Raw genomic sequence first — 57,671 nt, 5'->3', positions numbered from 1 at the left:
AGCATTCAGTTCCTTTCGCATCGTAATTGAAAATGAAAATAAATAAGTTATACTGTGCACATTACAACAACCTAAAAAAGGCCTACTCACACGAGTAGGCTTTTGAAACTATGAAAGTTTCGTCAATAACTGATTTAAATCTTTTTTCGTTTTCGTCGTTAAAGATTTCATTTTATTAATATCGATTTTTTCTTTCTCCGCTCCTACAATTAACGGATACATACTTTGACCGATTGTTTTAGAATCCGTCGGATGTGATGCCTCTAGCTCTTTTTCAATCACATCCCACTTTTCATTAATTTGTTTGCCAAGCTTATTCACTGTTTCCAATTTCGGATTAGCAGCTAACTGCTTGTCCAAGCTATCAATTAATGCTACAACTTCTTTAACGTTCGTTTTCACAGCAACACTTTTCTTCGGATCTTTCGTTGTCTTTCCGTTATTGTTTGTGCTTGTACTTGTGCTTTGATCTGCTGTTTTCCCGCTAGTCGTTTGATCATTCGTTTTTCCTGTCGTTTCTTTTTCTTTTGTTTTTACATTTTCGTTTTGAGTTGACGTTTTGCCGTTACTTTCTGTTCCTGATGATTCTTTCGTATTTTTTGCATCCTTATCTGTTTTTTCATTTGAAGAAGTATTTGTTTCTTTTTCAGTATCTTTCGTTGTTTTTGACGCTTCATCTGCACTTGTCGTTTTTGCTTCTCCATCATTTTGCGCAGTTACTTGCTCTTTCTTTTCCGTTTCTTTATCTAATGAAGGACTACAAGCTGCCATAGTAAGCATTGTACCAATTGTAATCGATGCGATAGCGACCTTTTTCATTTTCATATAAATCCCCCTATGTTTTACATAATTTATCCTCCCCTTTACGATTCGATTCCCCCTTAAAAAATCCCTTTTCATACGAATTATCATCTTTCCGACAGTAATCTTCATAATAATACGTACAAAAACTGATAAACTCATTTTAATATTCGAGTTTCTTCTACTTCATTTTTCTGCTCGCAAGTAAAAGAAAAAGAGTATATTGTCACATTAAGAACTACTATCTTCATATGACAATATACTCTTCTATCAAATTTTTATCTTTCTTGACATTTTATTTATACAAAAAAATAAAATTTTCTTTCGTTTTTTGTTTCTCAACATTTGTTAACATAATATTTTTATGAATAACCACCATTCGAGTGAATGACTTGCCCAGTAACCCATTTCGCTTCTTCACTTACTAAAAAAGAAATTAAGCGCGCAGCATCCACCGGTTCTCCTACTTTACCTTGCGGGAATTTCCATACTAAATGATGCTTCAGCTCCTCTGTAATCCATCCTGTATTCGTCGGTCCTGGATCTACAGCATTCACTGTAATCCCCTTCTCCATTGCAACTGGTGCTACTGACTTTGTAAATGCTTCGATTGCCCCTTTCGTTGCTGCATATGCTAGTTCATCTGGCATTGGGCCTACTGACTGTCCTGAAGTAAGATTAATAATACTCCCGCCCGTTTTAAGTGAATAATGTTTTATAAACAATGAACTTAATAGCATAGTAGCCCGAACATTAACTGTATAATGTTTATCCAACTGCTCTACATCTAATTCCTCAATCCTCGTATGAGTAGAATATACTGCATTATTAACTAGAATAGATGGATCACCTAACCGTTCTGATACCATATAAAACAAACGATTTGGCGAATAAGACTGCGATAAATTGATTTCTGCCATTTCACATCGAACATCGTAACTTTCAATTTCCTTTTTCAGCAAAAAGGGTTCTTGATCACTCATTCCCCATGGCATCGCTTTATCATACTTTGGCCAGTACGTGAAAAAAATGTCTATCCCCTTTTGAGCAAGCACCTTGCATACAGCTGCACCAATTCCATTCAGACGAGTTGCCCCTGTTACAATTGCTATTTTCTTCACCTTTTTCTCCTCCATCTATACACAGATCCCCTGCATGAATACAGAGGATCTATCTTCTTATTGAATATTTGACAGTATACGTTCAGCACCTAATTTTAACATTTTAATAAAGATATAATTTACAATCGTAAACATTACAAATAAAACGATAAACATAACCCATAGTCCGACATGAAGGAAGAAGTATAATACACTTACTCCCCCCACAATAATTAAAGCTATTAAAATATTAGCCAAAAAATTCCACAAAGTGGTATATCGACTTTTAAATAATTTCTGCTCTGTATCCCAATGAATATCTGCAGTTTGTGCGTCCCAGCGTGTTCCGATTAAATTAATTAATAACAACCCGTTCGCACTTAGTAAAAACCACAGTATCATAAAGACTGGAGAAATCCCAGCTACAACTGCCATCGTAATACCGAATACTGCTAAAATGATCACATTAATTAACCAAGCAGTGATTGCTTTCGCAAAAAAGATATCCGAAGCCTTTACTGGTAAATAACGATTCACAAACCAAGAGCTTCCATCTCGCGAAAATGACGTTGTTGCAATGACGTTACTACCCATTAAAAATAACGATGCACAAAGGCCCACGCCAATTGCAAGGCCTGCTGATTTTGGGTTATCAATATACCCTGTAATCCACTTTAAATTCCCGTCTTGCACGAATAAAACAAAGAATAACATAATCGGCATAACGAAAGTTTGTACAATACAATTTAAGAAAAATTGTGGTGTACGGAATAACGTTTTAAATTCTTTTTTCACATACGCTTTTAAATGCGAACTTTGTACTGTTGATTTCTGTAAACCTTCCGCCGAAATAACTTGTTTCTTTGCTGTACTCGTCGAAAGTCCAATAACCCCTTTTAAATATGTACGCTCTGCTATGTAATAAAACAACACAAAGAAGACAAATGAAATAACTGCAAAGATTATTACATATAAAGGTCCCTTCCAATTTGCATTTTCTACTAATGCTACTGCTCCAAAATATGTAGTTGGAAAATAGTTTGTCATTTGTACTAAAAGAGAAGACTGGTTGTTTGCAAGGTAATCCGCAATTGCATCTTCAGAAAACGAACTTTTATTTTTCCACTGCAAAAATACGTTAATTCCTACAATAAATAGTATACTTACGATTCCAATAAATATATTTCCTCGGTCTTTATTTTTCGCTATATTTGTATACCTCATAATAACTGTCATCAGTAACGAAGCTAGTACTAACGGCACAATTGGGAAGAGTAAGTAAATGAAAATCATATATATGTAATATGTAATAAATGCGCCACTTTTTAAACCGTACGTAATAAAGATCGGTAATAAAATAAATGAACTCATTACGTATTGTGTAATTAATACTGTTAAAAATTTGGCTGAAATAATTTGCGCTGGTTTTAATGGTAATGGTAATAACATTTCAATGTCATTGCTGTAGTAAAATACAGTTAAAATGTTCGTAATACTCATTAAAAATACCCATATACTCGCAATCGCAAGTCCCATTGCGATAATCATTCCTGGATCTTGCCCTAAATGTATCATTCCCTCATACATTGCATGCGTGATAGAACCAAACAGTAAAAAGCCGACAAATAAAATAGCTGCAAATGAAAATACATACGCCCATCGCTTCTTCTTATCTGTTATAAAATCTGCATAATTTAATTTCAATAATACTTTCGTTAACGTCCAAATTTTACTCATTGCCCGTCATCTCCAAGAACATTTTTTCAAGTGATTCATTGGATTTAAAATGATCTCTCATTTCATCTAAATTCCCTTTAAACTGAAGGTTTCCCTTATTAATAATCGCGACGCGGTCACATATTTTTTCCGCTACTTCTAATACGTGTGTAGAGAAAAATACAATCTTTCCTTTATCCGCATGCTCTCTCATCATTTCTTTTAAAATATATGCAGATTTCGGATCAAGCCCAGTTAATGGTTCATCTAAAATCCATACATCTGGCTCATGTACGAGCACACCAATAATAACGATTTTTTGTCTCATACCGTGCGAATAACTTTGAATTTGATCAGATAATGCATTATAAAGATCAAACTTCTTCGCTAAAGACTCTATTCGTTCTTGTCGTACTTCTTTTGGCACTTCATACATATCAGCCATAAAGTTTAAATATTCAATTCCTTTTAATCGTAAAAACATATCTGGACTATCTGGTACATAACCAAACGTCTTCTTCGCTTCCATCGGCTCTTCCATAATATTTTTTCCGTTAATCGTAATAGTCCCTTTGTCTACCCCGTGAATACCAGTAATCATCTTAATTGTCGTTGATTTACCCGCACCATTCGGTCCTAAAAATCCAAAGATTTCGCCGCTAGGTACAGATAAACTTAAGTCTTTTACTGCATAGGTAGACCCATTATAACTTTTTGACACATTCGTAATTTCAATCATTCCATCCAATCCTTTCCTTAATTACCAAATAACTATATTGATATTATAGCATACTTCTATTTTAAGATTTTTACATTTTTCAGTTTATTTAACCTTTAAAATAAATATACACCCCTAATCCAACAACTAAAACGACAGCTAGTATAATATAAATCATTGTTAAGCGTTTAATATTCCCCTTTGTCGCTTTGCTATAATTTGCATCACCATTTCGCCCAATTAACACCGTCGCAATGACAGTAATCACTACAAGTAATACAACGATCATGATCCAAGTTAGCATTTCTTCCTCCCCCTCCTTACAACCATTTTACAATATTATCCTCTCTATTTTGCAGCATATTTCCTCTTTTTACTATTATTATGAAGCAAACTGGAAAACTATTATTACCATTCCTATCCAATTGTGATATATTTGTAACATAACGTGACTTATTTCTAACAACGTAAGGAGGACCTATCATGAAAACTACTTGGATAAAATATTTAGGGTTTCTCGGTTTCTTCGGTTTCCTCGGCTTTTTTTATGAAAAAGGACTGTTTACTATGTTGTGTTTCTTCTCCTTTTTCACATCGTATAGAACAGTTCAACACGATGAACTATTTGAACAAATCGTCAATAAATCGTGCCGCAATGCCTTTATCGTTACATTACTAACTACCGCTATCATTCTGTTTATTGAAATGTTATTTCCAAACCCGGTACTACAAGAGATTGATATCGCTCTTATTTTCAGCACACTCATTCTTACGTTCGGCTTCTCTATGTTCTTTTACGATAAACCTGTTGATGAAACGGAAGATGCACCATGGCGTTCGTAACGAAGATAAAAGAATACCGCGCCAAGTTGAACATGACACAAGAAGATTTAGCAAAGAGCGTTGGTGTGCGACGTGAAACAATTAGTCATCTCGAAAAAGTTAAATACAATCCTTCCTTACAACTTGCTCACGATATAGCGAAGGCACTACATAGTACGATTGATGAGATTTTTATTTTTGAGGATAAATAAAAAATACCGTCATTCTTTCCAAGAAGAATGACGGTATTTCTCATTGATTATCCATATAAAACCGCATGAAATACGCCTAATAGTAAGTATTGATCCTGCATGTAATCTTCATCATATACATTCATCTCAATGTAATACATATCTTCCTCAAGACGAATATTCCAATCTGCAATTACATAGCCCTTTCGTAATAACTTTCCCATTCCAAATGAAGTTTTATGGACAACATATTCTTCTGCCTTATATGTAAAGGTAAATAAGAAATTTGCATCCAATAACTTTCCGTCACATACAAGTATTTCATGCTCTGCATCATGATTATCTTTGTACGTTACTAAAATCCTTCTTTGGCGCTGCCTACTTACATCCTTTGCAATGACGCGAATATTGTCCTTACTATCCTTTATTTCATAAATAATATTACTACCAATTTTCGGAATAAAATCCAGCACTCTCATCAGCGTATTTTTATAATAGCCCCTTACTACACCTACTTGCTCACTTCCATTATAAACCTCTATCGGCGTCGTATCTGCTTTGCTATCACACGGTCGTTTGTAAGAGAGCTGCATCATTCGCTCTCCTCTTAAGTACTGATCAAACGTCACAGGATATTCTATCATGCGCAGTTCCTTATTTAACTCATATAAATAGCGTTGAACGCTCTCTATTAATGTTGTAGTAGCTATACGCTCTTGAAGTTCAAATTCTTGCCAGCTGGAAAAAACATTCCATTGATTATAATCCTCTTCGTAGAAGAAACCAAGAATTACCTCTTCACGGTCAGCCGTTTCATATTTCATAGGCACGTTCTGCCCATGTTGAACTTGTTCCATCCACTGACCTAAATAAATCCCCAGCTCTGCAACCTTCATACATGATTTTTGAAAAAATACACTGTCACTCGCGCAAATCGTTACATCTCCTTCGATAAAGCCCTTTGAATAAGCATCATACCGTGGCTCATCCTTCTGCGGGAGATTCTTGTCTAACTCAAATAAAAACGTTAACATCCTTTATTCACCTCTAGTTGTTACACAGCTCTTTCCTATATTGACTGTAACTGAACATATATCAATACACTTAAAATGAAGCTACTTTTTCTTTAGTCACTTCTACAATTTCTAAAATTTGTAGCAGACTCTCCACTTCATAAGTCGGCTTAACATCTGTCCTATTTTCTTTCAAACTCGGATTATACCAACACGTATCAATGCCGTAATCTTCTCCACCTCTCATATCAGAAGAAAGCGAATCTCCAACCATTAATACACTTGATTTATCTGTAATCCCAAACTTTTCAAACGCATAATCAAAAATCTCACGTGCTGGTTTTTGATGACCAACCTCTTCTGAAATAATAATATGATCAAAGAAATTACATAAAGGCGAATTTCCAATTCTCGATTGTTGCACCTTCGTATATCCATTCGTAATAATACCTAACTTGCAATCTTGTAGATCCTCACATAATTGCACTGCACCTTCTATAAGATGTACTTCTTTCCCTAAGTTTTCAAGATATACATCGCTAAATTGCTGCGCATCTACTTTTATATTATGAAGGGCAAATAATTGTCTAAATCGATCTACCGCTAATTCACTTAGCGTAATCATTTTATTTTCTAAATCTCTCCATAATCCATTACTAATCTCTTTATAACTTGCAAGATAATCATTATACCCTGTAGGCATCCCGAACTGTACAAACGCATTATGTAATGCGTGTCTTTCCGTTTCAGGGAAATCTAATAATGTATCGTCTACGTCGAATAATATAAATTTGTATTTCATGATGTTCTCCTCAATTCCTATATTCTCATAGCTTAATTATATCAACAATAAGAAAAGGAGGCTAATTAAAACCAGCCTCCTTCTTCTTACTTATCTTCCAGCAATAACACTTTCATTTCCTCTAACGACTCTTTCGTAAAGCCGAGAGATTCTTCAGCGTATGCTTCAACTGATCCGTATTGCTTTTGAATTTCACCAATCGCAGCTTGCAAGTATTCAGCACGTGCTTCAAACATTGCACCTAATATCGCTCTGCTCTCATCGTTTTGTAATTTCGCACCTAAAAAGGCCATCATTTTTTCATTTAGCTTTTCACGGAATCCGTTACTTAGTAAGTAGTCTTCCATTACTGTTTTTTCTGGTACACCTAGTAAAAGTAGTAATAATGCTGAACCAAATCCAGTACGATCTTTTCCAGCTGTACAGTGGTTTACTAACGGTAAGTTTTCCGGGTTTTGCGCTAAGTTTAAGAAGCTCACGAATGCCTCGTTACCACTTACGAAATCTTGATTCATTTTCACAAGATACTCACCTGGTTTTCCTAACATAGAAAGGTCACCAACTTGGAAAAACTCATTTATATTTAAGTCTTTCGCTAAGTCTTGCATAACTGGTAAGCACACTTGACGAGCACCCGTAATTTCTGGATTCGGCTTATGCTTCACTTCAAAGTCTGTACGGTAATCGCAAATTAACTTTAAACCAGACTTTTGTAAATAGGCAATATCCCATTCAGTTAGCCCTGCTAATTCTTCAGAGCGGTATAATTTGCCCCATTTTACTTTACAGCCTTCAGTCGTTTCATATCCTCCCATATCACGGAAGTTAAACGCGCCTTGTAATGGCAATCTACGCTCGGCTACTGTTACTGCTTGTCCATTACTTCCTACTAATCTAAAATATGGACGTTCATTTTCACTGGGGTTTTCAATTGTATATGATAATTCCCCATTTACTGTTGCAAGTAATTCTCCAGTTTCTTCAATATGATCTGGTGAAGTACTCCAATAAATACGAACTTCTTCTATATTATTTTCCCACTTTATTTGTAACGTATTATCTTTATTTCTTTCTACAGTTGCTTGTAACCAATTTCTTTGCTGTCCCATTCTTTCACCAACGCTTTCTCATATAATCGAATCTCACTCTATTGTATTATACAAATATCTACTTTGTCGTTCTCATTTTTCTTTTTATCTTACAAACAGGCGAAAAGTTCTTTTACTTGTTCAAAATTTGTACATGGATTACCGCGAAATACGTATGCGATTTGTTCATTACCTAAATCTTCGTATACAACTGTTCCGCGATTAGGGTGCGGATAAAACTCTAACCCGTTTATAATTTGTTTTGGGCCATAGTTCATTGTCCATGAAGAAATAGGATAATACACTTTGTTTTTATGTCTACAAACCCAAAGTGCATATAGTTTATTAACTTCGTCCCAGTATACATACTGCGTTTCGTCATTTCCAAAACCGACCGATTCAAGTTTCCAATTTAGTTTTTCATGAATTAACAAATTTACATAGGATACGTCATCTGGAGCATTCCACTCTCTACATCTTCCTATCTCACCCATTTCACTTCTCTTCGCTTGAAAGCTTAATAAGTGAAATGATGTATGTAATATCGTTTTCCCAAGCTCCATATTTACTGGTTGTAATTCAAATAGAAATCGTTCCATTTCGTCTTGGTTTACATATCCATGATCAACAGAAATTTCAACTTGTGTTTTCCATATAGATGTAACGTAACTTTCTTTTCCTTTATAATTTATACCTTTCCAATACACAAGCCCTTTATATTGAAAAGAATCTCCTTTTGCTTGAGAAATACAGCTATCCGGAAATACTGGTTCCATTATATCGAGAAAAAATTCCTTTACTCGAAACATCCCAGTTGGAGTAACAACCTGAAACCAAAAAGTTCCCCACTTTTCACCTTCATAACGTTCTGAAACTTTTTCAACATTCCAGCCTTCTAACAATACATTTGGATACAATAACACGAATGAATGAATGCATGGATTGCTTTAACATATATAGTCCCCTCCCGCTATACGAGTTCGAGAGTATACATCATTCATCCTCCTAAAACTTTCTCACATATCTCTCAGTTGAACTAAGCAGCTGACATCCATTCTTTTCAAAAACATCCTTCATCCATTCATTTTGTATATTTGTCTCACCAATATAATAAGATGCACCTATTTCCTTTAAGACAAACATCGCACCTGCAAATAATGCCGCTTCATATCCCTTATTACGCATATTTGGAATAACTGCGAAGTACATAAGTTTCCCTTCTTCTAACGTACCTCTTTCAATATGCGGGATTACAATTCCTATCGGCTCTTCATCGACACTCGCTGTTAAGCAATGTTCTTTCCATTGCTCACCAATTTCTTGTAGCATCATATGCACAAATTGATCATGAGCGACTGGTTCTCCCGTCGCTTCATTCCACAGTGAATAAAAAGCCTCTTCTCCAACTTCTTCAATAAGCTTAAAATCAATTTCACTTTCTGCATCTTCTACTTCATATATATCTTTAAATACAATCATGTTTTCCGTAACATATTCAAATGAATACGTTTCAAAACATTTTTTATACACATCATAATTTGGACTTTTTGAAGAGATTTCAAAATGTAGTTTTTCTAATCCATCTTTTTTAGCTTCAGCAACGCAATATTGCATCATTTCCTCTAATTGCTCTTCTGTAAAAATCTCTGCATTATTTTCTTTTATCATAATAGAAGAAGCACTTCTTCTTATTTTAAAATGTTTTTCTAACTGTTCTATCGTCGTCATATTCTTCCCTCATCTATATCATACTCGAATTTCTAATCGTTCTCCTTGCATGAGCAGGATTGTCCTTGAATATATAGAATACTAGAAAAGATCGCATCTTTAAAGTGCGGAGGAGGTTCTCCAGTGGATATTACAGCATTGCAACAACAGTTAGAGCTTATACAACAAAATGACTATACGCAACTGCAACATATAGACGTAAATGAGTTAACTTTGAACATGCTTCAGTATATCGGAACGACTGATAGCTATATTCGTTACCAACTTATATATAAATGTTTTGCGCATTTCATTCATCATGAATTCCTCATGGACGATCAGCTGAAATTACTTCTGCAAACTTGTTTAAGTGATGAGTATTTATATTGTGACATTTACTCCCCACATACAGATGGGGTTTTCACACGTTCTTACACTGTTTCGTTAATTGCGTTAATACTCCAATTCGCTAATTCGCACTACTTTTGTACAGAGGAGGATATCGAAGAAATAAAAAATAAACTCATTACATACACAAACTTAGAAACAGATTTTCGGGGCTATATCGAAAATAAAGGATGGGCTCATTGTCTTGCTCATGTATCTGATGCCTTTACTGAAATTGTTCATAATACGTATACCACTTTTGAATGGTACGAAGAATTAATTCATTGTTTATTAAATAAAATCTTTATTCCATCTGACCTTTTTCATAATAACGAAGATGAACGCATTGTTACTCCATTACTAGCAATGCTGTATCATGATTTTCCTCAGAACGATTTAATTTCTATTATTCATAAAAAAATAAAAAGGCTTCCTCAAATTAGAAAACGCCTTTCGCTTAATGAGTATTGTATTTTATGTGCCAATATTAAAACCTTTTTACGCACATTATTTTTCAGAACGAAAGATGACCATAACTTAGCCTTTACAGCACGTAAAACAGAAAGAATGTTAAAAGAACTTCCTAACTATTATTAAATACAAGGAGCAATGACATGGGTTATATTGAAGATATGAGAAATCTAGTAGGAAATCATCCACTTATTCTAATAGGATCACACGCCATTATATTAAATGAAAAAGATGAAGTATTGCTGCAGCTCCGTACAGATTTTAACCGCTGGGGCATTATTGGCGGTGCCTTAGAATATAACGAAACATTAGAAGACGCTTTAAAGCGAGAAGTATACGAAGAAACTGGACTTATTATTAAAAATCCAGAACTATTCCGTACATACTCTGGACCAGATTTCTTTCAAATCTATCCAAACGGCGATCAAGTACACGGTGTACTCGTTGTTTATATTTGCCGAGAATTTCATGGTGAACTTGTATGCGATCAAAGTGAATCAAAAGAACTACGCTTCTTTTCACTTGATGAATTACCTAATAATCTTCCCCCTGTTATTGAGAGGATTATTACAGATTATCAAAAAAAATAAGGGAACGCTTAACGTTCCCTCTTAAATCCAATCCGTTTTTTAATTTCCGCTAAATTTACCTTTGCAATAGCGCGTGCCTTCTCAGCACCGTTTTCTAACGCCTCATATAATAAATTCGGCTCATTCATATACATTGCGTACTTTTCACGAGGTCCAGCTAACTCACGATCTACAACGCGAAACAACTCTTTTTTCACATCGCCCCATCCGATTCCAGTCTCATATTTTTCACGTAATGACTGTACTTCGTCTTCTGTCGCAAATTCTTTATAAATTGTAAATAAGGTTTCTAGTTCTTTCGGTTCATTTGGAAGTGAAGAATCTGTTTTGATTTTAAATATTAATTTTCGTAGTTTTTCTTGCTCTGCAAATAATGGGATTACATTTCCGTAACTTTTACTCATTTTCCTTCCATCAAGACCAGGTAAAATAGCTCCTTCTTCTTGTATGACATACTCCGGAAGTGTAAATGTCGTGCCAAATGTATGATTAAAATACGTCGCAATATCACGTGCGATTTCAATATGCTGAATTTGGTCTTTTCCAACTGGTACATGGGTAGCTTGAAATAATAATATGTCAGCTGCCATTAAGATCGGGTACGTATATAACCCCATGTTCACTTCCGCATCGACCTCTAACCCTGCTTCTTTATTTTGCTCCACCTTCGCTTTATACGCATGAGCACGGTTCATAAGACCTTTCGGCGTTAGGCAAGCTAAAATCCAAGCTAATTCTAGAATCTCCGGCACTTCTGTTTGTCGATAAAAAATAACATCTTCTCCAAGTCCAAGTGATAACCAAGTAGCTGCTACCTCTTTCGTATAACTGCTGAACTTTTCTGAATCATGCACAGCATTTAATGCATGATAATCAGCTATAAAGTACAATGCTTTTCCTTCATTATTCTTTGACATTTGTAATGCAGGTTTAATCGCGCCAATATAATTTCCTAAATGCGGATAACCTGTCGGCTTAATTCCTGTTAACATTATTTTTTCACTCACACTAACTCCTCCTTTCTCAAAATAAAAAGAGCCCCTCATCCTTAAAAAAGGACGAGAGACTCCCGCGGTACCACCTTAATTAGCTATCATTAGCTCACTTCATACTTCAATAACGTGAAGTAACCGTCTTTAACCTACTCATTTCAGTTAGAAGCTCCAGAGTCCATTCCATATTCATCCCTTACTGATTCTCACCACATATCAGCTCTCTGAAAAGTTTCGAATATGTACTCTTCTCTTTCATTGCTTTTTCGTTATTTTTTACAGTTTATCACATTTCACTTCCAAACAAACCCGAATTTTCTATTTTATATAGCAGGAATTTTCACTTCAATTGTCTAATGTTATATAGGTTTGCAGAAATATTCGAAACAACTTTGGAGGTTTTTTCATGGTAAAATATATATCCATTTTAGGCTCCACAGGATCCATCGGCACATCTGCATTAGATGTCGTTTCAGCTCATCCTGAACATTTCAAAATCGTCGGTTTAAGCGCAAATTATAATATTGATCTTCTTGAGCAACAAATCAAAACGTTTCAACCTCGTATTGTAAGCGTTGCAACAAAAGACTTAGCAGACACGCTTCGTACGCGTATTTCAGCGAATACAAAAATCACATACGGAACTGATGGCTTAATTGCGGTAGCTACTCACCCTGATTCAAATCTTGTATTAAGTTCTGTTGTCGGAGTTTCCGGACTACTTCCAACGATTGAAGCATTAAAGGCGAAGAAAGATATTGCCATCGCTAATAAAGAAACGTTAGTTGCAGCTGGACATATCGTAACTGAACTAGCGAAACAAAACGGATGTCGCTTAATTCCAGTAGATAGCGAACATTCAGCTATTTTCCAATGTTTAAACGGAGAAAATAATAAAGAAATTGAGAAATTAATCGTTACAGCTTCTGGCGGTGCATTCCGTGATAAAACACGTGATGAAATGCAAACATTACAAGCAAAAGATGCTTTAAAGCACCCAAACTGGTTAATGGGCGCAAAACTAACGATTGATTCTGCCACATTAATGAATAAAGGGTTCGAAGTAATGGAAGCGAGATGGCTATTTGATATTCCATATGAAAAAATTGATGTAATGATTCATAAAGAAAGTATCATTCATTCTTTAGTAGAATTTATTGATGGATCAGTTATGGCACAGCTCGGTGCTCCTGATATGAGAATGCCGATTCAATATGCGTTTCACTATCCTACTCGGCTACCTTCTTCCTATGAAAAACTAAATTTATTAGAAATCGGTAGTTTACATTTTGAAAAACCAAATTTAGAGAAGTTCCCTTGTCTACAATACGCATATGAATGTGGCAAAATCGGTGGTACTACTCCCGCTGTATTAAATGCAGCAAATGAAATTGCGAATGCACTATTCTTAAAAAATGAAATTGCCTTTTTCGATATTGAAAAAACAATTTACAAAACAGTTGAAGCTCATCATAACGTAAAAGATCCTTCACTAGATGCTATATTAGAGGCGGATCAATGGGCACGCCAATATGCAAATGAATTGTTAATAAAAAAGCGCTAAAACAGATAATACTGTTTTAGCGCTTTTTTCACGTATTCAACTTAACAAATCTATAACCGTGCGTAACTAATACTTTCAATATCGCATATCCTGGAATGGCTAAAATAATGCCCATAATCCCGAATAAGTTTCCGGCAGTTAAAATGATAAAGATGATAGTAATCGGATGAATGTCTAACTTTTTCCCCATAACTTGCGGAGAAATAAATTTACCTTCTGCTAATTGTACAACCATCATAACGATAATTACTTTTAACACCATTGCTGGCGAGTCGATAAATGCGATAATTAACGCTGGTGTAATGGCGATAATTGGTCCTACGTACGGAACGATATTTACAATCATCGCTAAAATTGCAAGTAGTACCGCATATTTAATACCGATAATAAGGTAACCAATTAATAGCATAATACCGATAAACAAGCTAACGATAATTTGCCCTCTAATATATGAGCTAATTGCATAATGCATATCATCTAGTATTCTCATTGCTGCTGGTTGTCTTTGCTCTGAAATAAACTTTAAGAAGTGATTCGGCAATTGTTCGCCATCTTTTAAAAGATAGAACAATATAAATGGAACCATTACAAATGTTAAAACAACCTCTGTAATAGTACTCAAAAATCCAGTTACATTCCCAGTTACTGATGATAATGACTTTGTAAAATCAACTGTATAGTCTTTTACCATATTCGCAACATTAATATTTAAATTCTCCTGAATTTTACCGAGTAAATTACTTTCCCCGAATCTACGTGCTGCTTGTTCAATCTCATGGCCAAAATACGGTAAGTTATCAATTAATGCATCAATTTGATCTTTAATAATAGGGATAACCGTTACAACTAAAAATACAAATAATCCTAGTACGATTAAATATATAGAAGCTATCGATACGATTCTTGAAACACCTTTCTTTTCTAAAAGCGAAACGAATGGATGTAAAATATAGAATAGTACGCCTGCTAATAGTACTGGGAAGAAAATTGTTTTTAAAAATACGATAAACGGTGTAAAAACAAATGATATTTTTGTTAGCAATAAAATATTAATGAACAATAACGCAAATCCAAGTAATACCGCCAAATAATTTTGTTCTCTAAAAAACTTTCTTAACTTATCTCTTTTTCTTATATTTATTTTCTCCAATGAAACCACCTCTTCGAATGATGAAAAGCCCTTATTCAGGGCTCTTCATCATAATCTATATATCTATTTCTTTGCAGCTTTCACTACAAATGATACAATAAAAATTAACACGATTGCACCTAATAATGCTGGCACGACATGAATCCCACCAAATGATGGCCCAAAGGATCCAAATAATCTACCACCTAACGAAGCACCTAATAAACCTGCGATAATATTTCCGAACATACCACCCGGGAAATTTTTACCCGTTATAGAACTAGCAATTGCACCTATAATAGCACCAACTATTAATGTGATAATCCATCCCATTTTTAGCCCTCCATTTCTATTATAGTTTGTATGATTTAATACAAACATATGTATTTATCATTGCTAATCATATTTCACTATAGAAATATATTTACTACTATTTTACATATGGAGATACATATATTATATGCAAAAAAGAAAAATATTGTCAAACTCACCCATAAAGCAATTATATTCATATACCATATTTAAAGGAGGCTTCATTATCTATGATTCTTAAGTTAAATTCCAGTTCTTTTGAAGTAGCAACATCCATTTTACAGGTTCAAATTCCAGCTTATAAAGTTGAAGCAGACTACTTAAATAGCACTGCCATACCTCGTTTATATGATACTGTAAACGATATTCAAAGTTGTGTTGAAACATTCTATGGATATTTTTCTGAAAATAAACTTGTCGGTTTTATTTCTTTTGTACAAGAAGAAAAACTAATCGATATCCACAGGTTAGTTGTATCCCCCGATTTTTTTCAAAAAGGAATCGCAACGAAACTCCTAATTTATATATTTAACATGTTTCCCTCTTCAATGACATACATTGTACAAACAGGTAAAGCGAATACCCCTGCTATTACTTTATATAAAAAACACGGATTCATTACAGTATCAGATACAATACTTCCTGACGGTATGATTCTTACGCAATTAAAAAAGACAGAATACACAAAATAATTTGACTTGTTCGCTCCTTTATGTTATTTTTTACTTTATAAAACCTTTTGCTGAGTCCAAATTTTGGAGCGGGGGAACCATTTTTGTAGCTATGCTACTTGGGGCGAATCTTTTTTAAGTAGGGAAACTCTCACTTCCCGAGTCCGACAGCTAACCTCGTAAGCGTAATGGGAGAGGAAGGTGCTTTTTGCCTATGTTACACATTTTGCCTCCTTAATTATAAATATGGGATCGATATCAAATAGTCACCTATATTTATAGAAAAGGAGAATGTATTATGTTACGTTTATCTGATCACGCAATTAAAATGATGGAGCAAAGACTCCGAATTGAAAAACAACGCACATATCAAGCAAATAAAGTTGTAGATAACTTACATCACAAATACTTCTTTCAGCATATTTTCCAACCGAAAAGATGAAGAAAATGTTTATTTAATATTAAAAAACACAAGGTGTGTCTTACAAAGACATTCCTTGTGTTTTTTATATTCTTTATAAAATTCTCACTACATTTAAACTTGCTGTAATCGCACCTGCTATAGTGGTCACATGCCCTGCACCTAATGGACCATTTTGTAACACTAATGTTGAATTTGCACTTGTTACATTGACTAGTAACGTATTGGAAATAGCAGGTTCTAACACTACAGTCGATGTCGTTACATTTAGTATAAAGCTCCCTGCTACTTGTGTTCCGTTTAATAGTAATCTTACAGACACCGTTTCATTCCCACCAGTTGCATCCGCTTGAAAATAATAACTTACTAAATATATTCCTGGCGTGGATACCGTGACAGTTGTTGCACTAGTTAACGATACACCAGTTCCATATACAGTGGATCCAGAATTAATTGGGATGGTAGCATTTGCCGCAATTGCACTTGTTGATGTAGAGAAGAAATAGCCACCACCTGTCGATATAGCAGATGATCCTGTTGCTCCTGTCAAGCCAGTTGGACCTGTTGCTCCTGTTGGGCCCGTTACCCCCGTTACCCCTGTTGCTCCAGTTATTCCTTGTATGCCTTGGATTCCGGTTGGTCCAGTTGCACCAGTCACTCCTGTCGCTCCTGTTGCGCCGGTTGCTCCCGTCACACCTTGTGGGCCTTGAATTCCTTGGATTCCTTGTGGGCCTATTATTCCAGTCACTCCGGTTGCTCCCGTTGGACCCGTTATCCCTTGCGAACCTTGGATTCCTTGGATTCCTTGTGGACCTGTTACTCCCGTAGAGCCGGTCGCTCCTGTTGGGCCTGTTACTCCTTGTGGACCTTGGATTCCTTGAGGACCTTGAGGGCCTGTTACTCCCGTCGGACCTGTTGCACCAGTTGCACCGGTTGGACCCGTCGAGCCAGTTATACCTTGTATGCCTTGAGGTCCAGTCGGGCCTGTTGGACCAATCGGACCTTGAATTCCTTGCAGACCTTGAATTCCCTGTGGACCGGTTGGACCTTGTATCCCTTGTATTCCCTGAATCCCTTGCGGGCCTGTTGCACCAGTTGGACCGGTTGGACCTTCTGGGCCTTGCACTCCTTGTATTCCTTGTGGGCCGGTTGGACCGATTGGACCTTGTACGCCTTGTATTCCTTGCGGTCCAGTTGGTCCACCTAAAGCACCAGTTGGACCGGTTGGACCAGTGGGCCCCGTAATACCTGGCGGTGGAAAAGGAATAGGTGCTTGAAACTTACTACACTTATCTTGATTCTTCACAAGCATCTCCCCCGTTATAACTAACGTATCAAACTATTTTTAATACATTTAAACTAGCTGTTATCACACCAGATAATGTCGTTACATGCCCGATAGCTAACGGACCATTTTGTAAAGACAAAGATGCATTTGAAGAAGTAACTTCAATGACCATCGTATTCGAAACTGCTGGTTCTAATATAAAAGTACCTCCTGTAACATAAAAAATAAAACTCCCTGCGACTTGTATTCCATTTAAAGTAAGCCTCACTGAAATTGTTTCATTTCCGGCAGTTGGATCGCCTTGAAAATAATAGCTTACTAAATAAATTCCCGGCGTACTTAACGTTACAGTTGTTGCATTTGTTAAACTGACATCAGAACCAAAAACTGTAGATCCAGAATTAATTGGTATTAACGCATTCGCTGCAATTATACTCGTTGAAGTAGAAAAGAAATAACCTCCCCCGCTAGGTAAGCCAGTCGCTCCTGTCGCTCCCGCTATTCCCAAGAAACCTATTGAACCTGCACTACCAGTTGCTCCTGTCGGTCCCACCACGCCACTTGGGCCCTGACTACCTTGTGCTCCAACTGGGCCTATACTACCACTAGCACCTGTCACCCCACTTGCTCCAATTGGGCCTTGCAACCCTTGAATCCCTTGTATACCTTGTATTCCTTGCGGACCCGTTGCACCTGTATTGCCTGTCGTTCCCGTTATTCCTTGTATTCCCGTAATCCCTTGAACACCTTGCACACCTTGTAGTCCAGTTGCCCCAGTTGCTCCTGTGGCTCCAGTTTCGCCCGTTGCTCCTGTAATTCCAACATTTCCTTGTGGGCCTTGTGGGCCTTGACTACCTTGCGCTCCTTGGACTCCTTGTGAGCCTGTTATACCGACTTCCCCTGTATTTCCTTGGGGACCTCTAATTCCTTGTGCACCTGTTGGGCCGATAATTCCTTGCACTCCTTGTATTCCTTGCACTCCTTGCGCTCCTGTTGGACCCGTTATTCCTTGTAATCCTTGAGGACCTTGCAAACCAATAGCTCCAGTCGGTCCTATTATTCCTTGCACTCCTTGAGGACCTTGGGCACCTTGTGTACCTGTCAATCCGGTAGTCCCTTGTATCCCTTGAACACCTTGAGGACCTTGTGTTCCAGCTGCTCCTGTTTCCCCTTGAATTCCTTGAACTCCTTGTATACCTTGTGCTCCAGCAGGACCAGTTGCTCCTCGGATTCCTTGTGTTCCTTGAGCTCCTTCCGCTCCTGTAACACCAACTGGACCAGCTATCCCTTGTATTCCCACCATTCCTTGTGCACCTGTTGGACCTATCACACCTTGTATACCTTGAATACCTTTAGGACCTTCCGCACCAGTTGGACCTGTTACTCCCAGCGGACCTTGTATTCCTTGAGAACCTTCTGCACCAGTTGGACCTGTTATACCTTGGTTACCTTGAGGACCTTGTGCTCCTTGTACTCCAACTGCTCCAACTACACCTTGGGAACCTTGCGCTCCCCTTACACCTTGAGAACCTGTTGGACCTGTTATACCTTGCACTCCTTGCGCTCCAATTGGTCCTATCCCTCCGCTTACACCTGTTGAACCGGTCACACCCGTTGGACCTGTTGGACCTCCTGGTGGACCAGGTGGGCCAGCTGGTCCAGTCACCCCACTAGAAGGGCCAATTGGACCGGTCACTCCCGTCGGACCGCCCGGTGGTCCTTCTGAGCCTTGAGTGCCAATACTACCCGTCGCTCCTGTTATACCTCTTATTCCCTTTATCCCTTGAAAACCTGTTGCTCCCGTTATACCTTGTATTCCTTGCACACCTTGTGGTCCTTGTAAACCTATTACACCTGTTATCCCCTTTATTCCACTTATACCTTGGGCACCTTGCATTCCAGTAGAACCAGTTGGACCCACTTCACCTTGTATTCCTTGAGCTCCTTGTGGGCCTTCTTCTCCAGTAATTCCTTGTATACCTTGGAAGCCGTCTTCCCCTTGTATACCAATAGCCCCTTGCTCTCCTTGTATTCCTTGAACACCTTGAGGGCCTTGTGGACCAGTTATACCCGAGACTCCAGTTATGCCTCTCTCTCCCTGCATTCCTTGTGCCCCTGTTTGTCCTCGCTCACCTATTTCCCCTTGTATTCCTTGTATGCCTTGTATACCTTGACTACCAGCAGGACCCGTAGCTCCTTGTATTCCTTCTAATCCTTGTGCTCCAATATCACCAATTAGACCTTGGTTACCAATTAATCCTTGAGCACCTTGGAGACCAGTTGGGCCAGTTATACCTTGCTCTCCTGTATCACCAATAACCCCTTGTATTCCTTGTGCTCCTGTTGTCCCTCGGGGACCTTGTATTCCCCTGATACCTTGAAGACCTTGGGGCCCAGTTGCTCCCGTCGGTCCAGTCACCCCTGTAGGACCAACAGGACCTTCATGCCCTCCAGTTGGACCGATTGGACCACTATTACCTGTCGGACCCGTTGCTCCTATAAGCGGAAGAGGCAGTGCCACTCCAAATTTTTTGCACTTTCTATGATGACGCACAACAATCCCCCTTCCCCAAAATAATTACACCTTTTATATGAAATGCATTTTTATAAGAAAAGTACACCTTTGACCTCATTTTTTTAAAATAAAGAAGCCTATGATTTCATCTATTTGAAATCATAGGCTTCTTTTATAAAAACACTTTACTTTCTAGCTTTAATAATAAAAGTAGTCGGCACCATTCTAGCTTTATATAAAGAATAATACTTCGTAGACGGCTCAGCTAGTTCTCCATCAAACGAGCTTGATGGTTCAGGCTCTTCTATTCTCTCAATTTTAAATCCCGCTCTATTTAACTCATTTATGTATGTACTTATTTTTCTCTTATATAATGTCGCTTGTACATTTTCTCCTTTAAATGTTTCAAACGTAATGGGCGTTTCCTCATGATAAGAAGACTTTATAGCAACTTCTTCTGTACCATACTGTAAGTTTGAATATATGGGATGCTCCCAGCTAAAAATAAAACTTCCTCCTGGCTTTACATACGAATAAATCAATTCCAACGTTTTTCTTAAATCCGAAGTCCAGCCTAATGCATAAATGGAGTATACAATATCAAAATAATCTTTCGGTATATCCCCTTCTTCTTCCATTGCTCCACATATTAACTTTGGATTCCAACTCTTTAACGTTTCATTCGCTATTTTAATTTGTTCACTTGAAAGATCCAGGCCCCATACTTCCTCTGCTCCATGTTCCCCCATATATTTCAGCGAATGCCCACTTCCACATCCAATATCAAGTACCTTTTTATCTTTAATTGAATCGAACAAATGAATCTCATCTTCAGACGCCGTATAAGGACCATATTTCGGTAAACAATCCACTTGAAAGAAATAAGGTGCAACTGTATCCCAACACTTTTTATTTAAAGCTAACATTTGTGTACCTTTCATATGCTACATTCCCCCATCCATTTTCTTCCCCACTATTAATTACACATCATAACCCGTTCTTCCTTTTCTCTTCGCTCGGTAATTTTTCACTTTTGCAATTGTACCGCACGCTCTTCCTCCTTCTTCTCCAGCATACATACCGCACCATCTTTTACTTCCATTACGCGAATGATCATAAAATACCCAGCGGCAATCTGGACATGCTTTTAACCTTCCCCACACATTTTCTTGAATTGACATTAATACAATGCTTAACACTTTTGTATACACATTCTTTTCATATACTGGTTCATATGTAATACCTTTCATATCATCCTTTATATGTACATGAAATGGGTATTTCTCTAACCATTTTTGCAATGATCCTTTGCCTTCAATTGTCATCCGAATATCTTCTCGAAAACCTCTTAATTCCTCTATCCTATGAAATGGAAACTCTTCATCAAAATATTCTTTCATAAAGAGCTTTATATCTTCTTTTGTTTGCAGCAAATCAATTGGCTCTCTCGTATCGTTTGGTATTCTCCATGTATTTAAAAATTCCCGAATATATTCTAGTTCATTTGGAGCGTTTTGATTCAATTCGATCCACCTTCTTCTTAAAATTTACTTTTTTCTGACTTTATGTATAATTATAGTATAAAATAGTTAACCATCAAATAATTTTACTGGTTACATAATTAGGAGGATTTCTATGAAAGGTTTCTCAACACCGATACGTTTCATGCTTATTTCTTCATTTTTTATGTCTTTTGGGTATTTTGCAGTATACGCATTTTTAGCTATTTATCTATTAACCTTTCTTCATTTTTCTGCTGTCCAAGTAGGAACAGTGTTGACGATTATGACAATTACATCACGAGTTATCCCATTATTCTCAGGGTTAATTGCTGACAAAATAGGCTATATCATTATGATGATAGCCGGATTATTTTTAAGAGGAGTCGGATTTATCGCTTTAGGAATATGCTCTGATTTCTATACAATTTCTATTTCTTCTGCACTTATTGGCTTCGGAACTGCATTTTACGAACCTGCCGCTCGCGCTATATTTGGCTCACAGCCAGCTCATTTGAGAAAAAATTTATTTACATATTTAAACCTTAGCTTTAATTGCGGTGCAATAATCGGACCAATTGCAGGAGGATTCTTACTCTTACTCGATCCACTCTACGCTTTCTCTCTAACAGGATCTCTTATGCTGTTATTTGCTTTTATTTTTTACTTACTTAAAAATCACTTCCAAGTCACTACTGAAAACACGTCTATTACATTAGGAATACAGGTCATCTTACAAAACAAATCTTTCCTTCTGTTTTCCTTTATCATGATTTTCTTCTATATTATGTTTACTCAGCTTACTGTCGCACTTCCACTTCATATGAAAAACATTAGTAATAGCAATCAACTTGCTACACTCGTTATTACGATAAATGCGATAACAGGCGTCATATTTATGGTATTATTCCGAAAATTATTCCACAAATACAACACACTTTCGATTATTAAATACGGTGTTTTATTAATGAGTATTTCCTTTTTACTCATTCCTTTATTTCAACACCCATATTGGCTCTTTATTTGTGTAATTTTATTTACAATCGGTGAAACACTCGTATTACCTAACGCTGATATCGCTATTGCAAATTACAGTAATGAATCATATACAGCCACTTTCTTCGGATTTTATCAACTATCACTCGCATTTGGTTTTATCATTGGTAATTATACCGGTACATCTTTTACATCCAACTTAAGCGGAATGTATACACCATGGCTTATTTTTGGCGGAATAGGACTTATTGGTTTTATTTCACTACATATTTTGAATATAAAAAAAGTGGCCTCTAAAGAGGATATACACCTATGTAATACAAGCGACCTATAACGAAAAAGATTCGACCATCATATGTGACAGTCGAATCTTTTTATTGTTCATATTCAAGATGATTATGCCTTTTACAACCAAACAAATAGCACCCACCTATAAAATCCGTTTCAAATTCTAACCCTGGAACATATCCAGATTTGATACGTTCTACCATTGTTTTATAACAATTATTCTCTTCTGTATATTCCTCAATTAACTCTTTCTTATCATTTTCTGTCCAATTTTCTTCTACTTCTTCATTCTGAACATCTTCTATTTCTGCTGTTTTCGCTTCGATAGATTCCCGTATAACTTCATTTATACGGGAGAAATTATTCGTTTTATATAGAGCATACACAAATCTACCAATCCAATTAGGACTTTTCCAGCATTCTTTATATCCCTTTTCGAACCATTCAATTGCTTCTTTATAGCAATTCAATTCAACATATAAATCTGCTACATTAATTTCCCCTAAAAAATTATCAGATTCCCTGTTAAAAGTATCTAACTTCTCTTTTGCTTCTGTCGTTCGTTCTAAATCAATTAAACATTTTACATAGCTATACATGATATAGTCCGAATCCCCTGCAACTCGTAAAAAAAATTCCGAAGCTTTTTCCAGCTCTCCAAGGTTATAATGAGCTACAGCTACATTATGATATGCTTCATCCGATGGTTGAATCGAAATAGATTTTTGTAATACTTCTTTCGCTTCTGTCCATTTTTCTTGTTTCATGTAAATGTCCCCTAAGATGTTATAAGGAAAGTATGAAGAAGGATTCAACTTAACAATTTCTCTTATTAATTCAAGAGCTTTATCATCATTCTCTTCCTCATAGAAGTACATCCAAGCCAGATTATTGAGAGATTGTACGTCTCTAGATTCATGTACTGCTTGTTGAAACAGTTCCATTGCTTCCTCATATTTATTTTGTTCAAACATTTCAATTGCCTTCTCGTTAATGTTCAAATAACTACCTCCGAAGTGAATAAATTCATCTACGCTTTATCATTATTTTAAGATGTAAAAATTGAAATTTCTATAAAAAATTTCTTTATCCTGTCTACATTTCGATTGAACTAGAAGCTAAAACACACGAATTTACAACAATAAGTAAATTTTTCAGTCTCTCTTACATTGGATATACAGCCTTTTTTAATTTACATATTATGGTACAATAAAAAGAGTACTAGCTAAACATTTACGCTCCACACTAGTAGTCTAACAATGCCAAAATCAAAAATCACATAGAATCGGAGGGGATGTTATGAAAAGGAAATTACTTGTTCTTCTATTCACCGGAATCATACTATCAGGATGTTCAACTATAGCAGAGAATTCTTTAGAAAGCGGGAAAGGCAGTATGGAATTATTAACACCAACGATCACAGCAAAAGATAATGAGTTAGAAATTAAGACAGAGGGAATTGATGAAAATAAAGTAACTTTTATTTATGTTGCTAATAAAAAAGTATTGGAACAAAAACTAAAAAATGGTGAATCCTACAAGCTTAACATTAAAGATATCGAACACTCTCATAGGACAGACTACAAACCAAAAGTTCAACTTTTCCAAACGAAAGATGATAATGATGATGGAGAAATGGTAACCTTCAAACAAGTTAGATATACAGTTAAAAACTGATTTTAAAGTTGTTTCATTATAAATGTAACGAACGAAAATATACTTTTAACAGTAGATAAATGTAGGGGGTGCTAACATGAAAAAACGATGGATTTCTTGGTGGATTGGTAACATATTTTGGATTATCGTTTTTGGAATATGGGCCGCTATTATTTGGCTACGAGATGTTGATGGGGCTGGTGTTATTCAAACACCTGAAATTAAATCAATATCACTTATCGTTTTATTAATTGCGTTTATCATACCGGTATTTTTTCAAATTATATGGCTAATCATTAATTTGAGAATGAGTAAAAAAAATAATTATACGATTTAGTTTTTTTGAATTAATAGATGAATATTTTTCATAAAAAAAGAGAGAAATCTACATCAAAATAGATTCCTCTCTTTTACATTTGGACTTATACTGCACTTTTAATGCAGCACTACTCCTCTTTTTTTACGATGCATGTTCATCTTTCTTTTTCATTAACGCTCTTTTCTTCATCGCCTTCGTTAAATATCCACCCTTAAACGAGCGAATTTCATACGAAGACATAAACGCTTTCGGTGCAATTTCATTAATGATTTCCAAAAGTTCTTTCTCTCTAGAACGCTTTGCAACGATATCTAAGCGATAACGTATAGAATTAATACCTTCGCCCTCAAATACTGTAACGCCAAATCCAGAGTGACGTAATTCATCTACTAATTCATTACAACGGTCTAGTAAACTAACTTGATACGTAATATAACCAATTGCTAATTTATTCTCTATATAACCGCCTAATAACAGTCCTGCACTAAAGCCAATGACATAGGCAACGATGTTCATCCAATTTGATAAATCTTGAAACACAATACCTAAACTGACAATGTAAATAGCTCCTTCTAACAATCCAACACCAGCAGCGGATCTTGTTTGATTCTTTACAAGCAAAATCGTACGGATTGTTAATATTGGAACGTAAATAATTTGAAGCACAAAAATAAGTAGCGCTTGTAACATTGGTATCCACCTCTTTCAAAAAGTCTTTTGTCATAATAACATACATAACCTTTAGAAATCGATGGGTTTTTTAAAATTTTTTTATTATTTTTCATACTATTGAAAAACACAAAAAAGAAGCGTATTATATTTGTCATTAATTTGATTACTTGTATCATATCGCTAAACTAAAAAAGGAACCTGATTAGGTCCCTTTCATCATAGCTCTATGTTTTTCGAAGCATGTTCTCTTTGCTTCTCTTCTTCTTTCACTAACTGCATATTTGCATACGCTAAATTTGCAATCATTAAAAAGTGACCACCTAAAATACCTGTACCGAATGCCCACATTTCCATTTCATGCTCAATTTCATACATGATGATAGCTCCTAAAATAGCAGCTGCAAATCGGTTTAAAACTCCTAATCCAGGAGCCTTTTCCTTCATTACGATACTTTTTCCGAGTTTCTCCACTCTGCGAGCTAATAACCAAAGACAATAGGCGCTTACTGCTAATCCAATACCGAACCCTGTCACTTGTTTTCCAAACGGAGTAATCGTCCACATAAGTAGTAAACCACTAAAGATCACATACAATTGTAATCGATATACACGTAAGGCTTCTTGAATCAAAATATCCGCTCCTAAGTTCTCATTTTTTGTACTTTAGAAGAAAAGCAGCAACTTACACAGTTGCTGCTTTCTCTTCTTCTTCTTGTTCTTGTTCCATCTTACGAATTTCAACACGTTTAATTTGGTAAGCGTCTTTTTCTAACACTTTAAATTCATAACCTTCCGCCTCAACGTGTTGTCCTTCTTCGATTTCATGATTTTGCATCATAATCCATCCACCGATTGTATCCACATCATCTTCTTCGATGTGTAATCCAAATAAATCTTTCACTTCTGAGATAAGCACTTTTCCATCAACAATGATATGTTGCTCGTTCACATGTTGAATTGGCGGTGCTTCATCTTCATCATATTCGTCACGAATTTCGCCGACGATTTCCTCCAAGATATCTTCAAGCGTTACAATTCCGGCTGTTCCTCCGTACTCATCATATAAAACAGCCATCGGAATTCGCTTCTTCTGCATTTGAAGTAATAAATCGTGAATTGGAGTCGTTTCCATCACTTCAATAATCGGACGCATATACGAGCGAATAGATGATAAATCTTTTTGATCCTCGGTCATATATCGAATAAAGAAATCTTTTACGTTGACCATACCGATAATATCATCTTTATCTTCTCCAAAAATCGGATAACGTGTGTATCGCTCATTTTGGATCACTTTCATGTGTTCTTCTACTGAATCTTCCAGGTAGAAACCAACGATTTCTGTTCGCGGTACCATAATCTCTTTTGCAATACGATTATCAAATTCAAAAATGTTATTTACATACTTGTATTCAGCTTGATTAATTTCGCCACTTTCATAGCTATCTGAAAGGATAAGACGTAATTCTTCTTCTGTATGAGCTACTTCATGTTCTGAAGCTGGCTTTAAACCGAATAAACCAGTTATCACACGAGCTGAACCGTTCAATACCCAAATAAATGGATACATTACTTTATAGAACATCATTAATGGACCTGCCAATAATAACGTTACCCTTTCAGCCTTTTGAATTGCCATCGTTTTCGGAGCTAATTCCCCTACTACAACGTGTAAATACGTCATAATCATAAAAGCAAGACCAAATGTTAATACTGATGAAATAGAAGGATTTAAGTTCCATTTCTCAAATAACGGGTGTAATAACTTTTCAATTGTCGGTTCACCTAACCAACCTAATCCCATAGCTGTAACTGTAATACCTAATTGACAAGCAGATAAATATTCATCTAAATTTGTTGTTACTTTTTTCGCTGCTAAAGCACCGCGTTTTCCTTCCGCAACAAGCTGATCGATACGACTTGAACGTATCTTTACAATCGCAAACTCTGCTGCTACGAAAAATCCAGTAAATGCGATTAAAATCGCAACCATGACTAAATTAAATATTTCCAATGAATCCCCTTAGTTAAAAAACTAAGGTGTCCACCTCCTGTATACTATAATGTTTTCTTATTTGTTCGTTAGAAAACATAGCCCGATACAAAAATTAAAGAGGTCGGATTTCACTTATTCTATAATAATAGAGCAAGTGTCTGTATTAAAGCTGTCGTTTGACCAGATAAAGATTTCGATATTTTTTCACGTTGTGAATCAGTCAATCCATCTAAAAGCGGCTTTAACTCAGTAAGCTCCACTTCTAATTGATGAATATGGTCTGTCACTTCATTCACTTGTTTCGAAACGTGTTCATTGATACCGAGCAGCTTCTTCTTCTCCTCGATTTTCTCTTTAATCTCACAAAGCGGCATATGCATTTCTTTGCACTTCTCAATAAATTGTAATGTCTCAAATGCTGTTTCGTCGTAATAGCGATAATTAGATTGAGATCGCTCCGCTTTTAAGATACCTAGATTCGTATAATAATCAATCGTTCGTTTCGACACGTGAGCCATGAGAGCCAACTGTCCGATTCGATACACCTTCCCAACGATCTTCCCCCCTTGTTTATATTACTTACATCATACAATACATAAACTGTACAGTCAAACGTGACGGTTTATTATTCACAATTTATACAAAATCCCAATCTCCTCCTATGATGATTCAATACGAGTAATCTACACTTATACAATAAAATTACTAAACTACTACCTAATCACTACATTGTCTGCCACTTTTAACCTTTCTTATTTAAAAGCATATCCTACTAATAATGATTGCTTGTATAGGAGGGAATTAATATGAAAAAGACAATCATTTCTCATTTTTATAATGAAGAATACCTACTTCCATGGTGGCTTATGCATCACACGAAAATATTCGATCACGGCATTTTAGTTAATAGAGGGTCTACAGATCGTTCCGTAGAGATTTGTAAACTATTAGCACCCCACTGGGAAGTACGAAATTCAAGATTTCTTGAGTTTGATCCAACTAATACTGATATTGAAGTGATGGAAATTGAAAGAGAAGTTTCAGGTTGGAAAATCGTTTTAAATACTACTGAATTCTTTTGTTGTAATAATACTGAAGAATTTTTTTCATCTCTTCATACACTAGGCCAAAACATGTATGCGATTAGAATGATTTTAATGATAGATAATCATAATTATAATTATTCAAAGCCTAGATATTCTATCCCCTTAGTAGAACAGCGATACCACGGTGTCTTCCCTTATAACCCAAATCTCGGATGTGCTTGGAGATTTATTCACAATCATCTAGACGGTGCATATTTACCTGGTAGACATCATTCGCGGCACGGATATATAATTTATGACTATCCTTCATTTATTTTAAAATTTTATTTTAGCCCTTGGAATGAACAATCAAAAGCAAGAAAATTACAAATTACACCTACCCTTTCAAAAAGGGGTGTTCAAATGGGACTTCAAACACATTACGGTCAATCTCCTGAAGTACTGGACATACGTTTTTTAGAGCTTAGTAACCTAACACAAGACCTCCGTCATAACCCTGAATATCAAAAATTATTTCCAAAATTCAAACCGTAATATTTTCTGCATCGTCATCACCTCAAACATTTTCATTCACTTAATCAAAAACAATCTCATTTGCATAAAACATGAATACTGTATAAATAATAAATTTTTATTTTAGGAGGAAAAAATGAAAGCTGTTATTCTTGCTGGTGGGTACGGTACAAGAATTGGGGAAGAAACACATTTAAAACCGAAACCTATGATTGAAATTGGAACAAAACCCATTCTATGGCACATTATGAGTTTGTATAGTCATTACGGGATTACTGAGTTTATTATTTGCTTAGGCTATAAAGGATATGCAATTAAAGAGTTCTTTCTAAATTACAACTTACACATGTCTGATTTCACAATACAGTTAAACGATAATACAATTACTAGCCATTCTCATCGTGTAGAACCATGGAAAGTTACACTAATCGATACTGGTGTAAATACCGAAACGGGTGGCCGAGTGAAAAAGATTCAAAATTATGTCGGAGACGAACCTTTCTGCCTCACTTATGGTGATGGATTAAGTAATGTAAATATAAAAGAACTTATTACATTCCATAAAAAACATGGAAAAATGGCTACTGTTACTGCCGTACAACCTCCTGGTAGATTCGGTTCTCTCATATTAGATAAACAGTCTGTAACATCTTTTCAAGAAAAACCATTAGGTGATGGCGGATGGGTTAACGGTGGATTTTTCGTTTTAAATCCTGAAGTTTTCAATTACATTAGTGGAGATAAGTCTGTTTTTGAAACAGACACTTTAGTTCAGTTAGTAAACAAAAATGAATTGGCCGCATATCAACATTCTGGTTTTTGGCATCCGATGGATACATTGCGCGATAAAAATAAATTAGTCGAGCTATGGGAAAGTAATAACGCTCCGTGGAAGGTTTGGTAATATGGCTTCATCATCTTTTTGGAATAAGAAAAAAGTATTTATTACAGGACATACTGGATTTAAAGGCTCCTGGCTCACCCTTTTCTTAAGTTCTTTAGGTGCAGAAGTAGTAGGCTTTTCTTCTCATCCCCCATCCATTCCTAACACTTTTGAACAAGGTAACGTAGCAAAAGAGTGCACGACAATGAAAGGCGATATTACAGATTACCATTCTTTATTTCATGCCATGAAGCAGCATAAACCTGACATAATATTTCATTTAGCAGCTCAGCCAATCGTAACCGCTTCATACAAAAACCCTATCGATACATTCAAAACGAATGTTTTAGGTACTGTTCACGTGCTAGAAGCAGCAAAGTCCATCGAAAGCGTACGTGCCATTATTAATGTGACAAGCGATAAATGTTATGAGAATGACGGTAGTGGCGACCGAGCGTTCGTGGAAAATGACCGACTAGGAGGTTTCGACCCTTATAGCGCTAGTAAAGCTTGCGCTGAAATAGTGGCAACATCCTATCAAAAATCATTCTTCCGCACTAATACCCAGAAACTCGCCTCAGTCAGAGCTGGTAACGTCATCGGCGGTGGTGATTGGGCAGAAGACCGATTATTCCCTGATATCATTCGGGCATATTTGCACAATCATACTTTGTGTATTCGAAACAAATATGCCGTCCGTCCGTGGCAACATGTTTTAGATCCTTTACATGGCTATATCCTTTTAGCTGAGAAACTTTGGAATGATGCTAAATATGCAGAAGCGTGGAATTTCGGCCCAATGAATGAACCTAACAGAACCGTTCATGATGTCATTGAATCTGTAATAAAATTATGGAATAACCCACTAACAATCATTTCCTCCTCTACAAATACTCCTTATGAATCACCTGTTTTAACACTCGATAGTACAAAAGCAGTAAACAAACTCGGCTGGACTCCTAAGTTATCAACAGATGATGCTATCGCTTGGACTGTTGATTGGTACAAAAAATATGCATCTGGTGAAAATATAGAATCTTTCACACGACAACAAATCGATGCATTCAAAAATTTATAAGGGGGCTATAAAATGGAACAGAAAAAATGCCGTTTTTGCCACTCATTACTAACCAACACTTTTTTAGATTTGGGCGTTTCCCCTCTTGCTAATTCATTTGTAGCTCCTGAAAGCTCATATAAAATGGAACCTTTTTATCCGCTGCACACATTTGTTTGTAACTCTTGTTTACTCGTCCAGCTAGATGAATTTGAATCCCCACAAAATATTTTTCATAACTATTTATACTTCAGCTCTTACTCCTCAAGTTGGCTACTACACGCTAAACAATATGTAGAAATGGCGATTAAGCGTTTCAACTTAACGAAACATTCAAAAGTGATTGAAATCGCAAGTAACGATGGGTACTTATTACAATACTTTAAAAAAGAAAATATCGAGACATTGGGAATTGAACCCGCGAAAAACGTAGCAGAAATTGCTATCAAAAAAGGAATTCCTACTCATGTAAATTTTTTCAGTAATGACTTAGCAAAAAAATTGCCACAAGCTGATTTAATCGTCGCAAATAACGTATTAGCACATGTTCCAAACTTGCATGATTTTGTTGCCGGTTTAAAAACGTTATTAAAACAAGATGGCACGATAACAATTGAATTCCCACACTTATTAAACCTCATATCCTTTAAACAGTTCGATACTATCTACCATGAGCACTTTTCCTACTTCTCACTTATAAGCCTTCAAAAAGTTTTAAGTTATCATCATTTACAAATTGTTGATGTAGAAGAACTTTCAACGCATGGTGGTTCCTTACGGATTTTTGTAAACCATCTAAGTGCCCAATCAACTATCCATTCCAATGTTACAAAATTAATTCAAAAAGAAGTCGACCACGGGTTAGATACATTAGATTGCTATCTCCTTTTTTCTAAACGCATCGAACAATTGAAAATAAATATTTTAAAGTTTTTTATTGAAGCGAAAGCTTTAAACAAACAAATTATCGGTTACGGTGCTCCAGCTAAAGGAAACACCCTTTTGAATTATTGCGGGATAGGTAAAGAATTTCTAGCTTATACAGTAGATAAAAATCCTCACAAACAAAATCTCCTTTTACCAGGAACTCGTATTCCAATAAAATCTCCAGCAGAAATTAAACGTACAAAACCGGATTACATTCTTATACTTCCTTGGAATTTGAAAGACGAAATTATGAAAGAATGCTCTTTCATTCGTGAATGGGGCGGTAAATTTTTAGTGACGGTTCCAGAAATTGAGGTGATCGAGCCATGAAGAAAGTTGTTGTAACAGGTGGTAGTGGCTGGATAGGTAAATATGTTGTACATTCACTTATACAAAAGGGATATGAAGTGCACGCCACGTATAATAAAAATAACCCCTCTCACCTCCCTTGCCATTGGCATAAAGTAAACTTGCTTCGCGATGACGAAGTAAAACAATTCATTTCGGATGTTCAGCCTAGCCATCTCATTCACCTTGCTTGGGAAGCAGTGCCACCAGCATGCTATGTATCTATTAATAATTACTATTGGCTAAAGTCTAGTATTTCATTGATTCAACACTTCACAACATGCGGCGGAAAGCGTGTTGTCGTTGCAGGTACTGGCGCAGAGTACGAATGGTTTAACGGCGTATTATTTGAAGATTCACCGCTCCTTTCCTATAAAACCCCGTATTCTTTATGTAAAAATGCACTGCACTCCTGGCTAGAAACGTATGCACAACAAACAGGCCTCAGCATGTGTTGGGGCCGCATTTTTCATATGTATGGACCTCACGAACAAGGTAATCGGCTCGTTTCTAACATTATCACTTCCTTATTAAAAAACGAGGAAGCACTATGTACACATGGAAAACAATCAAGAGATTTCCTCCATGTGAGTGACGTCGCTGACGCTCTCGTAACAATATTAGAACACAGCGTTACAGGCACCATCAATATCGCTTCTGGTCAATCTGTACAAATTAAAAAGTTAGCTTCTATCATTGCTAAAAAGATAGGAAAAGAACATTTAATTAAACTAGGTGCAATCCCTTTCTCTAAAGATGAACCTTTATTTGTCGGGGTTAATGTAGAACGTTTAAAAACTGAAGTAAACTGGAAACCAACATACGATCTAAATACAGGAATTGAAGAAACAATTTTATGGTGGAAATCATTTATACAAAAACATAACGATATGCATCATTAAAACGTAAATCCTTCGTTCCTCTCGCTAATTCCTTATACCATTCTCCTAATCTTTCCGACGTAATAATATGGTGCGTCCCCATTCCCCCATGCTTACTAGCTTCAGAAAGAGTCGGACCAATTTGTAACTTTCTCTTTCTCATCGCATCGTTCCACGGACTAAACCCAAACCATAATATACAGGCAAGAGGTGGATAAATCATCGATTCATGCGCAGATAAATGTCTTCCAACCGTATAACTTCCATGCTCATGATTATGAATAAATCTACCTCTTCTCCATAACGGCCAATCTTCTGGTAAATAACCATGAAATCGCTGTTTCATTAAAGGTATTCCAAAGTTAAGGTCCGGATAGTTGTAGTTAGGATCATCAACCATAATAAGCCCGTCCAGCCAATACATCCTCCCCCCCAATTCATTTAGCGATTTCCAAAACTGATTTTTATCTTGCACGCAAAGAAACTCAGTCGTATTTAAAATCATTTTCCATCCTTGTACTTCTTGTTCTATCCTCATCACTTCATGATCTGTCGCATATGCATCAAACTCTGGATTTACAGAATCTCGCACCTCCCAATGCGGTGCGAATTTTTTACAAATCTCAACGGAACGATCTGTTGAACCTTTATTAATTAAAATACCATGATCAAAAAGTTTCGTATGATGCATAAGCCACCATGGCAATAAATACTCTTCATTGTAAAAATGTGAAATAACGGTTGTAGTTATAATAATCTCCTCCTCTTTCTCTATTAATCTACTTTTTATCCTACAACCAATATACTCATAAGCAAAAATATGTTTCCTAATTATTGATCAAATATTATTATTAATATTTTTGTAAGTTTTCCTTTGGTACCCAGCCCTTCTCACCATCTCTTCCTTCGCCCCAAACCCATCCATTGAATTCTTCTAATCCAATCACTCTTTCTCCAATACTCACATTTAATTCTTTCGCAGTATATTGTTTTATAATAATTCCTGTTCCATTCATATCTTTTTTTATAATTTGCTCCGGAACCCATCCTTTCCGGTCATATTTCTCTTCGTGACAAAACATCCAGTTTTCCCAGTTTTCCGGACCAGCGTAACTCTCTATCATTTTCACTACATCCCCCTCTTCTAAGCGAATTGGATTAGGATAATTGCTAACATGTGATTTTATAACGATATATTTCATAACAACCTCCAATAATCAGAAAATTAAGTTATAATATCATTATAACTTAAAGAGGAGGAATGCACGCATGTACTACAACACTTCATTCGAAAACGATCAACCTGTAGGCCGTCTATAAACTAAGACGGGCAATCATATAACACATACACTACGCCTCGTCTTAGGGAACTCATAATACCCTAAAAATAGACGGAGGTACTTTACATGAAACAAACAATTGTAGGAGCTATATGTTTATCACTAGCAGCAAGTATATGGGGTGGTATGTATGTTGTTAGCAAATACGTACTCGATTTTATCCCACCACTAACACTCGTTTGGCTACGCTTTATCATTGCTTTTGTTGTTTTGTATGGCATTTTGAAACTAGCTGAGAAAAAACAAAAGAAAAAAGTAAACATTCGCAAAAAAGATTGGCTCCTCTTCGCTTGGATAGGATTTATTGGATATTTCATTTCAATCACATGCCAATTTATCGGAACAAAATTATCCGACGCTCATACAGGCTCGTTAGTTACATCAGCTACGCCTGCATTTATGGTTATATTTGCAGCGCTCATTTTGAAAGAAAAACTAACCGCTCGTAGACTTTTATCTACTATAATAGCGACAATCGGTGTCATTATCGTAATCGGATGGGATATTGAAATTGGCTCCTATTTTATCGGAACAATCATTTTAGTTGGAGCCGCTATTACGTGGGCCTTACTATCTATTTATGTAAAAAGCGCTTCAATCCAATTTTCATCCTTAGTTATTACAACGTATGCCATATTCTTTTCACTCTTTTTTATTACACCTTTTATGATATGGGAACTACAAACATCCTCTATCGGAACAGTAAATACGTACGTAATATTAGGCGTATTATACTTAGGTATTGTCTCAACAGCAGGTGCCTTTTTCCTTTGGAATAAAGGATTAGAATTAATAGATGCAAGCATCGGTTCCTTATTTTTCTTCTTCCAACCTATTGTTGGATCATTACTTGGCTGGCTCTTATTAAATGAGACATTAAATAGTAACTTTTTTATTGGCGGTATTCTTATTATATGTAGCGTTTTAATTACTACTTTTGAAAAGAAATAAAAAGCAGGCAGAGATTTTTAGTCTCTGCCTGTTCGCATTATTGGATCTTGGTCATGAAAACCAATACAAATCGGTATATATCATAATACTTCGCTTCTATTTGCTCTACTGCTAACGAAAAGACATCCTCTTGCATCTCTTCTAAATACTGAAATATATCCACACTAAACACTCCTCACTCTTTACGCACTCCAATGCGATGGACGGGATAACATTTTCGGTAATTTCGTATGCTTATCCCCTTTCGCTGCGTTAATTTGAACTTGCGTCAGAAAAATACTATTTGTAAAATCAGCCCCGCGAATATCTGCATCTCTTAAATCTGCTCCGATAAGATCTGCTCCTCTTAAATTTGCTCCATTTAAGTTAGCCGCAATTAAGTAAGCACCCCTTAAATTTGCACCTTGTAAATTTTTCTTTTTCAAATTTGCTCCCATAAGATCTGCTCCGCGGTGAATGATTCGTTTCTTACGTGCAGTATTCATTTCCTTCCATACTAATTCGCTCGTTTCTAAAAGAAGAATGTTCACCTCTGCCCTATGCATTGGAACATTTATTTTCATTAACTCATCTGGATTTAAATTCGAAAGTCGCTCTGTCTCCTCAATTGCGGTCTCCAGCTCTTTATGAATTGGCTGTGTTGCCTTTAAAAGAATCGCTTCATTCAAATACCAAAGCATTTCATGAAGTTGATGCATAACCGGAAAAGCATCGTACATTTTTCTTGCATGCTTTGCATCTTTCCGCCAATCAATCCCTTTAAACGTACCCTGAGAAATCTTCTGCCCAGCACCGAAACACTCAAATACTGTACAACCTTTATAACCTTTTCCTCTAAGATTTTTATGTATACTACATTTAAAATCTGATTGTAAGTTAGAACATGGTTTACCACCATCTTTATTCACTGCAAAATCTACCGATGCTGCGAACGGTAATGCAACGCAACATAGACCAAAGCATTTTTCGCAGTTTGCTTTTAAATGATCATTATGATTAGTCAAAATCTATACCCCCTGTTGTCTTTTGACTATTTCATAATATTCCAACTGTAATAAATAATCAATTTTAAAATAAACCAGCATCTTTCGTTTCAATTCATAACTTTATCATTCGATTTCCTTTCAATTGAAAAGGACTATTTCTATTTAATGAATTATAATTAAATTATAAATTTTCTAACTAAAAGGAGACTTATTATGGCACTAGAAATGAAAACAAACTGTCAAATTTGCGATCAATCGCTCGAACAAGATTCTGAAGCATACATTTGTGTATATGAATGTACATTTTGCGCACCATGTACAGAAGAAAGACATAACGTTTGTCCAAACTGCGGCGGCGAATTAGTACGTAGACCGAAAAAGAAATAATAAAAAGCAAAGCGATATCGCTTTGCTTTTGTTTAGGCATCTGAAATTATATATTTAAAAACTTCACACAAACAGGCTCTGGCACAACAACATCAGATTGTAAAAGTGTTAACTTACCTGTAGATTCATCTCTTGAAAATAACACAAGATTATGTGACTTTTCATTTGTAGCAACAAGAAACTTTTCAGTAGGATCTAATACAAAGTCCCTTGGCCAATTTCCTTCTGTAGATGTATGTTCCACAAATGTAAGCTGGCCTGAGTTTTGATCTACGCTATAAACAGCGATACTATTATGACCACGATTACCTGCATATACAAAGCGGCCGTCAGAAGAAATATGGATAGCACTGCCTTGACTATTTTCATCAAATTGTTCTGGAAGAGTAGAAATGTACTGTAATTCTGTAAAGGATCCTTCTTCCGAGTTATATGTTAGCGCAATAACCTCTGAACTAAGCTCCGTCATTACATAAGCGTATTTTCCATTTGGATGAAAAGCAATGTGTCTTGGTCCACTTCCCGGATTCACAGACAGGCTATTCACTTCTATTAATGTACTATCTTTTACTTCATACGTAATTATTTTATCTATCCCTAAATCAACGCCCACTACATATTTTTCATCAGGAGTGTACCCCGCGTAATGTGCATGTGGTTTTTCTTGTCTTTCTTTATTCGGACCTGAACCTTCATGTGCCATAATAGATGAAGCAGGATTTACAGTTCCATTTTCTTCATTTATTTCAAAAGACTCAATTGTTCCTTTATGGTAATTTGCTGTAACTACTGTATGATTTCCACTATCAACACTAATATGACAAGGAGAAGCCCCTTCTACTACTTGTCTATTTTTCACTTTTAGTTCTCCAGTATGACTATCAATGGAATAAGCAGCTACACCGCCAGATTCGCCTTCCTTAACAACAGAATAGAGATATTCATTATTTCGGTTAATCGTTACATATGTAGGGTTATCCAGCTTAGCAGTAAGTGTTACATTACCAATTTTTTTTGCTTCCGTGTCTAAAATAAACTTATATATTCCTTCGCTATTTTCTTTCGTGTAAGTCCCAACATATCCGATAAACTCTTTGTTATCCTTCATTTTCATAACCCTCTCTCCCTATATTTTTCGTTCATCATACTTTTTAAAATATTTTATGTTGAAAGAGTATCCTAAAAAATCGGAGTACCTCTTTATACGTTACCATATTTTCTTGGTAAATAGCTTTTAAACCCACTTTTTTTGATACGCTGCTATACTTTCATATTCTTCTTCCAATTGACGGGACAAACGGATATAGATTGGCGTTAAATCTTTATATTTTTCCACACTTTCCATGTTTGGCTCATGATGAAAATCTGCACCTACCATTTCAGAAACTACGGATAATGTATCTATTTCACCTAAACTATATAAACCGAGGATTGCAGCTCCTAAGCAAGAGCTTTCGAAACTTTCCGGAACATATACGTCTTGATGGAAAATATCCGCCATCATCTGTCTCCAAAGTTCCGACCTTGCAAAACCGCCTGTCGCTTGAATTTTTTTCGGTTCGCCAATTAGTTCTTTTAAAGCGAGAAGAACTGTATATAAGTTATAAATTACTCCTTCTAAAACAGCACGTATCAGATGTTCTTTCTTATGATGCAATCCGAGTCCAAAGAAAGATCCTCGCGCATTTGCATTCCATAAAGGAGCCCTTTCCCCCGCTAAATACGGGTGAAATAATAAACCGTCAGATCCCGGATTCACTTTTGCTGCTATTTCAGTAAGCACCTCATATGGATCTTTTCCTAAGCGCTTTGCAAGTTCAATCTCTGAAGTGCCCAATTGGTCACGAGCCCACCTGAAAATCATACCGCCGTTATTAACTGGTCCACCGATTACCCAATGGTCTTCAGTTAACGCATAACAAAAAATTCTACCTTTTGGATCTGTTACAGGACGATTTGTTACAGCACGTATCGCACCGCTTGTACCAATTGTAACAGCCACAACGCCAGGATCTATTGCATTTACACCTAAATTAGATAGTACTCCATCACTCGCTCCTACTACAAAAGGCGTAGAAACAAGTACATTCATCTCTTTGGCAAACTCTTCATCTAATCCTGTTAAACTGTGCGTTGTTGGAACAAGCTTTGAAAGCTTTTCATCTGTAATTCCTGCTACATGTAAAGCCTCTTCATCCCACTTTAAAGATTTTAAATTGAACATTCCTGTCGCTGATGCTATAGAATAATCAATTACATATTCTTTATATAACTTGTAAAAAACATATTCTTTAATAGAAATGAATTTATAACTTTTTGCGAATAACTCTGCTTGCTCATTCTGTAGCCAAACTAATTTCGAAAGTGGTGACATCGGATGAATTGGTGTCCCAGTACGAAGATAAATTTCATGACCATTCATATCATTCTTTATTTTCTCCGCCCAGCTTGCACTTCTATTATCTGCCCAAGTGATACATCTCGTTAACGGCTTTCCCTTTTCATCTACAGCAATGATACTATGCATTGCCGAACTAAAAGAGACACAAAGAATATCATTCGGCTGTACACTACTTATTCGTACAGTTTCTTTAATCGTATTTATTACTGCATGAAAGATTTCTTCTGGGTCTTGTTCTGCTGTTTCAGGTGTAGGAGAATATAAAGGATATTCAATTCCATGACTAGCAATAACAGATCCATCAGTAGAAAATAGAACTGATTTTGTACTAGTTGTCCCAATATCTACACCAATCATATATTTTGAGCTCACCATCTCTTCCTCCTAACAAAAAATTGCTACAGTATCCCACCATAAAAATACATTCCTTTTATCTATTGATAACGTTGTATGCCACAATTATCTAAATAGAAACATCTTTATCTTAAACAAACATATCGAGTAGTAAAACGCCTCCAAAAGCGATAAATGAAAGTAACGTTTCTAATACTGTCCATGTTTTAAATGTTTCTTTCACTGTTAAGCCTAGGTATTCTTTTACCATCCAGAACCCAGCATCGTTTACGTGAGAAAACATTAACGCTCCTGCACCTGTTGCAATAACGAGTAACTCTAAGTTCACACCTGTCGTATTTTCAACGATTGGCGAAACGATACCGGCTGCTGTTGTTAAAGCGACTGTCGCTGACCCTGTCGCAATTCGAATTAACCCAGCTACTATAAATGCTAATACAATTGGAGATAGAGCTAAATGCTCAGACATTTGAGCAATAGCATTCCCTACCCCACTATCGATGAGAATTTGCTTAAATCCCCCACCAGCACCAATAATCGCAACAATTGAACCAATTGGTAATAAGCTATCTTCTGTTATCTTCTTAATAGCTTTTTTATCGATACCTTGACGAAATCCAAGAAAATAGAACGCCGCAAAACATGCAATCAATAGTGCAATTATAGGACTACCGATTAATGTGACAATCTTCATCAAAGTATTAGAAAGAGGCACATAAGGAGCTGCTGCAGCTAAAACCATTAACATAACAGGTAACAATATAACTAAAAATGAAACTCCTATTCCTGGTAATTTCGTTGATTTTGTATTTACACGAATCAATTCCGGCTCATTTTCAGGAATTACACGTTTGTGAATCCATTTCGCAAATATAGGACCTGCAATAATCGCTGCAAAAAATGTAATAATGAGTGAATACATTAGTACCTTCCCAAGATTCGCTTTATAAATACCAATTGCAACTATGGCCCCTGGATGCGGAGGAACAAGGCCGTGTACGACAGATAGCCCAGCAATTGCTGGTAATGCTATCAATAAAATATTTTGTTTCGTTGTTTTATGAATTGAAATTACTAACGGCAGTAATATTAAAATGCCTACTTCAAAAAACACCGGGATTCCAATAATAAAACCTGCAATTAACATCGCCCATGGTAAGTTTTTTATCCCAAAGGATTTAATAAAGAACTCTGCCACTTGCATTCCAGCACCTGACTCTGCCATCATTTTCCCTAAAATTGTACCTAATACTAAAATACCTACTAAATGCCCGAGAACACTGCCGACTCCCGTTTCATAAGCACTCACTATTTTATCCATTGGCATCCCAGACATAATTGCTAAAAACAAACTTGCAATCGTTAAACTAATAAATGCATGCCATCTCCACCACGATACCCCTAAAATAACAATTACGATTGATAATAATGTAATCATTAAAAGGTACATATTCATACGCAGTTCCACCCCTTTATGTAAACCCTTTCAAAATTGCTATACAATTAAGAGAACCTATATAGTTCTTTCATGAGTAAGAATTTATATATCGATATACAAATCATCTTCACAAAATAATAATTTATACAAAAAGAATCTCCCTTATCAGAGATACATGTTAACTCACCTCTCTGATAAGGGGATTTCTCTTCCATAATTATAATGTTATTGTGATAAACGCTTCGCGCGATCAATTTTCCCTTTTTTAAAAGTGAATGACACTTTCTTCTCTTGCTATTTTCACGTAGTAAGACTACAAACTCAGTATCCACTTTAAACGATGAAGTTACTTAGGATTTGTCTTCTCATGAAAAACAACTTTCGGAAAGCACCTTCACTTTCATAACATTATAATTTAGGCGCTTTCGCCCAATCAGCAGCAAATTTCTCAATACCTTGGTCTGTTAATGGGTGCATAGCAAGTTGTTCAATTACTTTATAAGGGATTGTTGCAATGTGAGCACCTGCCATCGCTACACGAGTTACATGATCTGGATGTCTAACAGAAGCCGCAATAATTTGTGTATCTAGTTGATGAACATCGAATAATTCAGCAATTTTAGCAACTAATAGTACACCATCTTCAGAAATATCATCTAAACGTCCTAAAAATGGAGAAACGTACGTTGCACCTGCTCGAGCAGCTAAAAGTGCTTGGTTCACCGTGAAAATAAGTGTAACATTCGTTTTCACACCTTTTTCAGTAAGGTAGCGACAAGCTTCTAATCCTGCTAACGTCATCGGAAGTTTAATTGTAACTTTTTCATCGCCACCGTTAATTTTAATCAGTTCTTCTGCTTGGGCGATCATCTCTTCAGCTGTAACAGCATCTGGCGTTACTTCTGCCGAAACAGATTCAACTTTAGGAACTGCCTGACAAATTTCTGCAATACGGTCTTCAAATTTAATGCCCTCTTTTGCTACTAAAGAAGGATTCGTTGTAACACCAGCTAAAACTCCAAGTTTATATGCTTTTTTTATATCCTCAAGATTTGCAGTATCAATAAAAAATTTCATGATTAATTCCCTCCAGTTTTTAAACGTTGATGAGTTACATGTTTAATATGCTTATCCCGTAAAAGCCCGATTTGTGTGGAATGAAGCCCCTACTTATTAAAGTTTCACTTTATTTCTTTTCTACTGCATGTCCGCCAAATTCATTGCGCAGAGCTGCTACAACTTTTCCTGTAAATGTATCATTGTCTAATGAGCGGTAGCGCATTAATAGAGACATTGCAATAACAGGAGTTGCTGTTTGAAGGTCTAATGCTGTTTCTACTGTCCATTTTCCTTCACCAGAAGAATGCATAACACCCTTAATCTCATCCAGTTTTGCATCTTTAGAAAATGCATTTTCTGTTAATTCCATTAACCAAGAACGAATCACTGAACCGTTGTTCCATACTCTTGATACTTTTTCATAATCGTAGTCAAATTCACTTTTCTCTAGAATCTCAAATCCTTCACCAATAGCAGCCATCATACCGTATTCAATTCCGTTATGAACCATTTTTAAGAAGTGACCACTACCAGCTTTTCCAGCATATAAGAATCCATTTTCTACAGCAGTATCGCGGAAGATAGGTTCAACGATGTCCCAAGCTTCTTGATCTCCTCCGATCATGTAACAAGCACCATTACGAGCGCCTTCCATTCCGCCAGAAGTTCCTGCATCCATAAAGTGAATGCCATCTTTCTTTAATTGCTCATATCGGCGGATAGACTCTTTATAATGTGAATTACCAGCTTCAATTAAAATATCTCCTTTTGATAAAAGTGGTGTAACCTCATCAATAACAGAATCAACAACAGCGTGTGGTACCATTACCCAAAGAATTCTTGGTGATTGTAATGACTGAACAAGTTCACTTAAACTAGATGTACCTGTTGCCCCGTACTCTTTCATTTCTTCTACTGCGCTCGTATTTAAATCAAATGCTACTACTTCATGTTTATGATCCATTAAATTTTTCCCTAAATTTAATCCCATTTTACCTAACCCAATTAATCCTACTTGCATAATATAATTCCTCCTCAAATCATCTTTTATTAAAAATCCATATCACTACAATCTGGAATACCTTTCAGCACTGAAATTTTAATATGTACAGAAAGATATTCACAGTCATAGCTTAAGAATTCAACACATTTTTTGTAATTTGAACAACATTTTCTGTCGTAAATCCAAATAGATTCATGACTTCAGCTCCAGTACCTGAAGCTCCAAATGTTTCAATTGATATTACTTTTCCTTCTTGTCCTACATAACGTTCCCAACCAAGAGATACACCCATTTCAAGAGATACTCGTTTCGTTATAGAAGACGGAAGAACGGATTCTTTATATTCGTTCGATTGGCGATCGAATAACTCCCAGCTCGGCATTGCAACGATGCGAACAGAAACTTGATCTTCTTCTAATTTTGCTTTCGCACTAGCAGCTAAGGATACTTCAGAACCTGTCGCAATTAAAATCACATCCGGATTTTCATTTGTTTGTGTTAATACGTAAGCTCCTTTAGAGAAATTCTCTATGTTCGCTTTCGTTTCATTAAACACCGGTAAATTTTGACGACTCAGTACTAAAACGACTGGACCATCCGTTTGCTGTAAAGCATACGCCCAAGCACTTGCTGTTTCATTTGCATCTGACGGGCGGATAACTGTTAAACCAGGAATTGCTCGAAGAGCTGCCAATTGTTCAATTGGTTCATGCGTTGGACCATCTTCTCCTACAGCAATCGAATCATGTGTAAATACGTAAGTAACAGGTAACTTTTGCAGTGCAGCCAGTCGAATGGACGGACGAAGATAATCATTAAATACAAAGAATGTACTTACGAAAGGTTTTACTCCTCCATGAAGCGCCAATCCATTCGCTGCAGCGCCCATTGCATGTTCACGTACACCGAAATATATATTTCGTCCAGCATATGATTCTACTGCATATACTGCTTCACCTTTTATATCTGTCATCGTAGAATGAGAAAGATCCGCACTTCCACCGAAAATAGAAGGAATCGATTTCACATAATGATTAATAGCTTCCCCACTTGCAACACGAGTAGAAATTGTTTTTTCAGTATCAAAGGATAGAATGTCTTTCGCTTCAATTAAAACCTCACCTGTAATCGCTTTTTCTAATTCATCTGCCAGTGTAGGATTCGCTTCTCTGTATAAGTTGAACTGCGCATTCCAGTCATTGTCTTTTTCAATACCTTTTTGTTTTAGTTCATTAAAATGAGCTTTTACTTCTTCAGGTACAAAGAAATCTTCCTCATAATCCCAACCATACACTTGTTTTGTCGCTGTCGCTTCTTCTACTCCAAGCGGATTACCATGTGCTTTGTTCGTTCCAGCAACTTTTGGACTTCCATAACCTATAATGGTTCTAATTTCTATAAGAGTAGGTTGATCCGTATTTTCTTTCGCTGATTGAATAGCTTTTGTAATCGCATCAACATCGTTTCCATCTTCAACTCTTACATATTGCCAATGTACAGATTCTGCCCTTTTCTGAATATCTTCAGAGAAAGCAATGCCTAATTCACCATCAAGTGAAATTTCATTTGAATCATACAGTACAATTAACTTGCCAAGTTTCATATGTCCTGCCATTGACATCGCTTCATAAGCGACACCCTCCATTAAGTCACCATCTCCGACTAAAGCGTACGTATTGTGATCTATAATAGAGTGACCATCCTTATTAAACTTCGCCGCTAAATGAGCTTCTGCCATTGCCATTCCTACAGCATTAGCAATCCCTTGTCCTAACGGGCCTGTAGTCGCTTCAACTCCAGGAGTATGCCCAAACTCAGGATGTCCAGGTGTTTTACTATTTAACTTTCTGAAATTTTTCAAGTCATCAATTGAAACGTCATATCCAGCTAAATGAAGTAGGCTATATAACAGACTAGATCCATGTCCCGCCGATAAAACGAAACGATCACGGTTAAACCATTCTGGGTGATTAGGATTGTAATTTAAATGATTCGCCCATAATGCATAAGCCATTGGTGCTGCTCCCATCGGAAGACCTGGATGACCTGAGTTTGCCGCATTAATAGCATCAATCGATAACGTACGAAGTGTATTCACTGCTAATTGATTTATGTTTTGTGTCATAGTAATCGTCCCCCTAAATGCTTTCATTAAAGAAAGTACTTATTTTTCCGTCTCTTGATCTAACCACCATTTAAATCCACTTTCTTGTAACAGTTCATTAGACGCTTCTGGACCATATGAACCAGACTCATATTCATGAAGCGGTAATAAGTTTTCCTCGAACGCTTCAAGAATTGGTTGTACCCATTCCCATGACAATTCAACTTCTCTCCAATGTGCAAAGAATGTAGCGTCTCCACTCACAGCATCATGAATGAGTCTTTCATACGCTTCAGGTACTCCCACATCCGCTTGCTCACAAGTAAAGTTAATACGCATCGGTTCAATTTCTCCATTTTTCAATGGATTTTTACTGTTTAACTGTAATGAAACGTTCTCACCTGGGCTAATTTCAATTATTAATAAGTTAGGTGCTGCATTTGGATTATTATCTTGATATTGCTGTTTTAACGTATTTTTAAATTCGATTACAATACGAGTAGACTTTTCTTTCATTCGTTTGCCTGTTCGTATATAGAAGGGAACGCCAGTCCAAAATGGATTATCGATCCACAGGCGAGCAGCAACAAATGTGTCTATGTTAGAAGAAGGATTTACTCCTGGCTCCTCTTTGTATGCTACAACTTGCCCGCCTTTTATCTCACCTGCAGCGTATTGTCCGCGAATGATATGGCTTTGAACGTCTTCTTTTTTCACTTTACGAAGCGTTTCCATTACCTTTCGCTTTTCCTCTCGAATTTCACATGCATTAACCTTTTCCGGCAGATTCATAGCAGTCATCATTAATATTTGTAACATATGATTTTGAACCATATCTCGAATGGCCCCTGCCTGGTCATAATATCCTGCCCTTTCTTCAACCCCAACTGTTTCACTCGCTGTGATTTGTACATTCGCTATATGTTCTTTATTCCAAATTGATTGGAGAACAGGATTTGCAAATTCTAATGCTTCAAGATTTTGAATCATCGGTTTACCTAAATAATGATCGATACGGTATATCTCGTCTTCTTCAAACGTGCGACTAAGCTTATCGTTAAGCTCACGAGCAGATGTAAGGTCGTGCCCGAATGGTTTCTCAATCATCAGACGTTTCCATCCATCCGTTTTATCAAGTCCGCTTTCCTTAATATTTAAAGCAATGGTCTCGAAAAATTCAGGAGCAACGGAAAGATAGAACATTCTATTCCCTTTTATATGTAATTCTTCTTCCCTTTCACGAACGACTTGTAATAACCTCTCATAGTCTTCCGGCTTACTCACATCTAATGGACAATAGCGAAAATTATCTAAAAAACCTTCGAGTTCCGGAGTACCTTCTTCTCTATGACGGGAAAACGTCTCTATTGATTCTTTTATTCTTTCTTGAAAATCTACATGAGATACTTGACGTCTCCCAAGCCCGATAACGGATATTTGCTTTGGAAGCTTTTGATCTCTATATAAATTATATAGTGCTGGGTAAATTTTGCGTTTTGCTAAGTCCCCTGTCGCTCCAAATAAAACAAAGGTCATTGATTCCAATTTCAGTCCCCCTCTTGTTGTATAATCCTTGTCAATATTTTAAAAATGAATTGTACAGAAGCTCATGTTTTATAAAAACAAAGAGTTATCAAATCCCAATTCTTTTTATACCTTTCGCTTTTTAATTGTCCCCAATATTAATAGTGGCAATTCAAAGCATTTCTACCACAACTTACTTATTTATAGAATTTAACGAAACATTTTATATCAAATTACTTTTAGTAATTAAATAATCTTATATCTAATATATTAACCACATAAATTATTATCGTCAATAAAAATGTCTTGAATTACATACGATTTATTTCGTAATACTTTTCTAAGTGTATTCCTAGTTACCATTCATTTTCAAAGATAATGATCGTTATAATAAATATCATTTTCATCAAAATATTCAATTAATTTAACACTAAACTCACGAGCAGACGTTACATTATAACCAAAAGGCTTCTCTATAATAAGACGATTTAATCCTTTTGTAGCTCACAATCCACTTTCTTTCCTTCATTCATATAAATCTATACTTTTCATATTTCTACTCAAAATTGATAGGCAATACTGTAACACCACATTGTTGCCTATTGTAATCGTTATAACTTTCTTTGTGCTACGAGTGTTATTATAAATCGGCCATAACATGAATAGCAGTACGTACTTTAAAGTGATGTAGCACTTTAAAATACCTATACTAAGTGAGTAATAATAAACATAATGAATAAATCATGCTGCAAAAATAACATCTACCCTTTCTTCAAAAAGCTTTACAGTAGTTTTTAGAAGTACGTTACATTATTTCATTTCATGCACTTTCCCCTTCTCTATATAAAATTCTCACTAACAAAATTCAAAATATTATACTTATTTTTCGTACTTTGCTATGCTATAACCACAAACAGGAGGTATAAACTATGAAAGCACAAATTATCCATTCTTTTGGGGATTCATCTGTATTTCAATTAGAAGAAGTTTCAAAACCGAAACTTTTACCAGGTCATGTTCTAATCGATGTAAAAGCAACAAGTGTAAATCCAATCGATACAAAAATGCGTAGTGGGGCCGTTTCAGCCGTCGCTCCTGAGTTTCCAGCTATATTACACGGCGATGTAGCTGGTATTGTTATTGAAGTAGGAGAAGGTGTTTCGAAATTCAAATCAGGGGATAAAGTATACGGATGTGCCGGAGGTTTTAAAGAAACTGGAGGTGCACTTGCAGAATTTATGCTTGCTGATGCACGATTAATTGCTCACAAACCTAATAATTTAACAATGGAAGAAGCTGCTGCTCTACCATTAGTTGCAATTACAGCTTGGGAATCTTTATTTGATCGTGCAAATATTAAACCTGGTCAAAATGTTCTCATTCATGGAGCTACTGGTGGCGTAGGACACGTAGCCATTCAACTAGCTAAATGGGCAGGCGCTAAAGTTTTTACAACAGCTTCTCAGCAAAACAAAATGGAAATAGCCCATCGTTTAGGAGCCGATATAGCTATTAATTATAAAGAAGAATCTGTTCAAGAATATGTACAAAAACATACGAACGGAAACGGATTTGAAGTTATATTTGATACAGTAGGCGGCAAGAATCTTGATCATTCTTTTGAAGCTGCTGCGGTCAATGGAACTGTCGTAACTATTGCAGCTCGTTCAACCCATGACCTCTCTCCTTTACACGCAAAAGGACTCTCTCTGCACGTTACTTTTATGGCATTAAAAATATTACATACAGATAAGCGTAATGATTGCGGAGAAATCTTAACGAAAATAACGCAAATTGTAGAAGAAGGAAAACTTCGTCCATTGCTAGATTCTAAATCTTTTACGTTTGATGAAGTTGCACAAGCACATGAATATTTGGAGTCAAATAAAGCAATAGGTAAAATAGTTTTGAAAAACGTTTGGTAACTTTCACTAAATAAAATGTTTGTTGTTGGGAAATAACAGCGAGATCGCTTCGCCTTATCTTTTTCTTAAGAGGCGTGCCACAACCTTAAAAGCTTTCCATCCTTTACAACAAGTAAAAAAATAACAGCTAAATTTTGAGGTGGGGGTCTTACTGCCCAGCAAATAGCGGGATAACATTCAAAAAAACCTTGCAGAAAAATTCTACAAGGTTTTTGTCTATAAATACAAATTAATCACTATATTAAAATGAAAGAGTTTGTAATTCATCACAATAATATTAAATATACGCTGCTTTAAAGGCTTGTTGGACAGCTTGTACTTCTAATGAGTCTTTACCATATAAGTTCGTTGCTACACGAATACAAGCTTCTTTTAATTCTTTAAAATCAGAAGTCATATTTAATTCATCCGTATTTGCATAATAGAAAATATCAAACATTTTATCTTCTCCAATGCCATGTACGTTTACTCCATTATGGCTTCCACCACTAGCAATCAAGTAAGCTACTTTATTAATAATGCTAGAGTTCGTGTGTACACCACCATGATCGTGGTCAGCATCAATAGGTAAGTTATTATAATGCCTATAATCCTCTGGATATCTAGAAGAGATAGATGATGGGTTTTTCATATCTCTAAAAATACGACCTGATTGTTCTCCCATTGTCCAATTGAACTTTCCGTTATTGGCATACTTTTCAACTGCTACTCCTAAAATATCAGATAACGCTTCATTAATTGCACCAGCTTCTCCTGCGTACTCAAGTCCAGACTCATTTCTTGTAACCGCGTGTGTAAATTCATGTCCTGCCACATCAAATGCTCTAACAATTGGATCTCCGTATACTAGCATAGCGCCATTACTAAATGCATTAAACCACTGCTTAGGATTTCCTTTATTCGTACCATTTGTGTTCCAACCATGAACGACAGAAATTACTTTTTGTCCGTTATTATCAAAGCTGTTACGGCCATATTTTTCTTGATAAAAATCATATACTTTCGTTGCTAAATAATGGGCACTAACTGCTTTAGGATCTGTAAAATTTGTAGAATTACTTGTTACTAAATCATCGAGATAACCCCATACATTTCTTCTATAATTATTATAATCTTTATAATTAGCAGTATATGTTTCAATTCCCTTACCACGAGAATAATCTGCAAGCATGTACGTTCCATCACTTCTTTGTGTAATTCCAAACGTACGATTAATACCTAAGTCATCTTTTCCTGTACCTGTTAATTTTGAAGGATCTGTTGATTTATTTGATGTCGCAGATTGGACAATACTACTCTCTACTTGTATACCCAATTTTTGAACGAGTTCTTTTAATAGATTACCACCAAAAGCATCAATTAATACTGTACCGGATACATATTCAGGTGTAGATGCACTAAAAGTAATTTGATATGCGTTTGTAGCTTTATTTGTATTTTCATCTACATATACCACTTGTTTAATTTCTGGTTCTTCAATAAATGTGAGATCATTTCCATAGATGTTGAAAAGCTGTTTCTTTGCATCCTCTTCTGATAGAGTAATAGGTTGTTTCAAATCTTCCTGTTGTTGTAAATTTTGGGCACTATCTCCCGAAACGCTCGTAAGTACACCATCATCATTAATATGTGCTGTTAGTTGATATCCGTATACATCACGTCCTTCATACGTTTGTTGAAGACGTACCAATGTAGTACCATCATAGGATTTACGACTTTGCGTAACATTATAATTAACTTTGGATTCCGTATTAACTTGCTTTGATGATAATGCTTGTTCTGTTTTTCCTTTTAGTGCATCCTTTGCTACATTTTCTGCCGAATTTTGAGAAGGTGCTGTTAAATTACCTGTTCGGAACGTATCTTCCTTTGTTTCCACTTTTAAATCTTCTGTTTCCGCATGTACTCCTCCATAAGGCATAATCGCCGATAACACCACTCCTGTAGTTAAACCTACCTTTACGAAATTATTCATATTTTTACCCCTTTATAATCGTATTATTAAATTAAATAAATGCATTTTAGAATTTTAAGCATAGATAAAAAATTTTAACTATAGCCAATCGTTTTTACATACCTCTACATACATAGGTTAATAGATTGGTTTGCTACTTTTTTAGGTTCAATTCATTTCTCAAAAATTATTCATTATATAAGCTATCTTTATATTTATTCATATACGTTATTTTTTGTGGTTCTGATAACATATTTATTGCCATCCACACATTCTTTTTCATTTCTAATTTTTGCATTGGTATCTCTTTTAAAAACTGATTACCTATAATCGCTTCCATTTCTTCATCAATTCTTTGTATAAGATTTTCTTCTGGATTATTTTGCAAAGAAGTATTTTTCAATCCCCATTTTGTTATTATAAATTCATTCATTTTATTCATAGGATTAATAATAGTAGCTTTACTAGTTAATCGTTTTTTTATTTCATCATGATAGATTTTAATTCTATATCCCTCTTTTAGTGGAATGATATCTTTTACAATTGTTACATTTGTTCCTTCCATTTCCTTCGTATAAATTTTTTCACCTTTTTCATTAAAGACCTCTATCGATGCATATTTTTCACCTGCATAATAGCTATGAGGCGTTTTAGTAGTAACCGTAAAAATAGCTCGATTTTGCTCTAAGTCTGTATTTAATACGGCAAACTGGTCATCTCCTAATCCTAGGAATTGAATCGTTTCATTTACCAACTTACTCACTTTCATTTCGTTAATATCAACCTTTAGACTATTATCTTTTTCTTTTACATAGGCATAATACGAACTGAAATGGTACATACTATTCGTTTTCCCACCTGAAATTTCAACCGTATACACTCCATTTGGTACGTCTTGTAAATTGATATCTGGTGTTTCAATTGTTTTCTCTTGAATAACTGTATTCCCTTCTTTTAATTTAATTTTTCCTCCTCTTAATGTATCTATTTCATTTGTATTTAAATGGATATGCAAATTCCCTTTTAACCCAAGTGGAGCAATTTGCTGATTCGTAACTATTTCGAAGTTGGAGTTTATCGGAATATCAGGATCAACTATAGCTCTTGCTTTCGCTAATTGTGATTCAGGCACTATATAAGCTAAAGAAGTAACAGCCGGAAAACCTTTCGCCCTATTCATCTCTATTTGTTTATGATTAAGCTTAAAGCCCCATCTTTCAAAAACAGGTGTAAAATCAACTTGTCCATTCTCACTATAATACTGATTCATTAAATCTGGTAAAGAATGGTCACCTTTTTTGAAAGCAGCATTGCTAGCTAGTTTTCGATAACCTTGATACATTTTTGCAAATGCTTCATCGCCAGCTTTTTGTTTCGCCATCGTTAAAAGAATAAGTTTTTGTCGTAAATCTAAATCATCATAATTTTTATTTTCTTTCATTAAAGCATTATATAAATTCCGTTCTACCTGTTCCTTTTTCCCGAAATTAAACAACCAACCAAGTTGATCTGCTTTTTTGCCGTATTTACTATATTGATATTGAACACCAAATAGATTATTAGAAACTTCTCCTGTAAATATTCCTTGATTATCAAAACCAGCTTGGTATCCATGAGCGATTTCATGTAAAGTTCCCCAACTTAGTTTATCTAACCACATCTTTGTACTATCTGTACTATTCGCTGTCCAATTTGTGCCATAATAGGCACCGCCAGCACCAGATATATCTGCTTTTAAGAAATAACGATTTTGACTTTTTTTATTTTCAAACGTTGAGCCATCTAAACCAATAATTGAATCATACATCACAAAAATATCTTCATAATACGCAATTAACTCATCCAATGATTGAAAATCTTTTAAAGATCTTACTAACTCTTTATCTTTTTTAGGTACAAATAATTGAAAACTCTCCCCTTGAAGTAACGCATACTCTCCATCAAATTGATCCCATGTACTAAAAAATTGAGATACACTTCCTTGTTGTTTATAAATGGGAAGGGGTTTAGTAGCACTTTCATTCCCTACTTGGTACTCAAGTACAGCGTGCTCTTCACCATACGGAGTATCTATGAAAGGAACTAAAGACGTATCACCTTGGATAGTAACCCATTCATTTCCTACTTGTATGGATTTTTCATTTTTTGAGTCATTAGACAATAAACGTAATGTTAATTTGTCTTTAAAATTAGGATTTGTTTGTCTTACCTTTAATGGTGTATTTCTCTTCAAAATAAATCCTAAATCTTGTCGATCATGATATTTCCCCTTACTTATGCCCGCCTGAAATATCCAAGTAGGCTCTTCTAAACTAGTAATTTTTTTTGCATTTATTCGTTCATCAGCATGTAAGTGTATATTTCCTATGAGGAAAAACATTGTATACATTAGGCCTATAACAAGTAACCTTTTCATTTGCATATCTCCTTCTCTATTTTTTTATATACAAAATACAATAAAGCCCTCCTTCTTCACTTATAATTGTCGTCAATAAGTTACTTATCAGTGTAATTATTATAGTTACATTAACTCGTGATTATCAATCATTAAATGTATGTAATTTTGCATATATGAATATTTTGTGATAAATTCCAAAATATCGTATAATTATCAATATTTTTTCAGACATTATTCAATAAAAAAAACACGAAGACTCTTAAGTCTTCATGTTTTTTATACATGTTATTACACTTGTGATTGAATTAATTACTAAAATCTTTTTAATCGTAAAAAATCAATTATTTTTAGGCTGATAGCCGTACCTAATCTTTTACAATTTACTTATTCTTTTTGTTCTGTAATATTAAATTTTGAAACCAATTCCGTTAATTCTTCCACCTTTTCTTTCATTTTGTTGGATTGGATTGATATTTGTTCAATTGATACGGCCTGTGATTGAATTGAATTTACAGTTTGAAGAGTCTCCTTTTTCACATCCGTTGCAGTTTCAGAAACTAGCGAAAGAGAAGCATTTACTTCTTCTGTACCAGCAGACATCTCTTCTGTCGCTGCGGATACTTCTTGAATTTGACCTGTAATCTTATCAATATCTCTCATAATAGACAAGAAGGTTTGATTCGCTTTGTAAGCAGCTTCTTTTCCTTCTACTGCCTTTTGTTGTCCTTTTTGCATGACATTAACTGTATCTTGGGTATCTTTTTGAATGGATTTTATTAAATGATTAACTTCTTTTGCAGATTCTTTAGATTGCTCAGCCAAGTCTCGAACTTCTGCGGCAACCACTGCAAATCCTTTCCCATTCTCTCCAGCACGTGCCGCTTCAATAGCGGCATTTAAGGCAAGAAGATTCGTTTGTTCGGCAATATTAGTAATTGCAGCGAGAGCTGTATCAATCTGTTGTGTACGTGTAACAAGTTTATTTATTACTTTTGATGTTTCCTCGACAACATCATGCACACTATTCATTTGAAGAATAGAGTGATTTATCACTTCACTACCGATATTTATTCGTTCTGTAGTCGTTACTGCTACCTCAGCGACTACTGCTGAAGATTCAGCTACAGTTTGCACCCCGGTTGTAATTTCTTCCATTGAGGATGAGCTCTCCTGAATACTAGTTACCTGTCCTTCTATTTTTGTTTTTACTTCTAAAACAGTCTGTACAACCTCATTTGAAATACTAGACGCTCGATTTGTATCTTGTAATACACCCTCCGTAGTAAAAATAACCTCTTGTGTTGTCATCTTAACATTCGCAATTAATTGTTGAAGGTTATCTAACATACTATTAAAAGACTGAACAATATGCCCTAATTCATTATTTGCTTTATAAGGAGTACGTATTGTTAAATCTCCAGCTGCTACTTTTTCCATATCATTTTGTAGTAATGCAAGTGGTTTTCGGATAGTTAATTTAATAACATATCCAATTAATATAATTATTAAAATTGCTAAAATCGAAATACTAACAAACATTATCATTGTATTTTGAGCACTATTATTATTTTCCTTCTGTAAAAGCTCTGCATTATTACTATTATATAAAATCAATTCACGAATTGATTTTATTGATTTTTGCATATTAGGTTCAATCTCTTTTAGATAATATGCATATGCTTCCTCATTATTAGACTTCCCTAATTCTTGTGCTTTCTTCATTTGAGTCCTTAATTCATTAAATGTTTCATGAAACGTGTTATATAATTCTTTTTCTTTAGTAGAAATAAGTTTAGCCTCAAACTGCTTTAAAAGATGATCATTTTCCTTACGAATCCCATCCATTTCTCTTATTAATTCGTTCATTCTTTTTTCATCTTTTGATAACATTATTTCCATAAAGTTCATATTAACGTGATAAAAATTAGATTCTACAATTCCAATCCACTCAATTGGCAGTAAATTATCCTCATACATATTAGAGGAAGTACTTTTCCCTCTTTCTAACCCCCAAAACCCTATTAGGGATAATACTATACATGCAATACTTGATATAGTTATTAATATGTTTAGTTTTGTACCAATCTTACTGTTTCTTAATAATTCCAATTCACTTTCTCCATTCTAATATATAGTTTAAGTAATGTATTTTATACCAAGAATCCAAAAATTACGATGTTTATTTTGTAATATGTAATTTTGCATATCGTCCACTACTGATTCAAAATAACCTAACATTGTAATTTTCGTTTTCCAAAAATTCATGATCATGAACACATCTCATTAATTCTTGAACTTCTTACCCAAAATATCCGCATATACTGTGGCACCAGGGAAAACCATCACTGGTATGATATATAAATTACGCTTCCATACAAGACTAGCTTAAAAATATTTTTCTTATTGCTCATTTTTCTATTCCCCCTCTATTAGAAGTACTCCTAGCACATCACACTAATAAAAACGATAATATTAAAAAATAAGGAAAGACATAATACGTATGTCTTTCCTCTAAAATTGTAATACTCAATATGCTCTTGGCTCTATTTGATTTTCCATTTAAATCCTCACATATCTTTCTTTATAATATCTCCTAACTCCATCCAATTTGTAATACGCGGGATATTGAGATATTGATTGTAAGAAGTAGTTTTTGCATATACATTTATCGGTTTTCCTATTAACGTTTCTAAAACAGCCGGCTTATCATCAAAGAAATAGTTTAATTTTATTTCTTGTATAAAGTGTATTTTTTCTTCATCCTTCATTCCATAGAAAAAGCGATCTTCATGTACCGGAAATCCTTTTTCTATTAACCATTTTTTTGTTTGCTCTCCATGCTCTTTAGGTCGCGCCGTTATATAGTAAATTTCATGTCCCTGTCTTTCTAATTCTTGCAATGTCTCTACAGCATACGGAAACGGTGAACAAGAAGTATAATAAATCTCATCCAGCAAACTATTCCACATATGACCGCCTTCCTCGGAAGTCATGCCAAATGCTTCATGAATTTCAATTGTTTTTAAAGAATGGAATACATCCAACCCTACTTTTTTGTTTAATTTCTTATTATATAAATGAAAAGCATGCTGCCTTAAATCAATTAGTGTATCATCGATATCAAATCCAAACTTCACTCTTCATCGCTCCTTTCTGCAATCCATTTATCGGAACATATAAGTAGTTTTTATTCCCCTTATTGCTCATCTTTCCGATATGCTGGATAGCCAATAAATCTATAATCTTTTCCAATCTGGGTAAATGATATATCCTTAAATTCAATTGCATCTTTCATTTTAGTAATACCAGTCCCCTCTACAAAACTAGGCGCCAATCTACCTCCAATAATTTTAGGTGCGAAATATAAAATAATTTTATCCATTAGTTTATTTTCAATAAACGAAGCATTTACTTCTCCACCACCTTCAATAAGCAGGGAGGAAACTCCTTTTTGTCCTAAAATATCAAGCATTTCATGTAAGTTTATATGCTTTTCTCCGCTAGTAACAAATACTTTAACTCCTGCATTTTCTAATGCTTTCTTTTTTTCCTCTGCATGATTACTTGTTGTAAATATCCAGGTAGGAGCTTCTCTATCTGTAACAACGTTAGCTTCCATCGGTATGCGTAATGTCGAGTCCAATATTACTCGAATTGGATTTCGGCCATTTGGAATACGCGTTGTCAATGATGGATTATCCTTTTGAACAGTATTCGCTCCTACTAAAATAGCCGCATTTTTGTTTCGTATTTGGTGTACTTCTTGTCTTGCTTCTGTAGATGTAATCCACTTACTATCCGATAAAGACGTAGCGATTTTCCCATCTAATGTAATTCCTGATTTAATCGTTACAAATGGGCGCTTTGTCAAAATATATTTATTAAAGACTTCATTTATTTTTTTAGATTCTTCTTCACACACTCCTACAAGTACTTCAATACCTGCATCTTGTAGAATTTTAATTCCACGTCCAGAAACAAGCGGGTTTGGATCAAGTGTAGCAACTACTACCTTCTTAATTCCTGCTTGTACAATTGCTTCAGCACAAGGCCCTGTTCTACCATGATGAGAACAAGGTTCAAGAGTTACATAAATTGTACCACCACGTGCCTGTTCTCCAGCCATACGTATCGCATGTATTTCGGCATGTGGTTCTCCGGCCTTCATATGTGCTCCGACCCCTACAATTCGATTATCATTTACAATTACAGATCCAACCAATGGATTTGGAGTCGTTTGTCCCTTCATAGCCTTGGCATTTTCTAGTGCTAGCTTCATATACAATTCATGCTCAAGCATGTAAGTGTCCCCCTTCAAAATGTCCAGAACGCTGAATCTTCGTTTGCAAATATTTCTCATTAAACTCTGAGACATCACCCCATAACGGTTCACGACTCGTAACATTTAATCCAGCTTTTTGTAACGCTTCTAATTTTTTCGGATTATTTGTAATAAGTTTTACAGGTT

Annotated in this window: 57 protein-coding genes, 3 pseudogenes, 1 riboswitch and 1 other annotated feature (2 of these 62 running past the window's edge); of the genes and pseudogenes, 19 read left to right on the top strand and 41 right to left on the bottom strand. The window is 35.6% G+C overall.

The features are described 5' to 3' along the window. Nucleotides 1-46, top strand: partial view of a hypothetical protein gene (locus tag ACK1U5_RS01995; RefSeq protein WP_061139076.1) — the 3' portion only. Its footprint begins 893 nt before the window's first position; only the last 46 of its 939 coding nucleotides appear in the window; its start codon lies beyond the left edge, outside the window; its stop codon occupies nt 44-46. A gap of 62 nt (nt 47-108) precedes the next feature. On the opposite strand, the gene ACK1U5_RS01990 is transcribed toward ACK1U5_RS01995, so the two are convergent. From ACK1U5_RS01990 to ACK1U5_RS01970, 5 genes are all read right to left on the bottom strand, one after another. Then, nucleotides 109-825 carry a hypothetical protein gene (locus ACK1U5_RS01990; RefSeq protein WP_069604659.1) on the bottom strand — a complete coding sequence of 239 codons (717 nt, stop codon included), beginning with the start codon at nt 823-825 and terminating at the stop codon, nt 109-111. A gap of 338 nt (nt 826-1,163) precedes the next feature. Continuing rightward, entirely contained in the window at nt 1,164-1,922 is a 759-nt protein-coding gene (locus tag ACK1U5_RS01985; protein WP_000716965.1) for an SDR family oxidoreductase, read from the bottom strand. A gap of 57 nt (nt 1,923-1,979) precedes the next feature. Next, entirely contained in the window at nt 1,980-3,638 is a 1,659-nt protein-coding gene (locus ACK1U5_RS01980; protein ID WP_069604658.1) for a putative ABC transporter permease subunit, read from the bottom strand. Beyond that, nucleotides 3,631-4,356 carry an ABC transporter ATP-binding protein gene (locus ACK1U5_RS01975; protein ID WP_000570204.1) on the bottom strand — a complete coding sequence of 242 codons (726 nt, stop codon included), beginning with the start codon at nt 4,354-4,356 and terminating at the stop codon, nt 3,631-3,633. The genes ACK1U5_RS01980 and ACK1U5_RS01975 overlap by 8 nt, the downstream gene beginning before the upstream one ends. A gap of 88 nt (nt 4,357-4,444) precedes the next feature. Beyond that, complete coding sequence (locus ACK1U5_RS01970; RefSeq protein WP_000958863.1) at nt 4,445-4,639, bottom strand: hypothetical protein; 195 nt, start codon at nt 4,637-4,639, stop codon at nt 4,445-4,447. 179 nt (nt 4,640-4,818) lie between these two features. On the opposite strand from ACK1U5_RS01970, the gene ACK1U5_RS01965 reads away from it, so the two are divergent. Both ACK1U5_RS01965 and ACK1U5_RS01960 read left to right on the top strand, forming a co-directional pair. Then, complete coding sequence (locus tag ACK1U5_RS01965) at nt 4,819-5,178, top strand: DUF3796 domain-containing protein (RefSeq protein WP_000859233.1); 360 nt, start codon at nt 4,819-4,821, stop codon at nt 5,176-5,178. Then, on the top strand, nt 5,166-5,369 hold the full coding sequence (locus ACK1U5_RS01960; RefSeq protein ID WP_000896306.1) for a helix-turn-helix transcriptional regulator: 204 nt from the start codon (nt 5,166-5,168) through the stop codon (nt 5,367-5,369). Before ACK1U5_RS01965 ends, ACK1U5_RS01960 begins: the two co-directional genes overlap by 13 nt. A gap of 47 nt (nt 5,370-5,416) precedes the next feature. Here ACK1U5_RS01960 and ACK1U5_RS01955 read toward each other — a convergent pair whose 3' ends face one another. The 5 genes and pseudogenes from ACK1U5_RS01955 to ACK1U5_RS01935 all read right to left on the bottom strand — a co-directional run bounded on the left by ACK1U5_RS01955 (nt 5,417) and on the right by ACK1U5_RS01935 (nt 9,979). Continuing rightward, nucleotides 5,417-6,382: a tubby C-terminal domain-like protein gene (locus ACK1U5_RS01955; RefSeq protein ID WP_000955104.1), complete on the bottom strand. Its 966-nt coding sequence runs from the start codon at nt 6,380-6,382 to the stop codon at nt 5,417-5,419. 70 nt (nt 6,383-6,452) lie between these two features. Beyond that, nucleotides 6,453-7,163, bottom strand: a complete 711-nt coding sequence (locus tag ACK1U5_RS01950; protein WP_000875416.1) for a YjjG family noncanonical pyrimidine nucleotidase — start codon at nt 7,161-7,163, stop codon at nt 6,453-6,455. 86 nt (nt 7,164-7,249) lie between these two features. After that, on the bottom strand, nt 7,250-8,272 hold the full coding sequence (locus tag ACK1U5_RS01945; RefSeq protein ID WP_069604657.1) for a tyrosine-protein phosphatase: 1,023 nt from the start codon (nt 8,270-8,272) through the stop codon (nt 7,250-7,252). Between the two features lie 89 nt (nt 8,273-8,361). Beyond that, nucleotides 8,362-9,205 (bottom strand): annotated as a pseudogene (locus ACK1U5_RS01940) (hypothetical protein). A 51-nt stretch (nt 9,206-9,256) separates the two neighbouring features. Then, a complete protein-coding gene (locus ACK1U5_RS01935) occupies nt 9,257-9,979 on the bottom strand; it encodes a GNAT family N-acetyltransferase (RefSeq protein ID WP_000207402.1) in 723 nt (240 codons plus the stop codon). Nucleotides 9,980-10,102: 123 nt separating this feature from the next. Between ACK1U5_RS01935 and ACK1U5_RS01930 the strand changes: the two genes are divergently transcribed. Together ACK1U5_RS01930 and ACK1U5_RS01925 are read left to right on the top strand one after the other, a co-directional pair. Beyond that, nucleotides 10,103-10,942 (top strand): DUF2785 domain-containing protein, encoded by an 840-nt coding sequence (locus ACK1U5_RS01930; protein WP_065224227.1) that lies wholly within the window; start codon nt 10,103-10,105, stop codon nt 10,940-10,942. 17 nt (nt 10,943-10,959) lie between these two features. Further along, the gene (locus ACK1U5_RS01925; protein WP_069604655.1) at nt 10,960-11,406 is read left to right on the top strand and encodes an NUDIX hydrolase; all 447 of its coding nucleotides are present in this window, start codon (nt 10,960-10,962) and stop codon (nt 11,404-11,406) included. Nucleotides 11,407-11,414: 8 nt separating this feature from the next. Here ACK1U5_RS01925 and ACK1U5_RS01920 read toward each other — a convergent pair whose 3' ends face one another. Then, complete coding sequence (locus ACK1U5_RS01920) at nt 11,415-12,413, bottom strand: tryptophan--tRNA ligase (RefSeq protein WP_069604654.1); 999 nt, start codon at nt 12,411-12,413, stop codon at nt 11,415-11,417. 44 nt (nt 12,414-12,457) lie between these two features. Beyond that, nucleotides 12,458-12,666, bottom strand: a binding site (T-box leader). A 138-nt stretch (nt 12,667-12,804) separates the two neighbouring features. Here ACK1U5_RS01920 and ACK1U5_RS01915 point away from each other — a divergent pair. Further along, on the top strand, nt 12,805-13,962 hold the full coding sequence (locus ACK1U5_RS01915) for a 1-deoxy-D-xylulose-5-phosphate reductoisomerase (RefSeq protein WP_000241774.1): 1,158 nt from the start codon (nt 12,805-12,807) through the stop codon (nt 13,960-13,962). Nucleotides 13,963-13,990: 28 nt separating this feature from the next. Here the strand turns inward: ACK1U5_RS01915 and ACK1U5_RS01910 are convergent, their stop codons facing one another. Beyond that, complete coding sequence (locus ACK1U5_RS01910; protein ID WP_000411480.1) at nt 13,991-15,112, bottom strand: AI-2E family transporter; 1,122 nt, start codon at nt 15,110-15,112, stop codon at nt 13,991-13,993. Between the two features lie 63 nt (nt 15,113-15,175). Further along, the gene (locus tag ACK1U5_RS01905; protein WP_000539730.1) at nt 15,176-15,424 is read right to left on the bottom strand and encodes a GlsB/YeaQ/YmgE family stress response membrane protein; all 249 of its coding nucleotides are present in this window, start codon (nt 15,422-15,424) and stop codon (nt 15,176-15,178) included. Between the two features lie 209 nt (nt 15,425-15,633). Between ACK1U5_RS01905 and ACK1U5_RS01900 the strand changes: the two genes are divergently transcribed. Together ACK1U5_RS01900 and ACK1U5_RS01895 are read left to right on the top strand one after the other, a co-directional pair. Continuing rightward, nucleotides 15,634-16,095 carry a GNAT family N-acetyltransferase gene (locus ACK1U5_RS01900; protein WP_000601225.1) on the top strand — a complete coding sequence of 154 codons (462 nt, stop codon included), beginning with the start codon at nt 15,634-15,636 and terminating at the stop codon, nt 16,093-16,095. Nucleotides 16,096-16,133: 38 nt separating this feature from the next. Next, a riboswitch (cyclic di-AMP (ydaO/yuaA leader) is annotated at nt 16,134-16,276 on the top strand. 96 nt (nt 16,277-16,372) lie between these two features. Continuing rightward, nucleotides 16,373-16,516 carry a hypothetical protein gene (locus ACK1U5_RS01895; RefSeq protein WP_000945243.1) on the top strand — a complete coding sequence of 48 codons (144 nt, stop codon included), beginning with the start codon at nt 16,373-16,375 and terminating at the stop codon, nt 16,514-16,516. 73 nt (nt 16,517-16,589) lie between these two features. Here the strand turns inward: ACK1U5_RS01895 and ACK1U5_RS01890 are convergent. From ACK1U5_RS01890 to ACK1U5_RS01875, 4 genes and pseudogenes are all read right to left on the bottom strand, one after another. Continuing rightward, a pseudogene (locus ACK1U5_RS01890) lies at nt 16,590-17,744 on the bottom strand (collagen-like protein); the annotation flags it as partial. An 85-nt stretch (nt 17,745-17,829) separates the two neighbouring features. Then, nucleotides 17,830-20,337: a collagen-like protein gene (locus ACK1U5_RS01885; RefSeq protein WP_069604983.1), complete on the bottom strand. Its 2,508-nt coding sequence runs from the start codon at nt 20,335-20,337 to the stop codon at nt 17,830-17,832. A gap of 146 nt (nt 20,338-20,483) precedes the next feature. Continuing rightward, entirely contained in the window at nt 20,484-21,239 is a 756-nt protein-coding gene (locus tag ACK1U5_RS01880; protein ID WP_000679180.1) for a class I SAM-dependent methyltransferase, read from the bottom strand. A gap of 39 nt (nt 21,240-21,278) precedes the next feature. Further along, nucleotides 21,279-21,821, bottom strand: a complete 543-nt coding sequence (locus tag ACK1U5_RS01875) for a CGNR zinc finger domain-containing protein (protein WP_001072941.1) — start codon at nt 21,819-21,821, stop codon at nt 21,279-21,281. A 112-nt stretch (nt 21,822-21,933) separates the two neighbouring features. Here ACK1U5_RS01875 and ACK1U5_RS01870 point away from each other — a divergent pair, with 112 nt between their 5' ends. Next, on the top strand, nt 21,934-23,127 hold the full coding sequence (locus ACK1U5_RS01870) for an MDR family MFS transporter (RefSeq protein WP_000675759.1): 1,194 nt from the start codon (nt 21,934-21,936) through the stop codon (nt 23,125-23,127). 40 nt (nt 23,128-23,167) lie between these two features. Here the strand turns inward: ACK1U5_RS01870 and ACK1U5_RS01865 are convergent, their stop codons facing one another. Further along, a complete protein-coding gene (locus ACK1U5_RS01865; RefSeq protein WP_069604984.1) occupies nt 23,168-24,082 on the bottom strand; it encodes a tetratricopeptide repeat protein in 915 nt (304 codons plus the stop codon). Nucleotides 24,083-24,380: 298 nt separating this feature from the next. Between ACK1U5_RS01865 and ACK1U5_RS01860 the strand changes: the two genes are divergently transcribed. Both ACK1U5_RS01860 and ACK1U5_RS01855 read left to right on the top strand, forming a co-directional pair. After that, nucleotides 24,381-24,758, top strand: coding sequence for a hypothetical protein (locus ACK1U5_RS01860; RefSeq protein ID WP_065845320.1), 378 nt, complete (start codon nt 24,381-24,383; stop codon nt 24,756-24,758). 76 nt (nt 24,759-24,834) lie between these two features. Next, nucleotides 24,835-25,074, top strand: coding sequence for a DUF3923 family protein (locus ACK1U5_RS01855; RefSeq protein ID WP_000747679.1), 240 nt, complete (start codon nt 24,835-24,837; stop codon nt 25,072-25,074). 123 nt (nt 25,075-25,197) lie between these two features. Here ACK1U5_RS01855 and ACK1U5_RS01850 read toward each other — a convergent pair whose 3' ends face one another. The 4 genes from ACK1U5_RS01850 to ACK1U5_RS01835 all read right to left on the bottom strand — a co-directional run bounded on the left by ACK1U5_RS01850 (nt 25,198) and on the right by ACK1U5_RS01835 (nt 28,269). Next, nucleotides 25,198-25,746 (bottom strand): DUF2179 domain-containing protein, encoded by a 549-nt coding sequence (locus ACK1U5_RS01850; RefSeq protein ID WP_000938438.1) that lies wholly within the window; start codon nt 25,744-25,746, stop codon nt 25,198-25,200. A 198-nt stretch (nt 25,747-25,944) separates the two neighbouring features. Then, nucleotides 25,945-26,358 carry an ATP synthase subunit I gene (locus ACK1U5_RS01845; protein ID WP_000613876.1) on the bottom strand — a complete coding sequence of 138 codons (414 nt, stop codon included), beginning with the start codon at nt 26,356-26,358 and terminating at the stop codon, nt 25,945-25,947. Nucleotides 26,359-26,410: 52 nt separating this feature from the next. After that, the gene (locus ACK1U5_RS01840) at nt 26,411-27,742 is read right to left on the bottom strand and encodes a hemolysin family protein (protein WP_000402257.1); all 1,332 of its coding nucleotides are present in this window, start codon (nt 27,740-27,742) and stop codon (nt 26,411-26,413) included. Between the two features lie 119 nt (nt 27,743-27,861). Next, on the bottom strand, nt 27,862-28,269 hold the full coding sequence (locus tag ACK1U5_RS01835) for a MerR family transcriptional regulator (RefSeq protein WP_000285635.1): 408 nt from the start codon (nt 28,267-28,269) through the stop codon (nt 27,862-27,864). 261 nt (nt 28,270-28,530) lie between these two features. Here ACK1U5_RS01835 and ACK1U5_RS01830 point away from each other — a divergent pair, with 261 nt between their 5' ends. The 5 genes from ACK1U5_RS01830 to ACK1U5_RS01810 all read left to right on the top strand — a co-directional run bounded on the left by ACK1U5_RS01830 (nt 28,531) and on the right by ACK1U5_RS01810 (nt 33,400). Continuing rightward, complete coding sequence (locus ACK1U5_RS01830; protein WP_448814762.1) at nt 28,531-29,304, top strand: glycosyltransferase family 2 protein; 774 nt, start codon at nt 28,531-28,533, stop codon at nt 29,302-29,304. Between the two features lie 115 nt (nt 29,305-29,419). Beyond that, a complete protein-coding gene (gene rfbF / locus ACK1U5_RS01825) occupies nt 29,420-30,187 on the top strand; it encodes a glucose-1-phosphate cytidylyltransferase (protein WP_000648807.1) in 768 nt (255 codons plus the stop codon). A gap of 1 nt (nt 30,188) precedes the next feature. Beyond that, on the top strand, nt 30,189-31,244 hold the full coding sequence (gene rfbG, locus ACK1U5_RS01820; RefSeq protein WP_000168666.1) for a CDP-glucose 4,6-dehydratase: 1,056 nt from the start codon (nt 30,189-30,191) through the stop codon (nt 31,242-31,244). A 12-nt stretch (nt 31,245-31,256) separates the two neighbouring features. Beyond that, complete coding sequence (locus ACK1U5_RS01815; protein ID WP_000435776.1) at nt 31,257-32,480, top strand: class I SAM-dependent methyltransferase; 1,224 nt, start codon at nt 31,257-31,259, stop codon at nt 32,478-32,480. Further along, nucleotides 32,477-33,400, top strand: a complete 924-nt coding sequence (locus ACK1U5_RS01810; protein WP_000758375.1) for an NAD-dependent epimerase/dehydratase family protein — start codon at nt 32,477-32,479, stop codon at nt 33,398-33,400. Before ACK1U5_RS01815 ends, ACK1U5_RS01810 begins: the two co-directional genes overlap by 4 nt. Here the strand turns inward: ACK1U5_RS01810 and ACK1U5_RS01805 are convergent. Together ACK1U5_RS01805 and ACK1U5_RS01800 are read right to left on the bottom strand one after the other, a co-directional pair. Beyond that, nucleotides 33,369-34,169, bottom strand: coding sequence for a glycosyltransferase family 2 protein (locus ACK1U5_RS01805; RefSeq protein ID WP_076774856.1), 801 nt, complete (start codon nt 34,167-34,169; stop codon nt 33,369-33,371). The two genes, ACK1U5_RS01810 and ACK1U5_RS01805, sit on opposite strands and share 32 nt — an antisense overlap. A gap of 61 nt (nt 34,170-34,230) precedes the next feature. Then, nucleotides 34,231-34,581 carry an SH3 domain-containing protein gene (locus ACK1U5_RS01800; RefSeq protein ID WP_000875282.1) on the bottom strand — a complete coding sequence of 117 codons (351 nt, stop codon included), beginning with the start codon at nt 34,579-34,581 and terminating at the stop codon, nt 34,231-34,233. A gap of 204 nt (nt 34,582-34,785) precedes the next feature. On the opposite strand from ACK1U5_RS01800, the gene ACK1U5_RS01795 reads away from it, so the two are divergent. Further along, on the top strand, nt 34,786-35,670 hold the full coding sequence (locus ACK1U5_RS01795) for a DMT family transporter (protein WP_061139068.1): 885 nt from the start codon (nt 34,786-34,788) through the stop codon (nt 35,668-35,670). 37 nt (nt 35,671-35,707) lie between these two features. On the opposite strand, the gene ACK1U5_RS01790 is transcribed toward ACK1U5_RS01795, so the two are convergent. Continuing rightward, entirely contained in the window at nt 35,708-35,833 is a 126-nt protein-coding gene (locus tag ACK1U5_RS01790; RefSeq protein ID WP_255256462.1) for a hypothetical protein, read from the bottom strand. Between the two features lie 19 nt (nt 35,834-35,852). After that, nucleotides 35,853-36,674 (bottom strand): pentapeptide repeat-containing protein, encoded by an 822-nt coding sequence (locus ACK1U5_RS01785; RefSeq protein ID WP_000181431.1) that lies wholly within the window; start codon nt 36,672-36,674, stop codon nt 35,853-35,855. 195 nt (nt 36,675-36,869) lie between these two features. Between ACK1U5_RS01785 and ACK1U5_RS01780 the strand changes: the two genes are divergently transcribed. Next, nucleotides 36,870-37,043: a DUF1272 domain-containing protein gene (locus ACK1U5_RS01780; RefSeq protein ID WP_001162788.1), complete on the top strand. Its 174-nt coding sequence runs from the start codon at nt 36,870-36,872 to the stop codon at nt 37,041-37,043. Between the two features lie 46 nt (nt 37,044-37,089). On the opposite strand, the gene ACK1U5_RS01775 is transcribed toward ACK1U5_RS01780, so the two are convergent. The 8 genes and pseudogenes from ACK1U5_RS01775 to ACK1U5_RS01740 form a co-directional block, all read right to left on the bottom strand. Further along, a complete protein-coding gene (locus ACK1U5_RS01775) occupies nt 37,090-38,157 on the bottom strand; it encodes a lactonase family protein (RefSeq protein WP_069605302.1) in 1,068 nt (355 codons plus the stop codon). Between the two features lie 120 nt (nt 38,158-38,277). Beyond that, nucleotides 38,278-39,819, bottom strand: a complete 1,542-nt coding sequence (gene gntK, locus ACK1U5_RS01770) for a gluconokinase (protein ID WP_000254931.1) — start codon at nt 39,817-39,819, stop codon at nt 38,278-38,280. A gap of 109 nt (nt 39,820-39,928) precedes the next feature. Further along, nucleotides 39,929-41,254 (bottom strand): gluconate permease GntP, encoded by a 1,326-nt coding sequence (gene gntP, locus ACK1U5_RS01765; RefSeq protein WP_001057623.1) that lies wholly within the window; start codon nt 41,252-41,254, stop codon nt 39,929-39,931. A 390-nt stretch (nt 41,255-41,644) separates the two neighbouring features. After that, complete coding sequence (gene fsa / locus ACK1U5_RS01760; RefSeq protein WP_000667676.1) at nt 41,645-42,313, bottom strand: fructose-6-phosphate aldolase; 669 nt, start codon at nt 42,311-42,313, stop codon at nt 41,645-41,647. Nucleotides 42,314-42,422: 109 nt separating this feature from the next. Further along, a complete protein-coding gene (gene gnd, locus ACK1U5_RS01755; RefSeq protein WP_001195925.1) occupies nt 42,423-43,316 on the bottom strand; it encodes a phosphogluconate dehydrogenase (NAD(+)-dependent, decarboxylating) in 894 nt (297 codons plus the stop codon). Nucleotides 43,317-43,428: 112 nt separating this feature from the next. Continuing rightward, nucleotides 43,429-45,423: a transketolase gene (tkt, locus tag ACK1U5_RS01750; protein WP_069605303.1), complete on the bottom strand. Its 1,995-nt coding sequence runs from the start codon at nt 45,421-45,423 to the stop codon at nt 43,429-43,431. A 39-nt stretch (nt 45,424-45,462) separates the two neighbouring features. Further along, nucleotides 45,463-46,947 (bottom strand): glucose-6-phosphate dehydrogenase, encoded by a 1,485-nt coding sequence (gene zwf / locus ACK1U5_RS01745; protein ID WP_000445362.1) that lies wholly within the window; start codon nt 46,945-46,947, stop codon nt 45,463-45,465. 348 nt (nt 46,948-47,295) lie between these two features. Then, nucleotides 47,296-47,448, bottom strand: a pseudogene (locus tag ACK1U5_RS01740) (glucose-6-phosphate dehydrogenase); the annotation flags it as partial. A gap of 407 nt (nt 47,449-47,855) precedes the next feature. Here ACK1U5_RS01740 and ACK1U5_RS01735 point away from each other — a divergent pair. Beyond that, nucleotides 47,856-48,851, top strand: coding sequence for a zinc-dependent alcohol dehydrogenase family protein (locus ACK1U5_RS01735; RefSeq protein WP_000647254.1), 996 nt, complete (start codon nt 47,856-47,858; stop codon nt 48,849-48,851). A 277-nt stretch (nt 48,852-49,128) separates the two neighbouring features. Here ACK1U5_RS01735 and ACK1U5_RS01730 read toward each other — a convergent pair whose 3' ends face one another. From ACK1U5_RS01730 to ACK1U5_RS01700, 7 genes are all read right to left on the bottom strand, one after another. Beyond that, complete coding sequence (locus ACK1U5_RS01730) at nt 49,129-50,826, bottom strand: M4 family metallopeptidase (RefSeq protein ID WP_001058955.1); 1,698 nt, start codon at nt 50,824-50,826, stop codon at nt 49,129-49,131. Nucleotides 50,827-50,992: 166 nt separating this feature from the next. Further along, nucleotides 50,993-53,221 carry a putative mucin/carbohydrate-binding domain-containing protein gene (locus ACK1U5_RS01725; protein WP_069605304.1) on the bottom strand — a complete coding sequence of 743 codons (2,229 nt, stop codon included), beginning with the start codon at nt 53,219-53,221 and terminating at the stop codon, nt 50,993-50,995. 366 nt (nt 53,222-53,587) lie between these two features. After that, entirely contained in the window at nt 53,588-55,312 is a 1,725-nt protein-coding gene (locus tag ACK1U5_RS01720; RefSeq protein ID WP_069605305.1) for a methyl-accepting chemotaxis protein, read from the bottom strand. Between the two features lie 27 nt (nt 55,313-55,339). Continuing rightward, nucleotides 55,340-55,474 carry a hypothetical protein gene (locus ACK1U5_RS01715; RefSeq protein WP_000605687.1) on the bottom strand — a complete coding sequence of 45 codons (135 nt, stop codon included), beginning with the start codon at nt 55,472-55,474 and terminating at the stop codon, nt 55,340-55,342. Between the two features lie 296 nt (nt 55,475-55,770). Continuing rightward, on the bottom strand, nt 55,771-56,340 hold the full coding sequence (locus ACK1U5_RS01710; RefSeq protein WP_000668223.1) for a 5' nucleotidase, NT5C type: 570 nt from the start codon (nt 56,338-56,340) through the stop codon (nt 55,771-55,773). 59 nt (nt 56,341-56,399) lie between these two features. Then, nucleotides 56,400-57,503 carry a bifunctional diaminohydroxyphosphoribosylaminopyrimidine deaminase/5-amino-6-(5-phosphoribosylamino)uracil reductase RibD gene (gene ribD / locus ACK1U5_RS01705; protein WP_113710645.1) on the bottom strand — a complete coding sequence of 368 codons (1,104 nt, stop codon included), beginning with the start codon at nt 57,501-57,503 and terminating at the stop codon, nt 56,400-56,402. Then, nucleotides 57,496-57,671: the end of a GTP cyclohydrolase II gene (locus ACK1U5_RS01700; protein WP_000258865.1), read on the bottom strand. It continues 562 nt past the right edge of the window; the window shows 176 of its 738 coding nt (coding positions 563-738); its start codon lies off the right edge, out of view; it ends in the stop codon at nt 57,496-57,498. Before ACK1U5_RS01700 ends, ribD begins: the two co-directional genes overlap by 8 nt.

It is taken from the genome of Bacillus sp. XB1 (genome assembly GCF_053557995.1).
Note: the sequence above shows the minus strand (reverse complement) of the source record. Positions and strands in the feature narration are given on the sequence as shown.

Excerpts from the sequence above, each read along its gene's own strand:
- rfbG (WP_000168666.1), top strand. The coding sequence starts at position 30,189 with ATGGCTTCATCATCTTTTTGGAATAAGAAAAAAGTATTTATTACAGGA.
- ACK1U5_RS01775 (WP_069605302.1), bottom strand. The coding sequence starts at position 38,157 with ATGAAAATGAAGGATAACAAAGAGTTTATCGGATATGTTGGGACTTAC.
- ACK1U5_RS01960 (WP_000896306.1), top strand. The coding sequence starts at position 5,166 with ATGGCGTTCGTAACGAAGATAAAAGAATACCGCGCCAAGTTGAACATG.
- ACK1U5_RS01955 (WP_000955104.1), bottom strand. The coding sequence starts at position 6,382 with ATGTTAACGTTTTTATTTGAGTTAGACAAGAATCTCCCGCAGAAGGAT.
- ACK1U5_RS01915 (WP_000241774.1), top strand. The coding sequence starts at position 12,805 with ATGGTAAAATATATATCCATTTTAGGCTCCACAGGATCCATCGGCACA.
- ACK1U5_RS01870 (WP_000675759.1), top strand. The coding sequence starts at position 21,934 with ATGAAAGGTTTCTCAACACCGATACGTTTCATGCTTATTTCTTCATTT.
- ACK1U5_RS01905 (WP_000539730.1), bottom strand. The coding sequence starts at position 15,424 with ATGGGATGGATTATCACATTAATAGTTGGTGCTATTATAGGTGCAATT.
- ACK1U5_RS01880 (WP_000679180.1), bottom strand. The coding sequence starts at position 21,239 with ATGAAAGGTACACAAATGTTAGCTTTAAATAAAAAGTGTTGGGATACA.
- ACK1U5_RS01855 (WP_000747679.1), top strand. The coding sequence starts at position 24,835 with ATGAAAAAACGATGGATTTCTTGGTGGATTGGTAACATATTTTGGATT.
- ACK1U5_RS01950 (WP_000875416.1), bottom strand. The coding sequence starts at position 7,163 with ATGAAATACAAATTTATATTATTCGACGTAGACGATACATTATTAGAT.
- ACK1U5_RS01975 (WP_000570204.1), bottom strand. The coding sequence starts at position 4,356 with ATGATTGAAATTACGAATGTGTCAAAAAGTTATAATGGGTCTACCTAT.
- ACK1U5_RS01715 (WP_000605687.1), bottom strand. The coding sequence starts at position 55,474 with ATGATCATGAATTTTTGGAAAACGAAAATTACAATGTTAGGTTATTTT.
- ACK1U5_RS01810 (WP_000758375.1), top strand. The coding sequence starts at position 32,477 with ATGAAGAAAGTTGTTGTAACAGGTGGTAGTGGCTGGATAGGTAAATAT.
- ACK1U5_RS01830 (WP_448814762.1), top strand. The coding sequence starts at position 28,531 with ATGAAAAAGACAATCATTTCTCATTTTTATAATGAAGAATACCTACTT.
- gnd (WP_001195925.1), bottom strand. The coding sequence starts at position 43,316 with ATGCAAGTAGGATTAATTGGGTTAGGTAAAATGGGATTAAATTTAGGG.
- ACK1U5_RS01935 (WP_000207402.1), bottom strand. The coding sequence starts at position 9,979 with ATGACGACGATAGAACAGTTAGAAAAACATTTTAAAATAAGAAGAAGT.
- ribD (WP_113710645.1), bottom strand. The coding sequence starts at position 57,503 with ATGCTTGAGCATGAATTGTATATGAAGCTAGCACTAGAAAATGCCAAG.
- ACK1U5_RS01850 (WP_000938438.1), bottom strand. The coding sequence starts at position 25,746 with ATGTTACAAGCGCTACTTATTTTTGTGCTTCAAATTATTTACGTTCCA.
- ACK1U5_RS01980 (WP_069604658.1), bottom strand. The coding sequence starts at position 3,638 with ATGAGTAAAATTTGGACGTTAACGAAAGTATTATTGAAATTAAATTAT.
- ACK1U5_RS01800 (WP_000875282.1), bottom strand. The coding sequence starts at position 34,581 with ATGAAATATATCGTTATAAAATCACATGTTAGCAATTATCCTAATCCA.
- ACK1U5_RS01970 (WP_000958863.1), bottom strand. The coding sequence starts at position 4,639 with ATGCTAACTTGGATCATGATCGTTGTATTACTTGTAGTGATTACTGTC.
- ACK1U5_RS01990 (WP_069604659.1), bottom strand. The coding sequence starts at position 825 with ATGAAAATGAAAAAGGTCGCTATCGCATCGATTACAATTGGTACAATG.
- ACK1U5_RS01815 (WP_000435776.1), top strand. The coding sequence starts at position 31,257 with ATGGAACAGAAAAAATGCCGTTTTTGCCACTCATTACTAACCAACACT.
- gntP (WP_001057623.1), bottom strand. The coding sequence starts at position 41,254 with ATGAATATGTACCTTTTAATGATTACATTATTATCAATCGTAATTGTT.
- tkt (WP_069605303.1), bottom strand. The coding sequence starts at position 45,423 with ATGACACAAAACATAAATCAATTAGCAGTGAATACACTTCGTACGTTA.
- rfbF (WP_000648807.1), top strand. The coding sequence starts at position 29,420 with ATGAAAGCTGTTATTCTTGCTGGTGGGTACGGTACAAGAATTGGGGAA.
- ACK1U5_RS01965 (WP_000859233.1), top strand. The coding sequence starts at position 4,819 with ATGAAAACTACTTGGATAAAATATTTAGGGTTTCTCGGTTTCTTCGGT.
- fsa (WP_000667676.1), bottom strand. The coding sequence starts at position 42,313 with ATGAAATTTTTTATTGATACTGCAAATCTTGAGGATATAAAAAAAGCA.
- ACK1U5_RS01780 (WP_001162788.1), top strand. The coding sequence starts at position 36,870 with ATGGCACTAGAAATGAAAACAAACTGTCAAATTTGCGATCAATCGCTC.
- ACK1U5_RS01860 (WP_065845320.1), top strand. The coding sequence starts at position 24,381 with ATGAAAAGGAAATTACTTGTTCTTCTATTCACCGGAATCATACTATCA.
- ACK1U5_RS01730 (WP_001058955.1), bottom strand. The coding sequence starts at position 50,826 with ATGAATAATTTCGTAAAGGTAGGTTTAACTACAGGAGTGGTGTTATCG.
- ACK1U5_RS01735 (WP_000647254.1), top strand. The coding sequence starts at position 47,856 with ATGAAAGCACAAATTATCCATTCTTTTGGGGATTCATCTGTATTTCAA.
- ACK1U5_RS01900 (WP_000601225.1), top strand. The coding sequence starts at position 15,634 with ATGATTCTTAAGTTAAATTCCAGTTCTTTTGAAGTAGCAACATCCATT.
- ACK1U5_RS01795 (WP_061139068.1), top strand. The coding sequence starts at position 34,786 with ATGAAACAAACAATTGTAGGAGCTATATGTTTATCACTAGCAGCAAGT.
- gntK (WP_000254931.1), bottom strand. The coding sequence starts at position 39,819 with ATGGTGAGCTCAAAATATATGATTGGTGTAGATATTGGGACAACTAGT.
- ACK1U5_RS01925 (WP_069604655.1), top strand. The coding sequence starts at position 10,960 with ATGGGTTATATTGAAGATATGAGAAATCTAGTAGGAAATCATCCACTT.
- ACK1U5_RS01725 (WP_069605304.1), bottom strand. The coding sequence starts at position 53,221 with ATGAAAAGGTTACTTGTTATAGGCCTAATGTATACAATGTTTTTCCTC.
- ACK1U5_RS01895 (WP_000945243.1), top strand. The coding sequence starts at position 16,373 with ATGTTACGTTTATCTGATCACGCAATTAAAATGATGGAGCAAAGACTC.
- ACK1U5_RS01945 (WP_069604657.1), bottom strand. The coding sequence starts at position 8,272 with ATGGGACAGCAAAGAAATTGGTTACAAGCAACTGTAGAAAGAAATAAA.